At 39.1% G+C, this 56,512-nt stretch carries 73 protein-coding genes, 1 rRNA gene and 1 other annotated feature (1 of these 75 cut by a window edge); of the genes, 4 read left to right on the forward strand and 70 right to left on the reverse strand.

All coding sequences use genetic code 11. The features are described 5' to 3' along the window. Together M3175_RS21840 and M3175_RS21845 are read right to left on the reverse strand one after the other, a co-directional pair. Window positions 1-69, reverse strand: a 16S ribosomal RNA gene (locus M3175_RS21840); the annotation flags it as partial. A 252-nt stretch (window positions 70-321) separates the two neighbouring features. Beyond that, window positions 322-555, reverse strand: coding sequence for a hypothetical protein (locus M3175_RS21845; RefSeq protein ID WP_251523599.1), 234 nt, complete (start codon window positions 553-555; stop codon window positions 322-324). Between the two features lie 128 nt (window positions 556-683). Here M3175_RS21845 and pdaB point away from each other — a divergent pair, with 128 nt between their 5' ends. Next, window positions 684-1,436, forward strand: coding sequence for a polysaccharide deacetylase family sporulation protein PdaB (gene pdaB / locus M3175_RS21850; RefSeq protein WP_251523601.1), 753 nt, complete (start codon window positions 684-686; stop codon window positions 1,434-1,436). A gap of 12 nt (window positions 1,437-1,448) precedes the next feature. On the opposite strand, the gene M3175_RS21855 is transcribed toward pdaB, so the two are convergent. Beyond that, window positions 1,449-2,069, reverse strand: a complete 621-nt coding sequence (locus tag M3175_RS21855; RefSeq protein ID WP_251523603.1) for a KinB-signaling pathway activation protein — start codon at window positions 2,067-2,069, stop codon at window positions 1,449-1,451. A 143-nt stretch (window positions 2,070-2,212) separates the two neighbouring features. Here M3175_RS21855 and gerD point away from each other — a divergent pair, with 143 nt between their 5' ends. Further along, on the forward strand, window positions 2,213-2,806 hold the full coding sequence (gerD, locus tag M3175_RS21860; RefSeq protein WP_251523611.1) for a spore germination lipoprotein GerD: 594 nt from the start codon (window positions 2,213-2,215) through the stop codon (window positions 2,804-2,806). Window positions 2,807-3,365: 559 nt separating this feature from the next. Here gerD and salA read toward each other — a convergent pair. The 3 genes from salA to M3175_RS21875 form a co-directional block, all read right to left on the reverse strand. Then, on the reverse strand, window positions 3,366-4,418 hold the full coding sequence (salA, locus tag M3175_RS21865) for an iron-sulfur carrier protein/transcriptional regulator SalA (protein WP_251523613.1): 1,053 nt from the start codon (window positions 4,416-4,418) through the stop codon (window positions 3,366-3,368). A gap of 120 nt (window positions 4,419-4,538) precedes the next feature. Next, on the reverse strand, window positions 4,539-5,261 hold the full coding sequence (gene cwlD / locus M3175_RS21870) for an N-acetylmuramoyl-L-alanine amidase CwlD (RefSeq protein ID WP_251523615.1): 723 nt from the start codon (window positions 5,259-5,261) through the stop codon (window positions 4,539-4,541). A 77-nt stretch (window positions 5,262-5,338) separates the two neighbouring features. Next, window positions 5,339-5,782, reverse strand: coding sequence for a YbaK family protein (locus tag M3175_RS21875; RefSeq protein ID WP_251523617.1), 444 nt, complete (start codon window positions 5,780-5,782; stop codon window positions 5,339-5,341). 221 nt (window positions 5,783-6,003) lie between these two features. Here M3175_RS21875 and M3175_RS21880 point away from each other — a divergent pair, with 221 nt between their 5' ends. Beyond that, window positions 6,004-7,389, forward strand: a complete 1,386-nt coding sequence (locus M3175_RS21880; protein WP_251523620.1) for a PAS domain-containing sensor histidine kinase — start codon at window positions 6,004-6,006, stop codon at window positions 7,387-7,389. A 113-nt stretch (window positions 7,390-7,502) separates the two neighbouring features. Here M3175_RS21880 and M3175_RS21885 read toward each other — a convergent pair whose 3' ends face one another. From M3175_RS21885 to M3175_RS21905, 5 genes are all read right to left on the reverse strand, one after another. Further along, entirely contained in the window at window positions 7,503-8,585 is a 1,083-nt protein-coding gene (locus M3175_RS21885) for a glycosyltransferase family 61 protein (RefSeq protein WP_251523623.1), read from the reverse strand. Next, on the reverse strand, window positions 8,578-9,669 hold the full coding sequence (locus M3175_RS21890) for a DegT/DnrJ/EryC1/StrS family aminotransferase (protein ID WP_251523625.1): 1,092 nt from the start codon (window positions 9,667-9,669) through the stop codon (window positions 8,578-8,580). Before M3175_RS21890 ends, M3175_RS21885 begins: the two co-directional genes overlap by 8 nt. Before the next feature lie 24 nt (window positions 9,670-9,693). Next, on the reverse strand, window positions 9,694-10,254 hold the full coding sequence (locus M3175_RS21895) for an acyltransferase (protein WP_251523628.1): 561 nt from the start codon (window positions 10,252-10,254) through the stop codon (window positions 9,694-9,696). 24 nt (window positions 10,255-10,278) lie between these two features. Continuing rightward, on the reverse strand, window positions 10,279-11,340 hold the full coding sequence (locus M3175_RS21900; protein ID WP_251523630.1) for a Gfo/Idh/MocA family protein: 1,062 nt from the start codon (window positions 11,338-11,340) through the stop codon (window positions 10,279-10,281). Window positions 11,341-11,438: 98 nt separating this feature from the next. Next, on the reverse strand, window positions 11,439-12,428 hold the full coding sequence (locus tag M3175_RS21905) for a CgeB family protein (protein ID WP_251523632.1): 990 nt from the start codon (window positions 12,426-12,428) through the stop codon (window positions 11,439-11,441). A gap of 265 nt (window positions 12,429-12,693) precedes the next feature. Between M3175_RS21905 and M3175_RS21910 the strand changes: the two genes are divergently transcribed. Beyond that, a complete protein-coding gene (locus M3175_RS21910; protein ID WP_251523634.1) occupies window positions 12,694-13,410 on the forward strand; it encodes a glycosyltransferase family 2 protein in 717 nt (238 codons plus the stop codon). Window positions 13,411-13,440: 30 nt separating this feature from the next. Here M3175_RS21910 and M3175_RS21915 read toward each other — a convergent pair whose 3' ends face one another. From M3175_RS21915 to rlmB, 59 genes are all read right to left on the reverse strand, one after another. After that, window positions 13,441-13,989, reverse strand: a complete 549-nt coding sequence (locus tag M3175_RS21915; RefSeq protein ID WP_251523636.1) for a hypothetical protein — start codon at window positions 13,987-13,989, stop codon at window positions 13,441-13,443. Between the two features lie 187 nt (window positions 13,990-14,176). Beyond that, entirely contained in the window at window positions 14,177-14,569 is a 393-nt protein-coding gene (rpsI, locus tag M3175_RS21920) for a 30S ribosomal protein S9 (protein ID WP_066058480.1), read from the reverse strand. A gap of 19 nt (window positions 14,570-14,588) precedes the next feature. Beyond that, window positions 14,589-15,026 (reverse strand): 50S ribosomal protein L13, encoded by a 438-nt coding sequence (gene rplM, locus M3175_RS21925; RefSeq protein ID WP_066058483.1) that lies wholly within the window; start codon window positions 15,024-15,026, stop codon window positions 14,589-14,591. A 250-nt stretch (window positions 15,027-15,276) separates the two neighbouring features. Further along, window positions 15,277-16,017 (reverse strand): tRNA pseudouridine(38-40) synthase TruA, encoded by a 741-nt coding sequence (gene truA / locus M3175_RS21930; protein ID WP_251523638.1) that lies wholly within the window; start codon window positions 16,015-16,017, stop codon window positions 15,277-15,279. 13 nt (window positions 16,018-16,030) lie between these two features. Then, entirely contained in the window at window positions 16,031-16,825 is a 795-nt protein-coding gene (locus M3175_RS21935) for an energy-coupling factor transporter transmembrane component T family protein (protein ID WP_251523640.1), read from the reverse strand. Further along, window positions 16,826-17,692: an energy-coupling factor ABC transporter ATP-binding protein gene (locus M3175_RS21940; protein ID WP_251523643.1), complete on the reverse strand. Its 867-nt coding sequence runs from the start codon at window positions 17,690-17,692 to the stop codon at window positions 16,826-16,828. Next, window positions 17,668-18,507 (reverse strand): energy-coupling factor ABC transporter ATP-binding protein, encoded by an 840-nt coding sequence (locus M3175_RS21945; RefSeq protein WP_251523645.1) that lies wholly within the window; start codon window positions 18,505-18,507, stop codon window positions 17,668-17,670. Before M3175_RS21945 ends, M3175_RS21940 begins: the two co-directional genes overlap by 25 nt. Window positions 18,508-18,892: 385 nt before the next feature. Beyond that, window positions 18,893-19,255, reverse strand: a complete 363-nt coding sequence (gene rplQ / locus M3175_RS21950; protein WP_066058495.1) for a 50S ribosomal protein L17 — start codon at window positions 19,253-19,255, stop codon at window positions 18,893-18,895. Between the two features lie 77 nt (window positions 19,256-19,332). Continuing rightward, complete coding sequence (locus M3175_RS21955) at window positions 19,333-20,277, reverse strand: DNA-directed RNA polymerase subunit alpha (protein ID WP_066058497.1); 945 nt, start codon at window positions 20,275-20,277, stop codon at window positions 19,333-19,335. 171 nt (window positions 20,278-20,448) lie between these two features. Beyond that, complete coding sequence (gene rpsK / locus M3175_RS21960; RefSeq protein WP_160547956.1) at window positions 20,449-20,838, reverse strand: 30S ribosomal protein S11; 390 nt, start codon at window positions 20,836-20,838, stop codon at window positions 20,449-20,451. A gap of 21 nt (window positions 20,839-20,859) precedes the next feature. After that, window positions 20,860-21,225, reverse strand: a complete 366-nt coding sequence (rpsM, locus tag M3175_RS21965) for a 30S ribosomal protein S13 (protein ID WP_119706284.1) — start codon at window positions 21,223-21,225, stop codon at window positions 20,860-20,862. Window positions 21,226-21,248: 23 nt separating this feature from the next. Continuing rightward, window positions 21,249-21,362 (reverse strand): 50S ribosomal protein L36, encoded by a 114-nt coding sequence (gene rpmJ / locus M3175_RS21970; RefSeq protein WP_000868344.1) that lies wholly within the window; start codon window positions 21,360-21,362, stop codon window positions 21,249-21,251. A gap of 36 nt (window positions 21,363-21,398) precedes the next feature. Next, window positions 21,399-21,617 carry a translation initiation factor IF-1 gene (gene infA, locus M3175_RS21975; protein ID WP_019157108.1) on the reverse strand — a complete coding sequence of 73 codons (219 nt, stop codon included), beginning with the start codon at window positions 21,615-21,617 and terminating at the stop codon, window positions 21,399-21,401. Between the two features lie 203 nt (window positions 21,618-21,820). Then, window positions 21,821-22,567 (reverse strand): type I methionyl aminopeptidase, encoded by a 747-nt coding sequence (map, locus tag M3175_RS21980; protein ID WP_251523647.1) that lies wholly within the window; start codon window positions 22,565-22,567, stop codon window positions 21,821-21,823. Beyond that, window positions 22,568-23,218 (reverse strand): adenylate kinase, encoded by a 651-nt coding sequence (locus M3175_RS21985; protein ID WP_251523649.1) that lies wholly within the window; start codon window positions 23,216-23,218, stop codon window positions 22,568-22,570. It abuts the gene before it with no gap. 58 nt (window positions 23,219-23,276) lie between these two features. Continuing rightward, the gene (secY, locus tag M3175_RS21990; protein WP_251523651.1) at window positions 23,277-24,569 is read right to left on the reverse strand and encodes a preprotein translocase subunit SecY; all 1,293 of its coding nucleotides are present in this window, start codon (window positions 24,567-24,569) and stop codon (window positions 23,277-23,279) included. Continuing rightward, window positions 24,569-25,009, reverse strand: a complete 441-nt coding sequence (gene rplO, locus M3175_RS21995) for a 50S ribosomal protein L15 (protein ID WP_066058511.1) — start codon at window positions 25,007-25,009, stop codon at window positions 24,569-24,571. The genes secY and rplO overlap by 1 nt, the downstream gene beginning before the upstream one ends. 34 nt (window positions 25,010-25,043) lie before the next feature. Further along, entirely contained in the window at window positions 25,044-25,226 is a 183-nt protein-coding gene (rpmD, locus tag M3175_RS22000; RefSeq protein ID WP_119706280.1) for a 50S ribosomal protein L30, read from the reverse strand. A gap of 13 nt (window positions 25,227-25,239) precedes the next feature. After that, window positions 25,240-25,740: a 30S ribosomal protein S5 gene (gene rpsE, locus M3175_RS22005; protein WP_066058517.1), complete on the reverse strand. Its 501-nt coding sequence runs from the start codon at window positions 25,738-25,740 to the stop codon at window positions 25,240-25,242. A gap of 24 nt (window positions 25,741-25,764) precedes the next feature. Further along, complete coding sequence (gene rplR, locus M3175_RS22010; protein WP_066058521.1) at window positions 25,765-26,127, reverse strand: 50S ribosomal protein L18; 363 nt, start codon at window positions 26,125-26,127, stop codon at window positions 25,765-25,767. 33 nt (window positions 26,128-26,160) lie between these two features. Beyond that, complete coding sequence (gene rplF, locus M3175_RS22015) at window positions 26,161-26,697, reverse strand: 50S ribosomal protein L6 (RefSeq protein ID WP_119706279.1); 537 nt, start codon at window positions 26,695-26,697, stop codon at window positions 26,161-26,163. A gap of 31 nt (window positions 26,698-26,728) precedes the next feature. Beyond that, complete coding sequence (gene rpsH / locus M3175_RS22020) at window positions 26,729-27,127, reverse strand: 30S ribosomal protein S8 (protein WP_066058527.1); 399 nt, start codon at window positions 27,125-27,127, stop codon at window positions 26,729-26,731. Between the two features lie 30 nt (window positions 27,128-27,157). After that, complete coding sequence (gene rpsN / locus M3175_RS22025; protein ID WP_001085700.1) at window positions 27,158-27,343, reverse strand: 30S ribosomal protein S14; 186 nt, start codon at window positions 27,341-27,343, stop codon at window positions 27,158-27,160. A 25-nt stretch (window positions 27,344-27,368) separates the two neighbouring features. Beyond that, window positions 27,369-27,908, reverse strand: a complete 540-nt coding sequence (rplE, locus tag M3175_RS22030) for a 50S ribosomal protein L5 (protein WP_066058530.1) — start codon at window positions 27,906-27,908, stop codon at window positions 27,369-27,371. 24 nt (window positions 27,909-27,932) lie between these two features. Then, window positions 27,933-28,244, reverse strand: coding sequence for a 50S ribosomal protein L24 (rplX, locus tag M3175_RS22035; RefSeq protein ID WP_251523653.1), 312 nt, complete (start codon window positions 28,242-28,244; stop codon window positions 27,933-27,935). A gap of 35 nt (window positions 28,245-28,279) precedes the next feature. After that, window positions 28,280-28,648, reverse strand: coding sequence for a 50S ribosomal protein L14 (gene rplN / locus M3175_RS22040; protein WP_066058539.1), 369 nt, complete (start codon window positions 28,646-28,648; stop codon window positions 28,280-28,282). Between the two features lie 42 nt (window positions 28,649-28,690). Continuing rightward, a complete protein-coding gene (gene rpsQ, locus M3175_RS22045; RefSeq protein ID WP_066058542.1) occupies window positions 28,691-28,954 on the reverse strand; it encodes a 30S ribosomal protein S17 in 264 nt (87 codons plus the stop codon). Between the two features lie 20 nt (window positions 28,955-28,974). Continuing rightward, window positions 28,975-29,178, reverse strand: a complete 204-nt coding sequence (rpmC, locus tag M3175_RS22050; protein WP_119706276.1) for a 50S ribosomal protein L29 — start codon at window positions 29,176-29,178, stop codon at window positions 28,975-28,977. Then, entirely contained in the window at window positions 29,168-29,602 is a 435-nt protein-coding gene (gene rplP, locus M3175_RS22055) for a 50S ribosomal protein L16 (RefSeq protein ID WP_066058549.1), read from the reverse strand. The genes rpmC and rplP overlap by 11 nt, the downstream gene beginning before the upstream one ends. A 1-nt stretch (window position 29,603) precedes the next feature. Next, the gene (gene rpsC, locus M3175_RS22060) at window positions 29,604-30,260 is read right to left on the reverse strand and encodes a 30S ribosomal protein S3 (protein WP_119706274.1); all 657 of its coding nucleotides are present in this window, start codon (window positions 30,258-30,260) and stop codon (window positions 29,604-29,606) included. Between the two features lie 2 nt (window positions 30,261-30,262). Next, complete coding sequence (rplV, locus tag M3175_RS22065; protein ID WP_119706273.1) at window positions 30,263-30,604, reverse strand: 50S ribosomal protein L22; 342 nt, start codon at window positions 30,602-30,604, stop codon at window positions 30,263-30,265. A gap of 18 nt (window positions 30,605-30,622) precedes the next feature. Beyond that, window positions 30,623-30,901, reverse strand: a complete 279-nt coding sequence (gene rpsS, locus M3175_RS22070; protein WP_066058557.1) for a 30S ribosomal protein S19 — start codon at window positions 30,899-30,901, stop codon at window positions 30,623-30,625. 60 nt (window positions 30,902-30,961) lie between these two features. Beyond that, on the reverse strand, window positions 30,962-31,792 hold the full coding sequence (gene rplB / locus M3175_RS22075; protein WP_066058560.1) for a 50S ribosomal protein L2: 831 nt from the start codon (window positions 31,790-31,792) through the stop codon (window positions 30,962-30,964). Between the two features lie 31 nt (window positions 31,793-31,823). After that, complete coding sequence (gene rplW, locus M3175_RS22080) at window positions 31,824-32,108, reverse strand: 50S ribosomal protein L23 (RefSeq protein ID WP_066058561.1); 285 nt, start codon at window positions 32,106-32,108, stop codon at window positions 31,824-31,826. Beyond that, window positions 32,108-32,731, reverse strand: a complete 624-nt coding sequence (gene rplD, locus M3175_RS22085) for a 50S ribosomal protein L4 (protein WP_251523655.1) — start codon at window positions 32,729-32,731, stop codon at window positions 32,108-32,110. Before rplD ends, rplW begins: the two co-directional genes overlap by 1 nt. 29 nt (window positions 32,732-32,760) lie before the next feature. Beyond that, window positions 32,761-33,387, reverse strand: a complete 627-nt coding sequence (gene rplC, locus M3175_RS22090; protein WP_251523657.1) for a 50S ribosomal protein L3 — start codon at window positions 33,385-33,387, stop codon at window positions 32,761-32,763. Window positions 33,388-33,426: 39 nt separating this feature from the next. Continuing rightward, window positions 33,427-33,735, reverse strand: a complete 309-nt coding sequence (gene rpsJ, locus M3175_RS22095; protein ID WP_009336571.1) for a 30S ribosomal protein S10 — start codon at window positions 33,733-33,735, stop codon at window positions 33,427-33,429. A 373-nt stretch (window positions 33,736-34,108) separates the two neighbouring features. Then, a complete protein-coding gene (gene cysC / locus M3175_RS22100) occupies window positions 34,109-34,708 on the reverse strand; it encodes an adenylyl-sulfate kinase (RefSeq protein WP_251523659.1) in 600 nt (199 codons plus the stop codon). A gap of 13 nt (window positions 34,709-34,721) precedes the next feature. After that, window positions 34,722-35,870 (reverse strand): sulfate adenylyltransferase, encoded by a 1,149-nt coding sequence (gene sat, locus M3175_RS22105; RefSeq protein ID WP_251523662.1) that lies wholly within the window; start codon window positions 35,868-35,870, stop codon window positions 34,722-34,724. A 2-nt stretch (window positions 35,871-35,872) separates the two neighbouring features. Continuing rightward, window positions 35,873-36,952 (reverse strand): sulfate permease, encoded by a 1,080-nt coding sequence (gene cysP / locus M3175_RS22110; protein WP_285852389.1) that lies wholly within the window; start codon window positions 36,950-36,952, stop codon window positions 35,873-35,875. Window positions 36,953-36,965: 13 nt separating this feature from the next. Beyond that, complete coding sequence (locus M3175_RS22115) at window positions 36,966-37,685, reverse strand: phosphoadenylyl-sulfate reductase (RefSeq protein WP_251523664.1); 720 nt, start codon at window positions 37,683-37,685, stop codon at window positions 36,966-36,968. Between the two features lie 165 nt (window positions 37,686-37,850). Beyond that, entirely contained in the window at window positions 37,851-39,038 is a 1,188-nt protein-coding gene (tuf, locus tag M3175_RS22120) for an elongation factor Tu (RefSeq protein ID WP_251523666.1), read from the reverse strand. A 132-nt stretch (window positions 39,039-39,170) separates the two neighbouring features. After that, window positions 39,171-41,249, reverse strand: coding sequence for an elongation factor G (gene fusA / locus M3175_RS22125; RefSeq protein WP_251523668.1), 2,079 nt, complete (start codon window positions 41,247-41,249; stop codon window positions 39,171-39,173). Between the two features lie 63 nt (window positions 41,250-41,312). Then, the gene (rpsG, locus tag M3175_RS22130) at window positions 41,313-41,783 is read right to left on the reverse strand and encodes a 30S ribosomal protein S7 (protein WP_119706265.1); all 471 of its coding nucleotides are present in this window, start codon (window positions 41,781-41,783) and stop codon (window positions 41,313-41,315) included. A 50-nt stretch (window positions 41,784-41,833) separates the two neighbouring features. Beyond that, window positions 41,834-42,256 carry a 30S ribosomal protein S12 gene (rpsL, locus tag M3175_RS22135; RefSeq protein ID WP_066058589.1) on the reverse strand — a complete coding sequence of 141 codons (423 nt, stop codon included), beginning with the start codon at window positions 42,254-42,256 and terminating at the stop codon, window positions 41,834-41,836. Between the two features lie 106 nt (window positions 42,257-42,362). Then, window positions 42,363-42,611 carry a 50S ribosomal protein L7ae-like protein gene (locus M3175_RS22140; protein ID WP_251523669.1) on the reverse strand — a complete coding sequence of 83 codons (249 nt, stop codon included), beginning with the start codon at window positions 42,609-42,611 and terminating at the stop codon, window positions 42,363-42,365. Between the two features lie 147 nt (window positions 42,612-42,758). Next, window positions 42,759-46,355 carry a DNA-directed RNA polymerase subunit beta' gene (rpoC, locus tag M3175_RS22145; protein ID WP_251523670.1) on the reverse strand — a complete coding sequence of 1,199 codons (3,597 nt, stop codon included), beginning with the start codon at window positions 46,353-46,355 and terminating at the stop codon, window positions 42,759-42,761. Between the two features lie 165 nt (window positions 46,356-46,520). Further along, window positions 46,521-50,090, reverse strand: a complete 3,570-nt coding sequence (rpoB, locus tag M3175_RS22150) for a DNA-directed RNA polymerase subunit beta (RefSeq protein WP_445677899.1) — start codon at window positions 50,088-50,090, stop codon at window positions 46,521-46,523. Between the two features lie 318 nt (window positions 50,091-50,408). Further along, window positions 50,409-51,011 (reverse strand): class I SAM-dependent methyltransferase, encoded by a 603-nt coding sequence (locus tag M3175_RS22155; RefSeq protein WP_251523671.1) that lies wholly within the window; start codon window positions 51,009-51,011, stop codon window positions 50,409-50,411. 111 nt (window positions 51,012-51,122) lie between these two features. Beyond that, window positions 51,123-51,485 carry a 50S ribosomal protein L7/L12 gene (rplL, locus tag M3175_RS22160; RefSeq protein WP_119706260.1) on the reverse strand — a complete coding sequence of 121 codons (363 nt, stop codon included), beginning with the start codon at window positions 51,483-51,485 and terminating at the stop codon, window positions 51,123-51,125. A gap of 61 nt (window positions 51,486-51,546) precedes the next feature. Next, window positions 51,547-52,047: a 50S ribosomal protein L10 gene (gene rplJ / locus M3175_RS22165; RefSeq protein WP_119706259.1), complete on the reverse strand. Its 501-nt coding sequence runs from the start codon at window positions 52,045-52,047 to the stop codon at window positions 51,547-51,549. Between the two features lie 32 nt (window positions 52,048-52,079). Beyond that, window positions 52,080-52,226 (reverse strand) — a sequence feature (ribosomal protein L10 leader region). Window positions 52,227-52,283: 57 nt separating this feature from the next. After that, window positions 52,284-52,982: a 50S ribosomal protein L1 gene (gene rplA / locus M3175_RS22170; protein WP_251523672.1), complete on the reverse strand. Its 699-nt coding sequence runs from the start codon at window positions 52,980-52,982 to the stop codon at window positions 52,284-52,286. 165 nt (window positions 52,983-53,147) lie between these two features. Next, window positions 53,148-53,573: a 50S ribosomal protein L11 gene (gene rplK / locus M3175_RS22175; protein ID WP_251523673.1), complete on the reverse strand. Its 426-nt coding sequence runs from the start codon at window positions 53,571-53,573 to the stop codon at window positions 53,148-53,150. Between the two features lie 173 nt (window positions 53,574-53,746). Continuing rightward, window positions 53,747-54,280, reverse strand: a complete 534-nt coding sequence (nusG, locus tag M3175_RS22180; RefSeq protein ID WP_251523675.1) for a transcription termination/antitermination protein NusG — start codon at window positions 54,278-54,280, stop codon at window positions 53,747-53,749. Between the two features lie 166 nt (window positions 54,281-54,446). Next, the gene (gene secE, locus M3175_RS22185; RefSeq protein ID WP_066058623.1) at window positions 54,447-54,626 is read right to left on the reverse strand and encodes a preprotein translocase subunit SecE; all 180 of its coding nucleotides are present in this window, start codon (window positions 54,624-54,626) and stop codon (window positions 54,447-54,449) included. 49 nt (window positions 54,627-54,675) lie between these two features. Further along, window positions 54,676-54,819 (reverse strand): 50S ribosomal protein L33, encoded by a 144-nt coding sequence (gene rpmG, locus M3175_RS22190; protein ID WP_119706256.1) that lies wholly within the window; start codon window positions 54,817-54,819, stop codon window positions 54,676-54,678. Window positions 54,820-54,913: 94 nt separating this feature from the next. Next, on the reverse strand, window positions 54,914-55,525 hold the full coding sequence (sigH, locus tag M3175_RS22195) for an RNA polymerase sporulation sigma factor SigH (protein WP_285852393.1): 612 nt from the start codon (window positions 55,523-55,525) through the stop codon (window positions 54,914-54,916). 125 nt (window positions 55,526-55,650) lie between these two features. Further along, on the reverse strand, window positions 55,651-56,157 hold the full coding sequence (locus M3175_RS22200; protein WP_251523678.1) for an NYN domain-containing protein: 507 nt from the start codon (window positions 56,155-56,157) through the stop codon (window positions 55,651-55,653). A 1-nt stretch (window position 56,158) separates the two neighbouring features. Beyond that, window positions 56,159-56,512 carry the 3' end of a 23S rRNA (guanosine(2251)-2'-O)-methyltransferase RlmB gene (gene rlmB, locus M3175_RS22205; protein WP_119706253.1) on the reverse strand. 390 nt of this gene lie beyond the right edge of the window, so only the last 354 of its 744 coding nucleotides appear in the window; its start codon lies off the right edge, out of view; the stop codon is at window positions 56,159-56,161.

The raw sequence follows: 56,512 nt of genomic DNA on the forward strand, positions 1-56,512 counted from the left end.
CCGCTCGACTTGCATGTATTAGGCACGCCGCCAGCGTTCGTCCTGAGCCAGGATCAAACTCTCCAATAAAGAGTAAGATTAGCTCTTAAAGTTAAAACGTTGGCTAGTGTATATTTCAACACTAATCTTTTTTGTTGACGTATGATTTGTTTAGTTTTCAAAGAACAACTTGTTTCTCTTTCGCTCAAAAGCGACTTTATCAATATAACATTTATCCAATCGCTCGTCAATAACTTTTTAAAAAATATTTTTTCATGAAGTTCGTTGTTCAGCAGCGACGTTTATTAATATAACAAGGTTTAAAAGCAAAGTCAATAGTTTTTATCCTTTCTTTTCTTTTCTTTGATTGGCAGACCTTGTGTACTTCAGACATTCTTTTGCTGGTGCCACACGTTTAAACAGCGCAAATAAAATTTTGTATCTTTCGTCCATAGCTCTCTTTACAACATGATCGATTCGATCATCTTTTAAATCAAACAGGATTTCATCCATTTCTCTCTTTATAAGGTACTCTATCTCTTTGACTTCTTTCTCATTGATTAACAATCCTAGCATAAAACATGTACACTCCTTTAACAATTTAGTTATTGTAGTGTGTTCCTAATTTCACCATTTTATAAGCATAAAACAAATTCTTTTCGAATAGATTTGAGACAAGTAGTGTTTTGGGACGAGGTGAGAGGATGAACTTTTTCTATGTGTTAAACGGCAAATCATTAAAACAACTTATCCTTGTAGGAGTCGCAGCCTTTTTTACAGCCTGGTTTTTGTACTTAGAAAATTATGTGAATGTACCAGCGTTTTCAGGGAAAGACGGTCCAAAGGCAGTTTATAAGGGAGAAAAGGACTTAGCTGTCAGCTTTAATATCGGTTGGGGTGATGAAAAAGCTGAGCCAATTTTGGATGTTTTAAAAAGTAAAAATGTAAAATCAGCAACTTTCTTTTTATCAGGTTCTTGGGCAGAAAGGCATCCACATATTGTGGAGAGAATTGTAAAAGAGGGATATGAGATTGGAATGCTTGGATATAATTATGAAGATTATACCGAGCTAGAAGAAAATAAAATTGTCAAGGATATTTCTAGGGCTCAAGAAGCCTTTAGAAAACTCGGCATAAAGGACATTAAACTTTTACGAGCACCTACAGGTCATTTTGACCAAAAAACCTTAAAAGTAGCTGACCGTTTTGGACTTACTGTTATTCATTGGAGTATTGACTCCAAAGACTGGACCAACCCGGGTGTTGAGGTCATTCAAGAAAATGCCGCTAAAGCGACTAAAGGAGACATCCTTCTCCTTCATGCATCAGATTCAGCCAAACAGACAGCCGCTGCCCTTCCATCTATTATTGATGATATTAATAAAAAAGGATTAAAACTCGTATCTGTTTCCGAAATGATAGCAAATGCGACCTCATCCTCAAAAGAAATAAAATAAAAGCCGTCTCATTTAGACGGCTTTTTTGCTTTTTGCACTATTTGAAATAAATTTAGGTAATGCTAATAACTGATAAGCATTACAAATCAGCAAAGGGAAAATCATTAAGTACAACCAACTCTTTTCATTTACTCGAAGAATAGGTACCCATTCTAAGACTGTAACAACAATCATAAAAAAGAGCGCAGGTATAAATGCTTCTTTATTTGTAAGTCTCGCCTTGTAAAATGCGGCAATAAACCCACTAACAGCAATAAAAGAAGCAAGTCCTAAATAAGGAACAAAACTATCTCCTTTTTCAGAAAAGGCATTAAAACGTAAATAAACTAAGTCAAAAAGAACAAAGATGATTAGTACTACTTGTACACTATTCCAAAGCTTTACAGACTTAAATATACCTAAACCAAAACGATGGACCGTTAAGTAAGCAAAGAAGCCCATTTGACTAATAAGGCTAAATATCAATCCAACTCCTACTAACCACGCTAGGATTGATAATATTTCAAAAATCTGAAAATCAGTAAAAAACGGCTCGAATTCTTTCCAACGAACAATAAAGCCAACGATCCCTGTTGTCACTCCCCCGATAATAAGCGTCGAGAAAAACAACCTTACCAAGTTACGGCTATTCAACGTAATTTCCCCCAATTATGTAATCATTCCTTATTGATTGTACCAACCAAAGTATGAAAAATCTAGGTTCGAGTAGGAAACGTATAATTTTTGTCGTTTTTCTTCATCATATACTATAGTTACTATCGAAAGGAGCGTTAATCATGCCTAAAAAGTCTTTAGTGCTCCCCCTTTTAATAAGTGGGTTACTTCTTACTGGTTGTGCTGAAGCAGACACAGCCAGCCAAATGGATTACGAAGAAACAAAAAAAATGGTAGTTGATATCTTAAAGACAGATGATGGGAAAAAAGCCATAAAAGATGTAATGAATGATGAAACCATGAAGGAAACATTAATCATGGACCAAGCAGTTGTATCAGATACAGTAGAAAAAGCATTAACCTCAGATCAGGGGACAGCATTCTGGAAGAAGTCTTTTGAAGATCCAAAGTTCTCTGAAAGTGTTGCAAAAAGCATGAGAACAGAAAATGAAACCCTCTTAAAAGATTTAATGAAGGATCCAGAGTATCGAACCATGATGATTGATGTACTAAAAGACCCAGAACTCGAAAAAGAAGTAACAGCCATATTAAAAAGTACCGAATACAGAAAGCATGTTCAAGCCGTTATGACCGAAACGTTCGAAAGTCCCTTATTTAAAGCAAAAATTCAAGACCTTATTTTAAAAGCTGTAGAAGATGTAGCTGAACAAAGCGGAAGCAAGGAAGAGGCAAAAGAGGAAGGCACGGGCGCATAGAAAAGCGGTCTGCTCTCAATTAAAGGGTTCAAGTGCTTTTCTTAAAATACGTGCAGAAATGACAAAAAAGTAAAACTCGCCCATTTGGCGAGTTTCTTTATTAGAATTACACAAACTTAGTTTATATAAAGCCCCATACTCGCGAGGCCGTTCACCGTAATGCAATAAAAGTAAAATAAGGAGGTTTTTCGGTTAATGAAAGAATGGAGCTCGTTTTCAGAGAAATAAGGGGAAGTTTTCCGCTTATGCAAATCAAAATCGACCATTTTTGAGTTTTTCGAGTCAATAGACGGAATCTCTCCGTCTATATAAGCTACTTTTAATACTATTTACTAAATAAGCGAAATTTCTCCGTCTATTTATTCACTCGTGTCTTATCATCCCACAACCGATAAGCGCGAATCAAAATGGTACTGCAATTGACAGAAGATGCCCCTCTTTTAATTGAAGAATGCTTATTGTCCATCTTTAATAAGAGAGCACCCGAATACAGAAACTACAAGCACTTTATTTCACTGCTCTCCTTACATAAAAACCTCTCCATGTGGAGAGGTTTCCCTTATTTACTGAGCGACTCAATGATAGTAGCTGCGATTTCTTTGTAAATTTGACCTAGTTTATGATCTTGGTGATATACAGAAGGGGCAAAATCATCTTCATTCCAATCAGGCTGTCCAAGAGGTAGCTTGCCAAGCACTTTCGTTTGAAGCTCATCAGCCAGCTTCTCTCCTCCACCCTGACCGAACACATATTCTTTTTCCCCAGTTAGCTTACTTTCAAAGTAGGACATATTTTCAACTACACCTAAAATCTCATGGTCTGTTTTAAGTGCCATAGCACCCGCTCTCGCAGCCACAAACGCAGCTGTAGGATGTGGAGTTGTGACTATAACTTCTTTACAAGCTGGAAGCATACTATGTACATCAAGAGCTACGTCACCTGTTCCAGGAGGCAAGTCTAGTAGTAAATAATCTAAATCTCCCCATTCTACTTCATTGAAAAAGCTGTTTAGCATTTTACCAAGCATGGGTCCACGCCATATAATGGGAGAGTTATCTTCAACAAAAAAGCCCATGGAGATCACCTTTACACCGAAGCGTTCGACCGGAATAATTTTTTCACCACGTACAGCTGGACGCTTGGTAATGCCCATCATATCCGGTACACTAAACCCATAAATATCCGCGTCCACTAGTCCAACTTTTTTCCCAAGTCTAGCTAATGAAACAGCAAGATTCACAGACACCGTCGATTTCCCTACTCCACCTTTTCCGCTCGCGATAGCAATAAAAGTTGTCTTACTTCCTGCAGATAAAAGACCTTGTGATTCCTCCTGAGTAGTACGGAACTTTTCAAGAGTCTCTTGTGGCAATTCAAAAAAACGGATTCCAACTGACTCTGCTCCTGCTCCCTTTAATAAGTTTACTATTTTCATCTGTAATTGAAGCTGCTCTGCTGTACCTGTTTTTGCTATTCCTATTTTAACACTTACATGCTTTTTCTCTTCTTTAATTTTTACTTCTTCAATGGCATTTAATTCTTCTAATGTCTTATGTAAAAATGGTTCTTCCATGCTTTGTATAAGTTCAATCACTTTTGCTTCTGTTAACAACTTTTACACCGCCTTTTTGAATTCGTTTGCAATTCTTATTATAACATAATCCCCTGTAGATACAGTTAACTGCATCACACTCAATTATAAGAAAAAAGAAGGTGGCTATATTTCACCTTCTTACTCCGCTTCAATTAATTCACTTTCATTTGAGAAATATCTAAGCATTCCTTTATAGATGGAAGCTGCTACCTTATCTTGGTACTCATCTGTCTTTAACAACTGCTTTTCAGTAGGATTAGATAGAAAGCCAACCTCCACTAAAACTCCTGGTTTCTTTGCATTTTTCAAGATATACACAGAACTTAACGATTTTGCTTTACGATCCGTATTTTCAAGATTGATTCGGAGCTCGTCCTGAATGAATTTTGCAGCTATAGCATTGTCCTTTAATTGTGGTGCATAAAATGTTTGTGCACCTCTCCATTTCTGTGAAGGAATTGAATTTAAATGGACACTAACGAAAAAATTTGCTTCCGATTCATTGATCATGGCTAAACGCTTTTTTAGATCTTCCGTTTTTCTCCTGCTATATCCTCTAGTTCCATCCTCTGCTAAGTCCTTATCTTCTTCCCTTGTCATAATGACTAAAGCGCCTTGCTCTTGTAGGTAGTCTCTCAATTTCTTGGATACATTTAATGCAATGTCCTTCTCCAGAGTATCCTTAGTTCCTGCTCCACCATCCGGTCCACCATGGCCAGGATCGAGCAAAATGATCTTCCCTGAAAGTGGAAGACTCCAGGAATTCCAAGATTCTTTAGTTTTAAAATAATCGTACTGAAGAATAAAAAATAAAATAACTAGTCCAACGGTAAAAGCAATGATTTTCATTCTTTTGCTCATCTTTATGCGTCAGTCCTTCCCATCCGTCCAATATTCAATTTAATATATGGGACAAGATGGGATTATAGAACTTTAAGTTAATGAAGCCGTAGTTTGTGTCGTCTTTCTCCTGTGCGAAAGCCTTCATGCCACCAACTTTCTACATACTGCTCACATAAGTAAAATAGGGACTCACTATAAACTCCTTCCGTTCCCTTTCCCCAGTAAAGGAGGAAATTATAAAGTGTATCAATTAAATGCTTTTCCTCTTTATGACATCGATCCTTAATACTGTCTACTGACTCTCCATAAAACCCGAATTTACTAAAGTGCGCACCTAGAAGATAGGCTTCAATTGCTACATCGTAACATGCCTCTTCAACGCCTGATTGAGTCATTAAATTAGCTGTTATACGAGATGAACCAAAATATTGTTTCACTCTTTCCTTTAACGTTTTTAATGAGATTTCTCTTAAGACTGACTTTTCATATTTCAACTGTTTTTCACGTTTTTTATCTTTAAAGGTTGTAATTACATTCACTGCATTGTCACCCCTTTCGATTATTCTTTAACCACGAAAAGAGAGACATACAAATTTGCTACTGAATTCCCCTTCCAATTTTTTTGGTTAATTTTCCTACACATGCATTGAAAATATTTTACAAGGTTTTAAAATAGATGAAATAAATGAAGCAGGAATATGCTTCAAAGCCTAGAATTTATTACCAGATAGGAAAAACTTAGATAAGGTGGGGTATTAGTATGAACCAATTAGAAATTGATGCACTTGAAATATTAGATCGGATAACAGATGGTTTCTTCTCGGTTGATACCAATTGGAACTTCACCTACATTAACTCCGAAGCAGCAAGATTACTTTTCCGAAATCGAGAAGATCTTCTTGGTAAAAATGTTTGGTTCGAATTCCCTGAAGCGGTAAATTTGCCTTTCTATGTTCAGTATCACAAAGCGGTACGTGAACAAGTTCCAGTTACATTTAGTTCCTTTTTCCCTCCACTAAATACTTGGTTTGATGTAAGAGCCTATCCATCACCCAATGGTCTTTCTGTCTATTTTTTAGATGTTACTGTAGAAAAGAAAGCTGCTTCCAAAAAACAGCAACATTATAAATCCCTATTTGAACAAAATCCTGATGCTGTATTCTCTTTTGACTTAGAAGGAAATTACCTTAGTGTGAACTCAGCTATGGAACGCTTGTTAGGCTATACAGAAAAAGAATTTCTCCAATTAACCTATCTTCCCCTTGTTGAAGAAGCTGAATTACAAAGAACTAGAAATCACTATGAAAAGGCAGCAAAAGGATATACACAACATTATGAAACAAAGGCTTTACATAAAGATGGGCGAGTAGTTCACGTGAGTGTAACAAACATTCCAATCATAGTTGATAATGAGGTAGTGGGTGTATATGGGATCGCCAAGGATATCACGGATCAAAAGTCTACCGAGTTACAGCTCATTAAGTCTGAAAAACTGTCAGCTGTTGGTCAGCTCTCTGCTTCGATCGCACACGAAATACGTAACCCACTTACCGCTCTTAAAGGATTTATCCAGATCATGAGGTCATCTGCTCCAAGCAAAGAAATAGGCTATTTCGAAATCATGGCAGATGAGATTGCACGCATCGAACAGATAACAGGTGAATTACTAATGGTAGCCAAACCTCAAGTTCAGCAATTTCATTATGAGAACTTAACAGAAATCTTTCAGGATGTGACGACACTACTCGGCTCACAGGCACTTATGAACAACGTTGACATTAAAGTCATGTCTGAAGATATCCCCCTTGTCTATTGTGTAGCCCATCAAATAAAACAGGTGTTCATTAATTTAATAAAGAACGCAATAGAGTCTATGCCAACTGGCGGAGTCATTCATGTGAGGTTAGGAAGTTCACATACAGGGGCAGTTTTTATCCAAGTTCATGATCAAGGCTGTGGCATTCCAGAGGGATTACTTGAAAATATTGGGATACCATTTTATACAACAAAACAGAAAGGAACAGGTTTAGGGATGATGACTAGCTTTAAAATTATTGAGTCACATACAGGAACGATGGAGATATCTAGTAAAGAAGGAGAAGGAACGATTGTAAGGATCTCTTTACCCGTTCATTTTGTAGACTAATCTCTTTTATGTAATAATGTAGACATTTTAATAAATAGTCAAAGCTCATTCCACATATTGAATAGAGCTTAAGGAATGAGCTTTTTAATAAGGTCTTTTATCAGATTAAAATTTTAAATTAATGCTGTAAATAATTCTCTAAACTGCTCTATTTCTATCCTTATATCTTCTGCACCACTCCAATACAAAGAATTGTTTAACAATCCTTTAGGACTTATACCCGTCCCAATTAAAGGATGATATTGTAAATCAAGAAATGTACTAAGGTGCCAATAACAGGGATTTAAATAATTCGGAGAAAAAAACTCGATAACTTTAGTACCTGGTTGACAAAAGGTTAGATTAGTTAATCCTGCTCCATGAGGACTAATAATATATTTGGCTTTTGAAAACATGTTAATTTGTTCTAGTACTGAGAGGTTCTGCAGACAAACTATGGTGAATCCATGATTTTTCAAGAAATTTATAATTTCTTCTTCATTCACTACTCGTCTGCTATTTGCATCATTTCTAGTAATATAAATCCTTTCTCCGTAAGGCGAGGTTTCATTCTCTACAAGAGGTAAAAAATACTGCCTTAAAAAATCTGATGCCCACTTGGTTGTATATCCTGGAAGAGATGGAACAACCAGGTTTTTTGATTGAATAAACATATCCGTACTACTTTGAATAATTTTTTCCTTAGGAATCCGTAATAAATCTAATGTATCAGTCTGATAAGAAAAATTACACTGATTCACTACATAATAATCAATCTCAATATTGCTTTTCCTTACCAAATCAAACCGTGGCAATATATCAAACATCCAATGGTAGTAGTTGTTACTTCCTATAGCCGCAACTACTGCAACAGTTTTTTTAAATCTTTTTACTTGAGGGAGTATATGACGCTGAAAGATGGAGTGTTCAGAAGGAGAAGATATCCATTCAATTGAGAGGTCCCATATCAATTTATTATCCGATGTTAAGATTGCTCCATTTTCTCCAAGTACATACCCTTCAGGAAGTATAAAAACATAGGCAGGGGATTGCCAATCCGGGTAAAAATCTGATGGATTATTCTTAAAAAGCTTGGGTTTAGATATTCCATCATATATTTTTTTACAATACTTATCAAAGCATTCTAACTTTTGTGATCCAAACCATTCAGTAAATGAGGAGACATATTCTTTTGGGACTCTTATTTCTTTACTCATACAGACATAAAACCTTTACTACATAAGCAACATCCTCATTGGTCATTACTGGACTTATTGGTAAACTAACTACCTCTTGATGAATTTTTTCTGTGATAGGATATGATAAATCCTTAAATTCCTTATATGCTTCTTGATGGTGAGGAGCTATGGGATAATGAATTAATGTTTTAATATCCTTGTTTTCAAGATAATTAATTAGATGTTCCCTGTTCTTCGTTCGAATAACAAATAGATGCCAGACATGGCACAGTTCATCATTCTGAACATGAGGCAGTATAAGGTTTGGATTTTTAATATGCATTCGATAATAAGCTGCGATTTCTCTTCTTCGGTTATTATCATTATCCAGATACTTTAATTTAACACGGAGTAATGCGGCTTGAAGCTCATCCAATCTACTATTTAACCCTTTATATTGATTCACATACTTTTGGTAGGACCCATAATTTCTTAATGCCCTAATTTTTTTAGCTAACTCATCATCATTTGTAGTGATGGCCCCGCCATCCCCCAAGGCTCCCAAATTCTTTCCAGGATAAAAGCTAAAACCTGCACAATCACTTAAATTCCCAGCCCGTTTACCATTATATAATGCTCCATGTGCTTGTGCTGCATCTTCAATAACTTTAAGCCCATATTTTCTAGCAATTTTAAAGATAGAGTCCATATCTGCTATTTGTCCATATAAATGAACAACCATTATCGCCTTTGTATTGGGAGTTATATGTTTCTCAATTTCTTCGGGGTCAATATTATAGGATTCTAACTTGGGTTCTACAAGAACTGGTTTTACCCCATTACTGGTGATAGCAAGGATGGAAGCAATAAACGTATTAGCAGGAACAATGATCTCATCATTGGGACCAAAACCATATGCTTGAACAATTAACCGAAGGGCGTCTAAACCGCTTCCTACTCCTATGCAATTCCTTACACCACAATAATTAGCAAATTCTTCTTCAAAAGAATTAACTTCATTGCCTAGGATGTAACTACCACTATCAACTACTTTTTTTAGTGCCTCTAACAGTTCAACATTGTGTCGATCATTTACCTTTTTTAAATCTAGAAAGGGTATCACACCTTTTCCCTGCCTCTCAATTCGTTATGCATTAGGATTAATTTGAATAATCATATTTTCTAATTTATATTTCTCATTACAACCGGAGCAACAAAGATTCTTATCCAGTTGTTCTCCACACTTACATACATACCCTTTAAATTGTGCCGGGTTTCCGAACCATAACGTATGATTAGGAATATTTTTTGTAACTACAGAACCAGCCCCAATCATTGCATATTCTCCAATAACATTTCCTGCAATAACGGTAGAATTCGCTCCAATACTCGCACCCTTTTGAACAATGGTCTCTATATATTTTGTATGGTATCTCTTTGAGCGGGGTTTAAGATCATTTGTAAAAGTTACGTTGGGGCCAATAAACGTGTGATCTTCTAATCTTACGCCTTCCCATAGATATACCCCTGATTTAATCGTAACATCGTTGCCTATGATTACATTTTTTTCTATATAGGTATGTTCACAGATATTACAATTTTCCCCAATTGAAGAACCTGGAAGAACATGCGAAAAGGCCCAAATCCTTGTCCCCTTCCCTATTTGATTGGATTCCACCAATGCTAAGGGGTGACAATAATAATCCATTCAATCATTCCCCTTTGTTATTTTCTATATAATTATTTCTCTGCCACTTTTACTGGATTCATAGATTGCATCTAATATTTTATTTGCTAACAGCCCATTTTCAGCTGAAGAAATAGGTTTCGCGTTATTTCGGATACACTCTGCAAAATGATGCCACATTTTTATTCTCGCGCCTTCATAATCAAATAAAACTTGTGGTTTAATATTAAGCTGCGTTCCCTTCTCTTCCAAATACAGATAAGGGCCCGATTCATTTAGGAAACCTGCACCAGCCTTATCCCCTAAGATAGAAAGATAGATGGAGTCACTCTCTATATTTGCTGCCCAGCTTGTTTCAATCAGTATAGTTGCGCCATTTTCGAAACGAATTAAAGCAACGGCGAAATCTTCAACATTAAAAATTCCATTCTCATTCGCAACCACTCTAGCACGAGTCATTCCTTTATGATCACGACCAAATATATTAAAGGCTGAACCGAAAACAGAAACAGGTTTTGGATAATCCATTAGGTAGAGGACTAAATCTAACATATGAACACCAATATCGATTAATGGGCCGCCTCCAGATTTCTCTTTTTCAGTAAACCAATTCCCCCAACTCGGGATGCCTGCTCGCCTTATCCAACCGCATTTACCATAATAGATCTTACCCAACTTATTTTCCAAGATCGATTTTTTTATATAATCTATATCACTTCTAAAAAGATTATGGTAGGCAACCATCAAGATTTGATTCGTCTGTTTTTGAATATTTACCATCTTATTTGCTTCTTCACTGTTTATCGCTAGTGGTTTCTCACACAATACATGCTTACCTTTTTTCATCGCTTCTATGGCTATGGGAGAGTGAAGATAATTGGGTACGGATATAAGGACAGCATCTACATTTTCATTTTTTAGGAGATCGTTATAATCTGAATAGATAGATGGGATGTTATATTCTTTAGCAAGGGTTTGAGCAGCAGCAATATTAATATCTGCAATTGCAATAACTTCAACTTCTTCGTTAAGATGTTGGATAGCTTTTAAATGGCCATCTTTTGTAATTTTACCTGCTCCTATTATGCCTATTTTTATTTTTTCCATTAATGTCTTAATCCCTCCAATACTAATTAATTTTTATAATTTACGAAAACTATAACCAGCTAATACACCATATTCATGCTATTTTTAATTCGTTATCCCTATTTTTCCTCTTTTTTAAGAAGGTCCTTTTTTAGAAATTCGACTATTTCTTTAGCCCTTTGTCGGTACGTATTAGGGCTAACATTCTTATAACCCTTTGCACTAATGCGCTCCCGTTCCTCAGGGTGATCTAAATAATAATTAACTAATTCCAATGTCTTCTCAGGCGAATCGGAAATAATTAATTCCTCTCCTGGTACAAATAATCTTCTTATTTCCTCTGTATCATTTGTCAGCAAAAATCCCTGTGAAGCCATTATTTCATAGGTCCTGTGTGTAAGTTGCTCATCAAAACTTTGTAAACCCAAGACAATGTTGGATGATCTATATAAATCGCGTGTATTATGATATGAAACAGGCCCTCTTATCCAATCTTTCGGAATATCCTTGCCAAGATAACTTCCCATTTCCTCCCACCGATGCCCAAAGAAATCGATTCGAATTCCTTCATCAATCAACGGACACACCAAATCTTTGAGATATTTTAACCGTTGATCATAATCATTGTTATTAAAATCCCAAACATATGAATTAGCAACCAAAACTATATTACATTTAAAATCTTCGTTTTTTTCCCCGGGATAATGAATGGTTGGCTCATAACCGAAAGGAAGATACTCACAACCGAACCCATGATCCCGATAAAATTGGACCATTTCTTTACAAATAGTAAAAACAAGATCTGGCTGTAAACGGGTTATTATTGGGTAAGCAAAGGTATGGGTATATCTTGGATCTTCAACCGACCAGTAGATATGAGGAATCCCGGTTTGCTTTGCATATTTGCAAATTAATTCCGGTTTATCACCATCATGGTCCGGTCCCCAACCTTGTGTAACAATTAAGTCAGGCTTAAACATTTTTATTGCCTTAGCAATTTTCTCTTCATTAAGGTTCCCGACAATCCTTACTTGATGACCCTCCTGCTTAAATCCGTTAGGTAGTAAATTTATTAACACATAGTTACTATCAAAAAAAAGGACTCTCATTTAAAAATCAACCTCAATTCTTATAGAAATAACCCTTATACTATATGGTCATTTTTGCACGAATGTTTGGGCATTATTGACTTTATTACATTGCAATTATAGAGGCTTAGAAATGGCACATTTTTGGCTTGTTCTATGTTGAACATCCATCATTATTAAATAAATAGAGGAATAAAGTAATAGTAGGACTGGAGGGAGAACCGTGGTAAGAAAGGCAGTTATTCCAGAAGGCTATTTTTATGAGTAAGAAGGGAGGAGACTTTTTTTGATTTCTGTTATTGCATGTACTAATCGGGGCGACTTTATAAAAAACATTATTAGAAATTTTGTTAAACAGACAATAGTTGAGAAAGAACTCATTTTAATTCTTAACTCTTCTAGAATTATTCTTGATCATAATGTTTTAAACGGAATTCGTTCAATAATCCTTCGACTTCCTGAAGAGACAAGTCTAGGTGAGTGTTTAAATGAAGGAGTAGCTGCTGCCAGTTACCCTATTATTTCAAAAATGGACGATGATGATTATTATGGGCCCGGATACTTACAAGAGGCGTATGATTCCTTGAAAGAAAATGGAGCTGAACTCGTCGGAAAGAGTAGCTTTTATATTTATTTTAACAAGAACCATGAATTAAGACTGTATAATCCCAATCATGAAAATGAATGGATTTATTCTAATGCACAATATCGAAATAGAGCAGAGAACTTTCTACATGGAGCTACATTAGTTTTTAATAAGAACCTATTTAATCAAGTTACCTTTCCCCCCATCAATGTTGGAGAAGACTATGTATTTCAACAATTATGTTTAAAGAATCAAATAAAAATGTACTCTTTATCAAGTGAGTATTACGTATATTTTCGTTATGAAAACCTTCAACATCATACATCTGATGTAAGGGAGTCCATTTTACGGTCAAGAAGCCGTTTTGTTAAAAATACTTTATCTGTTGATAGATTTATGGAACGAAGGGAAAGGTAGTGATTGCATGCTCACTACCTTTCTTTATAATTAAAATTCATGATAGAAATCAACGGAAAAGCTCTCAATGTCCTTACACCGGATAATAGTTATCCTCTCCGGAATAAAAGGAGACTTACTGCCAGATTCAATTATTTTTACACAGCAACCTTTAACACCTTGTAGTTGGCCCATAATAAATTGACCAGTCTTCGTAGTGATAGTTACGTTTTCGTGATGTATTTTTTTTAGAAATTGACATAAACAGTCATGTTTACAGTTTTTCTCATCCTTGCACTCACATGATTTGTGTTTAGAACTTGAGCTTTCGTCACAAGAACTAGAGCTTGAACTTGAGCTTTCGTCACTAGAACTGGAGCTTGAACTTGAGCTTTCGTCACTAGAACTAGAGCTTGAACTTGAGCTTTCTTCCTCTGAACTGGAGTTTTCTTGCAAAATACTAGGGCTTTCTTGTTCGACTCCAGAATTTAGATTGCTTAATTTAGGCCTAAAAAGGTCCATTATAGAACTCCAGGGATCTTCTCCCGTATTAGAAAGTTTATGATCACTGTTTTTTGAACTTTGTTGGTGGAATCGCATTCCCTTCCCCCCTTTCGCTTATAAAATAATATATTCGTTGAAACTTGTTAGGATTGGGCAATTAGGCATTTTAATTTTTATTTTTATATATTAGAAAATATAGTTAGAGCAAGGGTGGTGATCAAATTTGTATAAAAGCATAAAAAAGACCCCCAACCAATGGTTGAGAGCCTTTGAAAGCGAAATATTAACGCTTTGAGAACTGAGGTGCACGACGAGCGCCTTTAAGACCGTATTTCTTACGTTCTTTCATACGAGCGTCACGAGTTAATAATCCAGCACGCTTAAGTGTTGGACGGTATTCTGGGTCAACGTTTAGTAACGCACGAGCGATACCGTGGCGAATAGCGCCTGCTTGACCAGTGTAACCTCCACCATTAACGTTAACAAGAATATCATAGCTACCTAGAGTTTCTGTTGCGTTTAATGGTTGCTTTACTACTTCACGTAGTGCTTCGAATGGAATGTAATCAGTGATGTCACGATCGTTAATTGTAATTTTACCGCTGCCTGGAACTAGACGAACACGTGCAACGGAGCTTTTACGACGACCAGTACCAATGTATTGAACTTGTGCCAATATAATACCCTCCCTTTAATTATCCACGAAGTTCGTAAACTTCAGGTTGTTGTGCTTGGTGCGGATGCTCGCTACCAGCGTATACGTGTAACTTTCTGAACATTTGACGACCTAAAGAATTCTTAGGAAGCATGCCTTTAATAGCAAGTTCTAACATTCTTTCAGCGTAGTTTGTACGCATTTCAAGAGCCGTTCTAGTTTTTAATCCACCTGGGTGCATAGTGTGGCGGTAGTAGATCTTGTCAGTTAACTTCTTACCAGTTAACTCGATTTTTGAAGCATTGATTAAAATTACGTTATCACCAGTGTCAACATGTGGTGTGAAAGTTGGTTTATGTTTTCCACGTAGAATTGATGCAACTTCTGAAGCAAGACGTCCAAGAGTTTTGCCTTCTGCATCAATCACGTACCATTTACGTTCAATATTGTTTGAATTAGCCATAAACGTTGTACGCATTGAATAGTTCCCTCCTAAATTATACATTCATAAAATTTTGTTCTGGCATGCTTCCCACACGTGTTCCGACATGTGTTCAGTCATGTTTACGTATATCTCGACATAATAAGTTAACGGGGCTTATCATGGGATTAAAATACATACATTTGATATCATATACTGCTTCCGCCCTGATGTCAAGGAAATGTTACACCAGGATTAGTTGTCATAGAAATTTTTTATTAATCTTTTCTACTTTTTAACTACGATTTTACTCATAAAACACTTCCCAAAGGTATAACCCTTGTGGAGGAGCTGTTTTTCCTGCGAAGGTTCGGTCTCTCTTTTCGATTATCCCTGGGATAGAGTCGGGTGTAATCTCCCCATTTCCTACCTGTATAAGGGTTCCTACAATGATACGAACCATATTATATAGAAATCCATTTCCTCGAAAGCGAAGTACCAGCTGTTCACCCTCTGATGAAATATCTAGAAGGTATATCGTTCTGACACGATCCACGACTTCTGTCTTCGCGGAACAAAAACTAGTAAAATCGTACTCCCCAATAAAATGGGCACTAGCCTCTTTCATGCTATTTATGTCCAACGGGTGAGGAAAATGATACGAATAATTTCTTTGAAACGGATCCCTAATCTTTCGGTTATCAATCACATATCGATATTCTTTTCCAACTGCATCGAACCGCGCATGAAAGTTTTGATCCACTTCCTCAATCGCTAAAATGGCAATCTCACTCGGTAAAACTGCATGTAACGCTAGTTGCCACTTTGCTAAGGGGATGTTTAAATTCGAGTCAAAATGAATAACCTGCCCCTTTGCATGCACTCCTGCATCTGTACGACCGGAAGCGGTCACCTTTACTTGTCTAGCTTTGTGAAGCTTTGTAAGGGCTGCCTCTAGCTCTGATTGAACCGTACGCTTATTAGGCTGTACCTGATAGCCATGAAATGCCGTCCCGTCATAAGATATTTTACACTTATATCTCTTCATGGAAATCACACCTTTACGCTCGTAATACCGCTAGTAAAGCCGTAACTAGCCCTAAGGCTAACAGCATGGATGTATCTCTGGCGCCCCAGTTTAATTGTCGATACTTCGTTCTTCCTTCACCGCCACGGTATCCCCTTGCCTCCATCGCAATAGCGAGTTCCTCCGCCCGTTTAAACGATGAAATAAACAGTGGGATAAGCAATGGGATAATTGCCTTCACACGGTCTTTTACAGGTCCTCCAGTGAAGTCAACACCCCGAGCAGACTGAGCTTTCATAATTTTATCTGTTTCTTGCATAAGAGTGGGAATGAACCTTAGGGATATGGACATCATTAACGCCAGTTCATGAACCGGAAATTTAACTTTCTTTAACGGTCCAAGAAGCTCCTCTAAGCCATCTGTTATCTCAATAGGTGTCGTTGTTAGTGTTAAAAGAGAAGTCATGAGAATAAGCAAAAAGAATCGTACGGAAATAAAAAGGCCTTGCTTGATTCCTTCTTCATATACTTCTATCCAACCCCACTGAAAAAGCAGATTCCCTTCCTTTGTTAAAAAAAGATGAAGAAACAATGTAAAAACAACTAACCACAATACCGGCTTTAAGCCTGCCATAATAAACCGGATAGAGATCTTTGATAAAGATAGCATAATGATGGTATACACAAGTAGAGTTCCATAAGTTAGAGCATTATTTGCAAGAAACACCACACATACAAATAAAAAGATGAGAACTAGTTTTGAACGAGGATCCATCCGATGCAACACAGAATCAGCAGGAATATAACGACCAAATATCATTTTATCCATCTATTTAGCTCCTCCCTGCAAATGTTTGACAATCGATTCAGATAACTCTTCAATGGTTAGACATGTCTTCCCTAGTGATTGTCCAAATTCAGCCTCAAACTTTCTCTGGAAACGAACCACCTCTGGAACGTCAAGTCCAAGATCAAACAGTCCCTCTGGGTCACTAAAAATCTCAGTTGGATTTCCTTTTCTGTATACACGACCTTGGTGCATAATAGCAATCTGGTCAGCGTAAAGGGCTGCATCCTCCATACTATGAGTCACAAGAATCGTAGAAAGGCTTCGTTCCTTATGCAAGGAATAAAACATATCCATGATTTCTTTTCTTCCACGAGGATCTAACCCTGCCGTTGGCTCGTCTAGCACAATAACATCCGGTTGCATGGCAAGAACTCCGGCAATGGCTACCCTTCTCATCTGTCCTCCTGATAAGTCAAAAGGGGACTTTTGAAGAATTCCCTCCTGTAAGCCTACTTGGCGTATCGCAACCTTTGCTCGTTCCTTTGCCTCTGATTCAGAGACCCCAAAATTCATGGGACCAAAGCATATATCCTTTTCTACTGTTTCTTCAAACAGCTGATGCTCTGGGAATTGAAAAACAATACCGACCCTTTTTCTTACTTCTTTAAGATTTTTTTGCTTTTTATCGCTTGTAATGACTCGATCACCAATTATTACCTTGCCATTCGTCGGTTTTAATAGAGCATTTAAATGCTGAATAACAGTGGATTTACCAGAACCGGTATGCCCAATAATCGCCAAAAAAGTTCCCGCTTTTATTTCCATGGAGACATCCACTAAAGCAAGACGTTCAAAGGGAGTATTTGCTTGATATTTGTATTCTACTTCTTGGAGTGAGATGTCCATAATTGCTTCACCAACTCTTCTTCTGATAGAAAATGTTTATCTAAAGTCATGCCTAACTCTTTTAACTTCTTGCTCAGTTTTACGGAAAAAGGAATATCCAGTCCTAATGAAATCAGCTCTTCTTCAAGTTGGAAGATTTCCTTTGGAGTACCTTCTTTATACACCTGTCCTCTATTCATAACAATCATTCGGTCAGCCTTGGCAGCTTCTTCTAAATCATGCGTAATAGATACAACAGTTAAATCATTATCACTTTTAAGCTCTCGAATCGTTTCTAGAACCTGTTCACGCCCTTTTGGATCAAGCATAGAGGTAGCCTCGTCTAAAACAATAATAGCTGGTTTTAGAGCTAATACAGAGGCTATAGCTACTCGTTGCTTTTGTCCTCCTGAAAGATGATGAGGTTCTTGTAATAGAAACTGACTCATCTTTACTTGATCTAATGCTTCCTGTACACGGCTAATCATTTGTTCCCGAGGAACTCCATGATTTTCAAGTCCAAATGCTACATCATCCTGAACCGTCGTACCAACAAACTGGTTGTCCGGATTTTGAAATACCATACCAACCATTTTTCTTGTATCCCAAACAGTTTCTTCTGATATCTTTGTTCCACCAATGGTAATGGAACCTTTTTCAGCAAATTGAAGGCCATTTAAAAGCTTCGCAAGCGTTGACTTACCAGATCCATTATGACCGACAATGGCAAGCCACTCGCCTTTATATATGTTAAAAGAGACATCATTTAATGCGTACTCTTCTTGAAGATCATATTTAAAAGAAACATTCTCGATCTGAACGATGGATGCTACCAACCTACTCATCTCCTCTCGACTACCATATCTAATCTATATTAAAAACCCAATTATAAAGAAAACTCGCCAATCTTGGCGAGCTTTGAAAGTGAAGACACGGACCATTCACCGTAAAAATATAAAAATAATATGTATGATGGCATGAATGAATGTCTCATTGACTTCTTATTTCAATGCTCTTTCCTAAATAAAGCCTGCGCCTCCTCTTCATTCCAAATGAGAGCAAGGCGCATGAGCTAGACGAGAAGTGAAAACATATACATACACCCTCATCGTAACACTCGTTGGGCTTAGAACTTTAGATAGTTAACGGCTCATTACAGCAAAAGGGTAAGAACAAGTTCCTGTGTAAACTGTCCTTCACCCTTGTTGTCTGTACTAGCTATTAAACTAATTCGATAATTACCATTGGAGCTCCGTCTCCACGACGTGGTCCAAGTTTCATGATTCTAGTGTAACCGCCTTGACGCTCTTCGTAACGACCAGCGATGTCACTGAATAATTTTTGAACAGCATCTTGGTTAGTTTCAGCGTTAGCTACTTCGTGACGAACGTAAGCAGATGCTTGACGACGAGCATGAAGGTCCCCACGCTTACCAAGAGTAATCATTTTCTCAACTACTGAACGAAGTTCTTTAGCACGAGCTTCAGTTGTTTCAATACGCTCATTAATGATTAAGTCTGTTGTTAAATCACGTAACATAGCTTTACGTTGAGCACTAGTGCGTCCTAACTTTCTGTATCCCATGAAAGTTTCCCTCCTTTGTTGAAGTCATTTATCTCTAGTTGCTTAAGACTTGGAATGGTAAAAGGTTTGACCAAAGATCAATCGTCTTTACGTAATCCTAATCCAAGCTCTTCAAGTTTGTGTTTTACTTCCTCAAGAGACTTACGACCTAAGTTACGTACCTTCATCATGTCCTCTTCAGTCTTGTTAGCAAGCTCTTGAACAGTGTTGATGCCAGCACGCTTTAAGCAGTTGTATGAACGAACGGATAAATCCAATTCTTCAATCGTCATCTCAAGTACTTTTTCTTTTTGATCTTCTTCTTTTTCAACCATGATCTCAGCATTTTGTGCTTCATCAGTTAAACCAACGAAGATGTTTAAATGCTCAGTTAAGATTTTCGCTCCAAGTGCAACAGCATCTTGAGGACCAGTGCTTCCATCAGTCCATACATCGAAAGTTAACTTATCATAGTTAGTCATTTGACCGACACGAGTGTTTTCTACTTGGTAGACAACACGTGAAACTGGAGTGTAGATGGAGTCGATTGGAATAACACCGATTGGTTGATCCTCTCTCTTGTTCTGATCAGCAGGTGTATACCCTCTTCCACGCTTAGCAGTTAAGCGCATGCGAAGATTGCCGTTCGAACCAAGGGTCGCAATGTGTAGATCCGGGTTTAATATCTCGACATCACTGTCATGAGTTACGTCAGCCGCAGTCACTACTCCCTCACCTTGCACATCAATTTCAAGCGTCTTCTCTTCATCAGAGTAGATTTTCAGTGCCAGTTTCTTAATATTTAAAATAATAGAAGTAACATCTTCTACGACGCCTTCAATTGTTGAGAATTCATGAAGCACCCCATCGACTTGAATCGATGTGACCGCCGCACCTGGGAGTGACGACAATAGGATACGACGTAAGGAGTTACCCAAAGTAGTACCATATCCACGTTCTAGTGGTTCTACGACGAACTTCCCGTACTTGGCATCATCGCTGATCTCAACCGTTTCGATTTTTGGTTTTTCTATTTCGATCATCAAATATACCCTCCTTCAAAACGTCGAAACCTCGGTTAATTTGTTTAACCGAAATTCCCCCTGTATACGTTCCCGCTTGTGCACAACAACTGGAAAAATGATCCTGTATAAACGTATAAAGTTCTTATCATATCCCATTATAGACAGGGATTTTTTTTCTATACAGAAAAATTATACACGACGACGTTTTGGTGGACGACATCCGTTATGAGGAACTGGAGTTACGTCTCTAATAGCAGTAACTTCTAGACCAGCAGCTTGAAGAGCACGGATAGCAGCTTCACGTCCTGCACCAGGTCCTTTAACTGTTACTTCTAAAGTTTTCATTCCATGTTCCATAGATGATTTAGCTGCAGTTTCAGCTGCCATTTGCGCTGCAAAAGGAGTAGATTTACGAGAACCTTTAAATCCTAATGAACCAGCACTTGACCATGAAAGAGCATTTCCATGAACATCTGTGATTGTTACAATCGTGTTATTGAATGTAGAACGGATATGAGCAATCCCTTGTTCAATATTCTTTTTTACACGACGCTTACGAGTATTAGTTTTACGAGCCATTTAAAGTACCTCCTTTACCGATTATTTCTTCTTGTTAGCTACAGTCTTACGTGGACCTTTACGAGTACGTGCATTGTTCTTCGTGTTTTGTCCGCGAACTGGTAATCCACGACGATGACGAAGACCACGGTATGAACCGATTTCCATTAAACGCTTGATGTTTAAAGAAATTTCACGACGAAGGTCACCTTCAACTTTTAATTTATCAACGATGTCACGGATTTTGTTAAGTTCTTCTTCCGTTAAATCACGCACACGAGTCTCTTCTGAAACACCAGCTTCAGCCAATACTTTTTGTGCAGTATTTTTACCAATACCATAGATGTAAGTTAATGAGATTACTACACGCTTTTCACGTGGAATATCAACACCTGCAATACGTGCCATTTACTAGAGCACCTCCCTCATTATTAGCCTTGTTTTTGTTTATGCTTAGGGTTTTCACAAATAACCATAACTTTGCCGCGTCTACGGATAACTTTACACTTTTCGCAGATCGGCTTAACAGATGGTCTCACTTTCATTATCCTAACCTCCTTGATATTACGGAGTGCAACAGATTATTTAAAGCGGTAAGTAATTCTTCCGCGTGTTAAGTCATATGGGGATAGCTCAACAGTTACTTTGTCACCAGGCAAAATACGGATGAAGTGCATACGAATTTTACCGGAAACATGAGCTAGTACTGTATGACCATTTTCTAATTCTACCTTAAACATAGCGTTAGGCAAAGTTTCAAGAACCGTACCTTCAATTTCAATTACATCATCTTTCGCCATAGAACTAGTCTCCCTTCTACTCATCAGTTACATGATCCATTAAATACTTACTGAAAGAAATCGTAGCTTTCCAATGCAACACGACCGGTTAATACACTACAATTTTCTAGCAACCTTATAATTATAGCATATTAAAAAGGATTTGCCCAATTTTAATAATTAAAATATTACTAACCACTTGACTTATCCCTTGGTTTTACAAGTTAAGCTTTTGTAAGAATTTCAAAACCCGTTTCAGTGATAGCAATGGTATGTTCAAAATGAGCACACATCTTTCCATCTACTGTTACAACGGTCCAATCGTCAGCTAATGTCTTAACATAACGACTTCCTGCATTCACCATCGGCTCAACCGCTAGTACCATCCCAGGTTTTAAACGAGGGCCTTTATTAGGTGGACCATAATGGGGAATTTGTGGATCCTCATGTAAGTCTTGCCCTATTCCGTGCCCTACATACTCGCGCACAACTGAAAACCCGTTTGCTTCCACATAAGTTTGAATCGCGTGGGAGATGTTCGACAGACGATCACCTGGCTTAGCTTGATTAAGTCCCTTGAACAAGGATTCCTCCGTAACATCTAATAGACGCTGTGTCTCCTTATCAATAGAACCTACCGCATAAGTCCAAGCTGAATCACCATGATAGCCATTATACTCAGCACCGATATCAATACTGATAATATCACCGTTGTTCAATACACGATTTCCAGGAATACCATGCACGAGTTCTTCATTTACGGAAGCACAAATGCTTCCTGTAAATCCGTTATAACCCTTAAAGGACGGTTTTGCATCTTGCTTTCTTATAAAAGCTTCAGCAATTTCATCCAGTTCTTTAGTCGTTATACCGGGAACAATATGCTTTTTTAACTCCTGGTGCGTCAATGCAACGATGCGACCAGCTTCACGCATTATTTCAATCTCACGCGGAGTCTTGCAAATAATCATTTACGCAAGCTCCCGAAGAAGGCTGTCAATATCTTTGAATACATCATGAATATCTTGTTGACCGTTAATATTTTTTAGATAACCTTTCGTTTCATAGAAATGAAGCAAAGGTTCTGATTGTTGAATGTTTACTTCTAAGCGGTTATGAACCGTTTCTTCGTTATCATCTGCACGCTGATAAAGCTCTCCACCACAACGGTCACATGATCCATCCTTTGCAGGAGGATTGAAAACCAAGTGATAAGTAGCTCCACACTCTTTACAAATTCGACGACCAGTTAAACGTTCCATCAGAATACTATGGTCTACATCAATATTTAAACAGTAGTCAATTTTCTTATCTAATTCAGTAAGCATATTCTCTAGCGCTTCTGCTTGAGCAACAGTTCTAGGAAAGCCATCAAGTAAGAATCCTTTTTGACAGTCATCTTTACTTAATCTCTCACGAACAATACCGATTGTTACCTCATCTGGAACAAGCGCTCCTTGATCCATGAAAGATTTAGCTTTTAAACCTAGCTCCGTTCCTTCTTTCATAGCAGCACGGAACATATCTCCTGTCGAGATATGAGGGATAGAATATTTTTCAACGATTTTTTCAGCTTGTGTGCCTTTTCCCGCACCTGGCAGCCCCATCAAAACTAAATTCACTCTGGCTCCCCCTCAGTCTCTAAAACGGCGTTTGGGAACAAATGTCCCCAAATCCGAATTATTTTATAAAACCTTTATAGTGACGCTTAACAAGCTGTGCTTCAAGCTGTTTCATTGTTTCGAGGGCAACCCCGATAACGATAAGCAAGCTCGTTCCACCAATTTGAGCTGATTGCGGAAGACCCGCAAACTTCACAAAAAAGACTGGAAGAATAGCAATAGCTGATAAGAACAGCGCACCAACAAATGTTAAGCGGTATAATACGCGCGTTAAATATTCTTGAGTGTTCTTACCTGGACGAATCCCTGGAATATACCCACCTTGCTTCTTCAAGTTCTCAGCCACTTGTTCTGGGTTTACTTGAATGAATGCATAGAAATAGGTGAACGCAATAATTAGCGCACAATAGATCACCATTCCAATTGGATGTGTATAATCAAAAATTCGTTCAATCCAAATCGTTACGCTATTTTGCTCAAAGAACTGTGCAATCGTTCTTGGAGTAATAATAAACGATACTGCAAAGATAACAGGGATAACACCAGCCGCATTTACCTTTAAAGGCAAGTGAGTGGATTGTCCTGCAGGCGATGTGCCAGCAGTCATTTTCTTTGCATATTGAATTGGGATTTTACGTAAAGCTTGTTGAATAAAGATAGTTCCAACAATAATCGCAATTACAGCTAAAACAATCAACAGGACTGTTACGATATTTAAGAAAAGCTTGTCACCAGCATCTTGAAATTGCTGTGCATAAATTTGGTTGGCTATATTCGGAATGCTAGCAACGATACCAGCAAAGATGATAATTGATATACCATTTCCGACTCCTTTTGAAGTGATTTGTTCACCTAACCATAAAAGGAAAGCCGTACCGCCTGTTAATACAGTTGCGATTAAAAGATAAGTTCCGATACCAGGCTTTTCAATCAATAATCCACCAGCAAGATTATTAAAACCATAAGACATTCCGAACGCTTGAATAAATCCAAGTACGATCGTAAAGTAGCGGGTAAATTGAGCAAGCTTACGACGACCTACATCACCTTGCTTTGACCATTCCGTAAACTTCGGTACTACATCCATCTGTAAAAGTTGAATGATAATAGACGCGGTAATATACGGCATGATACCCATAGCAAGGATAGAGAAGTTGCTAAGTGCTCCCCCACCAAATGTATTCAGTACTCCAAATACACTAAGTTGATCTTGTGCTTTTAAAATATCGGTATTTACATGTGGAACAGGAATAAATGTCCCGATTCTAAATACAATCAACATTAAAAGGGTGAATATGATTTTTCGTCTTATATCACCCACGCGCATAAAATTGGAGATTGTCTGAAACATTAAATCACCTCAGTTTGACCGCCGGCAGCTTCGATAGCTTCCTTTGCAGCAGAGGAGAATTTATGAGCTTTTACAGTAAGCTTTTTCTCAACATTGCCTTTAGCAAGAATCTTGATTCCTGCTTTTTCACTGCTAACCACACCAGTTTCAATAAGAAGTTCTGGAGTAACTTCAGTTCCGTCTTCGAAACGGTTAAGTGCATCAAGGTTTACAATAGCGTATTCCTTGCGGTTAATGTTGGTAAATCCACGTTTAGGTAAACGTTGGAATAAAGGTGTTTGACCACCCTCGAAGCCAGGACGTACACCGCCACCAGAACGAGCATTTTGACCTTTATGACCTTTACCAGCAGTTTTACCTTGCCCAGAACCGATACCACGTCCAAGACGCTTGCGCTCACGACGAGAACCTTCTGCAGGTTTTAATTCATGAAGTTTCATATTGGCACCTCCTTATTAAAAGAAAAAAATCAATTTATTTTTCTACAACTGTTACAAGGTGGGCAACTTTATTGATCATACCGCGAATAGCAGCATTATCTTGTTGCTCAACAGTTTGGTGAATTTTACGTAAACCAAGTGCTTTAACAGTTTCTTTTTGATCTTGTGGACGACCAATCACACTGCGAGTAAGGGTAATTTCTAATTTATTAGCCATTATGTTTCCCCCCTTAACCTAACAGTTCTTCTACTGATTTACCACGTAATTTAGCTACGTCTTCAGCACGCTTTAGTTGTTTTAAACCGTCCAAAGTTGCACGAACCATGTTAATCGGTGTGTTTGTACCTAAAGATTTTGATAAGATATCAGCTACACCAGCTAATTCTAGTACCGCACGAACTGGACCACCAGCGATAACCCCAGTACCTTCAGAAGCAGGCTTTAGAAGGATTTCACCAGCACCGAAGTGTCCGATTACTTGGTGTGGAATCGTAGTACCAACCATTGGTACCTCGATTAAGTTTTTCTTAGCATCTTCAATTGCTTTACGGATTGCATCTGGTACTTCTTGAGCTTTACCAGTACCAAAGCCAACGTGGCCGTTTTTGTCACCTACTACTACAAGAGCAGAGAAACGGAAACGACGTCCACCTTTAACAACTTTCGCAACACGGTTAACCGTAACTACGCGTTCTTCAAGTTCAAGTTTGTTTGGATCAATACGACGCATCTTTTTGTGTCCCTCCTTTGTCTATTAAAATTCTAAGCCGTTTTCACGAGCAGCATCTGCTAGTGCTTTCACGCGTCCATGATATAAGTATCCTCCACGATCGAAAACAACAGCTTTAACGCCTTTCTCTACAGCACGCTTTGCAACTAATTCTCCGACCTTAACCGCTGCATCAACGTTACCAGTAGATTCAAGACCGATTTCTTTATCTAAAGTTGAAGCACTCGCTAAAGTCACTCCACTTACATCGTCAATTAGTTGTGCATAAATGTGCTTGCTTGAACGGAACACATTAAGACGAGGACGAGCTGCAGTACCGCTAAGTTTTGAACGCACACGTGCGTGTCTTTTCTTACGCGTTGCATTTTTGTCAGCCTTCGTAATCATTTTGGTCACTCCTTTCGTTTACCCCTTAGGGCATTACTTACCTGTCTTACCTTCTTTACGACGAACAAATTCGCCTTCATAACGGATTCCTTTACCTTTGTAAGGCTCTGGAGGACGAACGTCACGAATGTTAGCAGCAAGTGCGCCAACGCGCTCCTTGTTTGTACCTTTTACGATTACACGTGTATTAGAAGGTACTTCGATCTCAATACCTGTTTCAGGCTCGATTTCTACTGGATGAGAGTATCCAACGTTTAATACAAGCTTCGTACCTTGCTTTTGAGCACGGTAACCAACCCCGATTAATTCTAGTGTTCTTTCGAACCCTTTTGATACACCTTCAACCATGTTTGAAAGTAATGCGCGAGTAGTACCGTGCAATGCGCGGTGCTCCTTCGCATCAGATGGACGAGAAACGTTAATTACGTTCTCCTCTACCTTAATTTCGATATCTGGATTAAATGAACGACTTAGTTCACCTTTAGGACCTTTTACTGTTACGTTGCTTCCATCAACTGTTACTGTAACGCCAGATGGAATTTCAACTGGTTTTTTACCTACGCGAGACATTTAGTGCACCTCCATTCTTTAAGAAACTCTATTACCAAACGTATGCTAGTACTTCTCCGCCTACTTGCTTTGCGCGAGCTTCTTTATCAGTAAGAACGCCTTGAGAAGTAGATACTAATGCGATTCCAAGTCCGTTAAGTACGCGTGGAACCTCTGTAGCTTTTGCATATACACGAAGACCAGGCTTACTGATACGCTTAAGACCAGTAATAACACGTTCGTTATTCGAACCGTACTTTAAGAAGATACGGATGATTCCTTGCTTGTTATCCTCGATATATTCAACATCACGCACGAAGCCTTCACGCTTTAAGATTTCAGCGATTTCTTTCTTCGTGTTAGAAGCAGGAACTTCTAATTTTTCGTGACGAACCATGTTCGCATTACGGATGCGAGTTAGCAAATCTGCAATTGGATCTGTCATGACCATTGTTTTTTACCTCCTTCCCAAACTCTAGTTTTACCAGCTAGCTTTTTTCACACCAGGAATTTGCCCTTTGTATGCTAATTCACGGAAACAAATACGGCAAAGCTTAAATTTACGGTATACAGAATGTGGACGTCCGCAACGTTCGCAACGTGTGTATTCTTGAACCTTGAATTTAGGCGTGCGTTTTTGTTTCGCAATCATTGACTTTTTAGCCACGTTTTCGCCTCCCTCTATTTACCGATTACTTTTGGAACGGCATTCCAAATTGAGTTAACAGTTCACGAGCTTCTTCATCAGTATTAGCTGTAGTAACGATAACAATATCCATACCACGAACTTTACTTACTTTATCGTAATCAATTTCAGGGAAGATTAACTGTTCTTTTACACCTAATGTGTAGTTTCCACGTCCGTCGAAAGACTTTTTAGAAATACCGCGGAAGTCACGTACACGTGGAAGAGATACAGAAACCAACTTGTCGAAGAATTCGTACATACGCTCTCCACGAAGAGTAACCTTCGCACCGATTGGCATACCTTCACGTAGACGGAAACCAGCGATAGATTTCTTTGCACGAGTAACAACTGGCTTTTGACCAGAGATAGCAGCTAGTTCTTCTACCGCGTTATCAAGTGCTTTTGCGTTTTGTACTGCATCACCAACACCCATGTTGATAACGATCTTTTCAAGCTTCGGTACTTGCATAATTGATTTATAGTTAAACTTGCTCACAAGAGCAGGAGTAATTTCTTTAACATATTTTTCTTTTAGGCGGTTCATTTTTGTACCTCCCTTCTTTTAGACTTATTTATCTAGAACTTCACCGGATTTTTTTGCAACACGTACTTTTTTACCGTCAACCTCTTTAAACCCTACACGAGTTGGTGTACCAGTCTTAGGATCGATAGGCATAACGTTTGATACATGAATAGGTGCCTCTTGGTTAATGATTCCACCTTGTGGATTCACTTGGGATGGCTTAGAGTGCTTCTTCACAATGTTTACTCCTTCAACTAGCACACGGCTTTGTTTAGGGTAAGCAGCTAAGATAACACCTGTTTTGCCTTTATCCTTACCAGAGATGACCATAACTTTGTCACCTTTTTTCACATGCATCTGTTCGCACCTCCTTAAAGGCATATATTTTAAGATTATAGTACTTCTGGAGCTAGTGATACGATCTTCATGAAGTTGCTGTCGCGAAGTTCACGAGCAACAGGTCCGAAGATACGCGTTCCGCGTGGACTCTTGTCGTCACGGATAATTACACAAGCGTTCTCATCGAAACGAATGTATGTTCCATCTGCACGACGAACGCCGCTTTTAGTTCGAACAACTACCGCTTTTACAACGTCACCCTTTTTAACAACGCCACCTGGTGTTGCTTGTTTCACTGTAACAACGATAATGTCACCAATATTAGCAGTCTTGCGGCCTGAACCACCAAGAACTTTAATTGTAAGTACTTCACGAGCACCTGAATTGTCAGCAACTTTTAAACGTGTTTCTTGTTGAATCATGTGTGTAACCTCCCTTCGGGATGTAGCTATTTCCGATCATAATTAAATAATTACTGCTGTTTCTACTACTTCAACAAGGCGGAAGCGCTTCGTAGCAGAAAGTGGACGTGTTTCCATAATACGAACAACATCGCCGATTTTTGCAACGTTCTGCTCATCATGAGCCTTGAACTTTTTAGAGTACTTAACGCGTTTACCGTATAATGGATGCTTTTTGTATGTTTCAACTAAGACAGTAACGGTTTTATCCATTTTGTCAGAAACAACGCGTCCAGTGTAAACTTTGCGTTGGTTGCGTTCACTCATCTTTCGCAAACCTCCTTCAATTATCGATTGTTAACGCCGATTTCTCTTTCACGAACTACAGTTTTCATGCGAGCAATCGCTTTGCGTACTTCACGAATGCGAGCTGTATTTTCAAGTTGTCCAGTCGCCAATTGAAAGCGAAGGTTGAAAAGCTCTTCTTTTAAAGATTTAACTTTTTGTTCTATTTCGGCAGTGGTAAGGTCACGAATTTCATTAGCTTTCATTTGATTCACCACCAATTTCTTCTCGTTTTACAAACTTACATTTTACTGGAAGTTTGTGTGCTGCTAAACGTAATGCTTCACGTGCGATTTCTTCAGAAACACCAGCAACTTCAAACATTACTTTCCCAGGCTTAACAACTGCAACCCATCCTTCAGGAGCACCTTTACCAGAACCCATTCGGACTTCTAGAGGCTTAGCTGTATAAGGCTTATGAGGGAATATTTTAATCCAAACTTTACCGCCACGTTTCATGTAACGTGTCATTGCGATACGAGCAGCTTCAATTTGGCGGTTTGTAATCCAAGAAGCTTCAGTAGCTTGTAGACCGAATTCACCGAAGTTAACCTCTGTACCACCCTTAGCCATTCCGCGCATTTTTCCACGGTGTTGACGGCGATACTTAACGCGTTTAGGGACTAACATATTATTTGCCTCCTTCCTCAGATTTCTTCTTAGTAGGAAGGACCTCTCCACGGTAGATCCATACTTTTACACCTAACTTACCGTAAGTTGTATCTGCTTCTGCTGTAGCGTAATCGATGTCAGCACGAAGAGTATGAAGTGGAACAGTTCCTTCACTGTAAGACTCCGAACGAGCGATATCTGCTCCGCCAAGACGACCAGATACCATTGTTTTGATACCTTTTGCACCAGCGCGCATAGCACGTTGAATAACTTGTTTTTGAGCACGACGGAAAGATACGCGGTTTTCTAATTGACGAGCAATGTTTTCCGCTACAAGCTTAGCGTCGATGTCTGCTTTTTTGATTTCAAGAATGTTGATGTGAACACGCTTGCCAGTAAGTGAGTTAAGAGCTTTACGAAGCGCTTCAACTTCAGTACCACCTTTACCAATAACCATACCTGGCTTTGCAGTGTGGATAGTGATGTTAATGCGATTAGCTGCACGCTCGATTTCTACTTTTGATACAGAAGCATCGCTTAGACGCTTTGTAATGTACTCACGTACTTTAAGGTCTTCGTGTAAAAGATCAGCATAGTCTTTTCCTGCGAACCATTTGGATTCCCAATCACGGATGATACCAATACGCAAGCCGACTGGATTAACTTTTTGACCCACTATTATCCCTCCTTCTTCTCTGTTAATACGATAGTAATATGGCTAGTACGCTTGTTAATAGCACTTGCACGGCCCATTGCACGAGGACGGAAACGTTTTAAAGTTGGTCCTTCGTCAACGAATGCTTGAGATACTACTAAGCTGTTAACGTCCATTTCATAGTTATGTTCTGCATTAGCGATCGCAGAGTTTAGTAATTTTTCAATAACTGGTGAAGCAGTTTTTGGTGTGTGCTTTAAAATCGCTACCGCTTCTCCTACTTGCTTACCTCGAATTAAATCTACGACTAAACGAGCTTTACGAGGAGCAATACGTACTGTTCTTAATACAGCTTTAGCTTGCATTAGGATGCCCTCCTCTCATTAACGTCTTGTTTTCTTGTCATCACTTGCATGACCTTTGTAAGTACGAGTTGGAGCGAATTCTCCAAGCTTATGACCTACCATGTCTTCAGTGACATATACAGGAACATGTTTACGACCATCATATACAGCAATCGTGTGTCCGATGAATTGCGGGAAGATCGTAGAACGGCGAGACCAAGTTTTAGTAACTTGCTTGCTTTCAGTTTCATTTAACTTTTCGATCTTTGTGATTAAATGCTCATCAACAAAAGGTCCTTTTTTTAAGCTGCGACCCATGTCTGAACCTCCCTTCGTGACTGCTCTACGGTTCTATGCTGGAACCGTAGTACAATCCCGTTATTTTTTACGACGACGAACGATAAATTTATCTGATTTGTTCTTTTTCTTACGAGTCTTGAATCCAAGAGTTGGTTTGCCCCATGGAGTCATTGGAGACTTACGTCCGATTGGTGAGCGTCCTTCTCCACCACCGTGTGGGTGATCGTTAGGGTTCATTACAGAACCACGAACTGTTGGGCGCTTGCCTAACCAGCGAGAACGTCCAGCTTTACCGATGTTGATAAGTTCGTGTTGCTCGTTACCTACTTGACCTACAGTCGCACGGCAAGTTGCAAGAATCATACGAACTTCACCAGAGTTTAGACGTACTAATACGTACTTACCTTCTTTACCAAGAACCTGTGCAGAAGTTCCAGCAGAACGTACTAATTGTCCACCTTTACCAGGTTTTAACTCGATGTTGTGGATAACAGTACCAACTGGAATGTTCGCTAGTGGTAATGCATTACCTACTTTAATGTCCGCTTCAGGACCTGACATAATTTCTGTTCCAACTACTAAGTTCTTAGGAGCTAAGATATAACGCTTTTCTCCATCAACGTAGTTAATTAATGCGATGTTTGCAGAACGGTTTGGATCGTACTCAATTGTAGCAACGCGTCCTGGAATGCCATCTTTGTTACGTTTAAAATCGATAATACGATATTGACGCTTATGGCCGCCACCTTGATGACGTACTGTTAACTTACCTTGGTTGTTGCGTCCACCTTTTCTTTTTAAAGGAGCAAGTAGAGACTTTTCTGGTGTGCTTGTTGTAATTTCAGCAAAATCAGAAACTGTCATACCGCGACGACCGTTAGAGGTAGGTTTATACTTTTTAATCGCCATAATTTTTTCCCTCCTCTTCTTCTATTCTAAATTAAACCTCGAATAATTCGATTTCTTTGCTATCAGCTGTTAATTTTACGATTGCTTTACGACGCTTGTTCGTGTAGCCTCCGAATTTACCCATGCGCTTGAACTTACCTTTGTAGTTCTGTACGTTAACTTTGTCAACTTTAACACCGAAAATTTCTTCTACAGCGTCTTTTACTTGAGTTTTGTTAGCTCTAACATCAACTTCAAAAGTATATTTCTTTTCAGCCATTAGGTCAGTAGAACGTTCAGTAATAACGGGGCGCTTAATGATATCGCGTGCATCCATTATGCAAGCACCTCCTCTACTTTTTCAACCGCTGCTTTAGTCATGATCAACTTGTCATGATTTAAAACATCCAATACGCTAATTCCGTTAGCAGATACAACAGTAACACCAGGGATGTTACGTGCAGATAATGCTACGTTCTCATCAAGGTCAGCAGTTACGATAAGTGCTTTTGAATTAACAGACAATCCTGCTAATACACCTTTAAAGTCTTTAGTTTTTGGAGTTTCGAAAGCAAGGTTTTCAAGTACTAAAATGTTTTCTTCTAGAACCTTTGTTGATAATGCAGATTTGATCGCTAAGCGACGAACCTTTTTAGGTAATTTATAGCTATAGCTACGTGGAACTGGACCAAATACAGTACCACCTCCGCGCCATTGTGGAGAACGAATTGAACCTTGACGAGCACGACCAGTACCCTTTTGACGCCATGGTTTACGTCCACCGCCAGCTACTTCAGAGCGAATTTTTGTTTTGTGAGTTCCTTGACGTAAAGAAGCTCTTTGCATAATAACCGCTTCGAAAAGAACGTGATTATTAGGCTCGATACCAAAGATTGAATCGTTAAGTTCGATTTCGCCAACTTGTGATCCAGCTTGGTTTAACAATGCTACTTTCGGCATTCTTATTTCCTCCTTTCTGACTTAAATATTTATGCTTTTACTGCACTTTTAATTTTTACTAGAGCTTTTCTAGCTCCTGGTACATTACCTTTAATTAATAGCAGGTTGCGTTCAGCATCTACTCTTACGATCTCAAGGTTTTGTACAGTGATTTGCTCTCCACCCATACGTCCAGGTAATAATTTACCTTTGAATACACGGTTTGGAGCTACAGGACCCATTGAACCTGGGCGACGGTGGTAACGTGAACCGTGTGCCATTGGTCCGCGAGATTGTCCGTGGCGTTTGATAACACCTTGGAAACCTTTACCCTTTGAAATTCCTGTTACATCTACGATTTCGCCTTCTGCGAAAATTGTTACTTTGACTTCTTGACCAACCTCATACTCATCTACGTTTACGTCGCGTAATTCACGAACGAAGCGCTTAGGAGCAGTGTTAGCTTTTGCAACGTGTCCTCTTTCAGGTTTGTTAGAAAGCTTTTCACGCTTGTCTTCAAAACCTAATTGAATTGAAGTATATCCATCAGTCTCAGACGTTTTCTTTTGAAGAACAACGTTTGGAGCTGCTTCTACTACAGTTACAGGGATAAGATCACCGTTTGCAGCAAACACTTGAGTCATACCGATTTTTCTTCCTAAGATTCCTTTGGTCATTAAAGTCACACCTCCTGAAAGTTTATTATTTTTATTTCATTAAAGTTTGATTTCGATATCTACACCAGATGGTAAATCTAAACGCATTAATGAATCAACTGTTTGTGGAGTTGGATTCACGATGTCGATTAGACGCTTATGAGTACGCATCTCGAATTGTTCACGAGAATCTTTGTACTTATGAACCGCACGAAGGATTGTGTAAATTGACTTTTCAGTTGGTAGTGGAATCGGACCAGATACAGCCGCACCAGAACGTTTTGCAGTTTCTACAATCTTCTCTGCTGATTGATCAAGAATTCTGTGATCATAAGCTTTTAAACGAATACGAATCTTTTGTTTTGCCATTATTTTCCCTCCTTTTCGCCTATATTAAAAATAGACATTCTCCGTGAAAATTTCCCACACACTCGCCATGGCAAAGCGGCCGGGTGTGTCAGCAACCTTTCACTTCATCGCAGTCAAAGACCAACATTGTCTATTATACTGAAACGATAAAGCAATTGCAACATAAATATGTTTTTTTGTTTATCTTTCGAACACTTTTCCTATTATAGCTGTTACACTTACTCTTTTCAACCAGGGTGAACCATAAAATTTGTGTGAAATAATTCCACTCTCTCCAACTATACAATATTGAAAGAGGCAATAGAAAAGCCAGTACAAAGGTGTCTTTATTATCGACCCTTATACCGGCTCTTTCAATTACTTCTATGAATACTTATTCTTTTATATAGCCTTTAGATTTTAAGTGTTGAAGAATTTGTTCCACACTTTCTTCTATAGAATACTTATTCGTCTCTACTACGATCTCTGGGTTTACTGGTTCTTCATACGGTGAATCAATACCTGTGAAGTCACGAATAAGCCCTTTTCTTGCTTTTTCATATAAACCCTTAGGATCTCTCTTCTCGCACTCATCCACCGGACACTTAATATATACCTCAATAAACTCATCAGCTTCTAGTAGCTCACGCACAAGTTCTCTATCTTTAATAAATGGAGAAATAAAAGCCGTTAATACAATTTGTCCACTATCTACAAAAAGCTTTGATACTTCTCCGATTCTACGGATATTTTCTGTACGATCTTCTTCTGAGAAACCTAGGTCCTTATTTAATCCGTGGCGAATATTATCCCCATCTAATACGTATGGATTTAACCCATGATCGAATAGTGCCTTAGCAGCTGCATTTGCAACTGTAGACTTCCCTGAACCAGATAAGCCGGTAAACCATAGAACAAAGCTATGATGTCCGAACTGCTTTCTTCTTAGCTCTTTGTTTAATGAAGCTTCATGCCATGTAATATTTGTACTCATACTAATCCTCCACCTATGCCTTCACACTGTGAGATTTTAAGCCTTCAATTAATACTTCTACGACTTCTTTACGGCTAAATTCACTTGGTGGTACTTCACCATTGTGAAGCATTTCTCTTACCTTTGTTCCGGAAAGAATAACATGATCTTCTTTTGAATGTGGGCAAGTTTTTGTTGATGCCATATTTCCACACTTTTTGCAGTAAAAGCTATGTTCAAAGAATAAGAGTGTTAGACCTAATTCCTCTTGTGTAAATTGATCAAAAATCTTTTGTGCATCGTATGTTCCGTAGTAATTACCCACACCTGCATGATCTCTACCAACAATAAAATGCGTGCAACCATAGTTTTTTCGAACCATTGCATGGAAAATTGCTTCTCTAGGTCCTGCATAGCGCATCGCTGCTGGGAACACAGCAAGATATACTCGATCTTCTGGATAATAGTTCTTTAATAGCACTTGATAACTCTTCATTCTTACATCAGCTGGAATATCATCAGATTTTGTTTCTCCTACCAACGGATTTAAGAATAGCCCATCCACGATTTCAAGTGCTGACTTTTGAATGTATTCGTGTGCACGATGAACAGGATTTCTCGTTTGAAAACCTACAACTGTCTTCCAGTTGTTTTCAGCGAAAATACTTCTTGTTTCAGAAGGATCAAGATAGTACTCGTTAAATTTTTCTCTTTCTAATCTCTTAACGACCTTAATTGCTCCACCTACGTAAACATTCTTTCTTTCAAATAATTTACGAACTCCTGGATGCGCTAATTCATCTGTTTGATAAACTGCTTTAGCCTCAAATTCCTTATCCGGTGTATAGATATCACTAATAGTGATTACTCCATATACTTCGCCTTCAAAAACCAATTTTGCTTCTGCACCAATTGACAAAGTACTAGCTTTTTCTTCATCTACTGGCAGAGTAATTGGGATACTCCATACATGACCATCAGCTAAACGCAAGTTATTCACAACTGATTCATAGTCCTTTTTATTAAAGAAGCCAGTAATTGGGCTATATGCTCCATTTCCAATAAGTTCTAGATCGCTTAAAGCTGTCTTATCTAAACCAATTGAAAGCTCAATATTTTCAACATTGTATTCTGGCTCCCATAGATTGATAAGTTTTCCTCCATGTGGCGTACTAAGTGTCATAGTTAAATACCTCCGCTATTTTCAAAGTATGTTCGGTTCTCTTTCTTTATTGTATTTGCCAAGGAAAGTGTTCCTAGAGTGGCAATACTTACGCTAAACAACACAACAACAGTATAGATGTCAGTGTCAACAAAGATCTTTACAAGTCCATAAGACAAGACAAGTGATAAAATTGGGGATACCACCCATACCTTAATAATCTTGTTGATTATACTTTGTTGAAATATTGACATTCCTCGTTGAGCAAAACCAATTCCAATGATTGCAGTACTTGTAACTTGTGTTAACGGTACGGGTAATCCAAATACAGAAGCTAATATAACCAAGGTAGCACCTGTACTAGAGATGGCCCCACCTTCTAGTAAAGAAAAACTCGTTATTTTTTTCCCATTTGTTTGAAGCACTCTTCCACCAAGGAATATGGCTCCTAACGCAATGAATAGTCCACCAACCCAAACTCCAGTTGTAATAGAGACTACTCCGGCTCCTACTAGAGGACCTGCAGCGTTTGCTACATTGTTCATCCCAGCCGAAAAAGCTTCAAAAAACCCAACAACAATAACAAAAATAGTAATTGGTTTATTATACTTCCCATTTTTTAAAGTAGGGAATTTCTTTTCAAGTAACTTAATGCCCCTACCCCACAAAAGCGCCAAAGTAAAAGCTGCGAATGGAACGATAAACCAGAAAGCAACAATAACTAATATATTTTTAATAAATAGCGCCTTAAAAGCAACACCCACTCCTACAACAGATCCAACTGTAATCTCACTCGTGGATAAAGGAATGCCCATTAAGTTGGCAATAAATAATGACAGTGCAGCTGAAGATAGAATAATGAGAACTACTTTTTCATCCAGTACTGATGATGGGACTATATTTGATCCGATTGTTTTTACAACTTCACTACCACCAAGAACAGCACCTAAAAAAATCGCCACTCCACAAACAAGTAGAGCCACTTTTTTCTTTGGAAGTGCTCCTGAGCCGTAAGCGATAGAGATTGAGGCTGCAGCTCCACTTGCACCAATATTCATAGCCAAAAAGAGAGCAACAATAACAGCTGTATATGTTATGACCATGGGCTATGCCCTCCTATTGGTGTAATCCGCATTCTGTCTTTCCTGTTCCTGTCCATCGACCTGATCTCATATCATCTGCGTTAAATGCAGGAGAAGTACATGGCGCACAACCAATACTAGGATACCCATTATCATGAAGAACATTGTACGGAAGATCATTCTTATGTGCGTATCTCCATACATCCTTCCATGACCAATGAATAAGCGGACATACTTTAATTGATTCAAATTTGTTATCTTTATTGAAATACTGCGTGTTTTTTCTCGTTTCTGACTGCTCTCTTCGTAGACCACTTATCCATGCAGTAGCACCCGATAAGGCTTCTCTTAACGGAATAATTTTTCTTATTTCACAGCATTTGTTTGGAGCCGTCTTCCAAAGCTCATCACCGTGTTGTTCTGCTTGCTCTTCTAATGTTAGGGAAGGTTTTTTAAGTTCAATTTGTAGTTGTGGGTAACGTTCCTTTACCTTGTCTATAAGTTCATACGTCTCTTTAAAGTGAAGACCGGTATCTAAGAAAACAACCTTTGCATCTGGCTTAACCTTAGTGATTAGGTCAATCATCACCATGCCTTCAATACCAAAACTACAAGCGTACACAATTTCACTCTCATCGTAATGTTCATAACTCCAACGTAACGCATCAAGTGCGCCTTTTGTTTCATTATTCTCGTCGAAGCTAGGAAACGAAAAATGATCATATGATGAAAAAGTCAATTTTGACTCGACCATGTAATAACACTCCTAACATTTATTTATCTCTATTTGCATTCAATTCCAACTTAACTGATAGGTTTAATTAAATTTAACAACAGAATGGAAAATTGTCAATGCTTTAGCCAAAAAAAGCATAGAAAAAAAGCAGATGGAATATCCATCTGCTTTCTTAATTAAAAATTATTCAGAGATTGTAGCAACTACGCCAGCGCCTACAGTACGTCCACCCTCACGGATAGAGAACTTAGTACCTTCTTCGATCGCAACTGGAGCAATTAGCTCAACTGACATTTCGATGTTGTCGCCAGGCATAACCATTTCAACGCCTTCTGGAAGGTTACAGATACCTGTAATATCAGAAGTACGGAAATAGAATTGTGGGCGGTAGTTAGTGAAGAATGGAGTATGACGTCCACCTTCTTCTTTAGAAAGAACATAAACTTCCGCTTTGAACTTTGTGTGTGGAGTGATTGATTTTGGCTTAGCCAAAACTTGTCCACGCTCGATTTCTTCACGAGATACACCACGAAGTAGTGCACCGATGTTGTCTCCAGCTTCAGCATAGTCAAGAAGCTTACGGAACATTTCTACACCTGTTACAGTAGTAGATTTAGGCTCTTCAGTGAAACCAACGATTTCAACTACGTCCCCAACTTTAACTACTCCACGCTCAACACGTCCAGTAGCAACAGTTCCACGACCAGTGATTGAGAATACATCCTCAACTGGCATCATGAATGGCTTTTCAGTGTCACGAGCTGGTGTTGGAACATACTCATCAACTGCAGCCATAAGCTCGATGATTTTTTCTTCCCAAGCAGCGTCACCTTCTAAAGCTTTAAGAGCAGAACCTTTGATTACAGGAATGTCATCTCCAGGGAACTCATACTCAGAAAGTAGGTCACGGATTTCCATTTCTACTAATTCAAGAAGCTCTTCGTCGTCAACCATGTCACACTTGTTCATGAATACTACAAGGTGAGGTACACCAACCTGACGAGAAAGTAGGATGTGCTCACGAGTTTGTGGCATTGGACCATCAGTAGCAGATACTACTAGGATACCACCGTCCATTTGAGCAGCACCAGTGATCATGTTCTTTACGTAGTCAGCGTGACCTGGGCAGTCAACGTGAGCGTAGTGACGAGCATCAGTTTCGTACTCAACGTGTGCAGTAGAGATTGTGATTCCACGCTCTCTCTCTTCTGGAGCTCCATCGATTTGATCATATGCACGAGCTTCTGCTTTACCTGACTTAGCAAGTACAGAAGTGATTGCAGCTGTTAAAGTTGTTTTACCATGGTCAACGTGACCAATTGTACCGATGTTAACGTGTGGCTTTGAACGGTCAAATTTAGCTTTTCCCATTAGAAAAATCCTCCTTTAATATATAAAAAAATAGTCTAAGTATATTTATGGACAGAGAGGTAGCTGTTACCAGCACCTGCCAACGTCCACACTTACATAAGTAGTTATACTTTATATAAAGGCGAAAATCAATTATTCGCCTTTATTTTTTTTGATGATTTCTTCAGAGATTGATTTTGGAACCTCTTCATAGTGATCAAAATGCATAGAGAATACTCCACGACCTTGCGTACTAGAACGAAGGCTAGTTGCATATCCAAACATTTCAGAAAGTGGAACCATCGCACGAACAACTTGAGCGTTTCCGCGTGCTTCCATACCTTCTACACGACCACGACGTGAAGTTACGTTACCCATAATATCACCAAGATACTCTTCAGGGATAATAACTTCGACTCTCATGATTGGCTCAAGGATAACTGGGTTACACTTAGAAGCTGCTGCTTTAAGTGCCATAGACGCAGCGATCTTAAACGCCATTTCAGATGAGTCAACATCATGGTAAGATCCATCAAACAATCTAGCTTTGATATCTACAACAGGGAATCCAGCAATCATACCTCTGTCAAGTGAATCTTCAAGACCCGCTTGTACAGCTGGGATGTATTCACGAGGAACAACACCACCAACGATTCCGTTTACGAATTCAAAACCTTTTCCTTCTTCATTTGGAGAGAATTCAATCCAAACATGTCCGAATTGTCCACGTCCACCAGATTGACGAGCAAACTTTCCTTCTACATTTGCAGAAGAACGGATTGTTTCGCGATAAGCAACCTGAGGTGCACCAACGTTAGCTTCAACTTTGAATTCACGACGCATACGGTCTACTAGAATATCTAAGTGAAGCTCACCCATACCTGCAATGATAACTTGTCCAGTTTCTTGGTCAGTATGTGCACGGAATGTTGGATCCTCTTCTTGAAGCTTTTGAAGAGCAGTAGTCATTTTATCTTGGTCAGCTTTAGATTTAGGCTCGATAGATAATTGGATAACTGGCTCTGGGAATTCCATAGACTCTAGGATAACTAGGTTCTTTTCATCACATAGTGTATCACCAGTTGTAGTATCTTTAAGACCTACAGCAGCAGCGATATCCCCTGCGTATACCATTGAAATCTCTTCACGGCTGTTAGCATGCATTTGTAGGATACGTCCTACACGCTCACGCTTGCCTTTTGTAGAGTTTTGAACGTATGAACCTGAGCTTAATGTACCTGAGTACACACGGAAGAATGTTAATTTACCAACATAAGGGTCAGTCATAACTTTGAACGCTAGAGCTGAGAATGGCTCCTCATCGCTAGAGTGACGCTCAACTACTTCATCGCTATCAGGTAATGTACCTTTGATTGCAGGTACGTCTAATGGTGATGGAAGGTAGTCAATAACAGCGTCAAGCATCAATTGAACACCTTTGTTTTTGAATGCTGAACCACAGATAACTGGGTAGAACTCAACATTAACAGTACCTTTACGAATCGCTGATTTTAGCTCATCGTTAGTGATTTCTTCACCACCAAGGTATTTCTCCATTAATACTTCGTCAAACTCAGATACCGCTTCAATTAATTTTTCACGGTATTCTTCTGCTTCAGCACGGTACTCTTCAGGGATTTCACGAACTTCAATATCTGTTCCAAGGTCGTTACCGTAGAATGTTGCATTCATTTCAACAAGGTCAATAATTGCTGAGAATTGATCTTCAGCACCGATTGGAAGTTGAATTGCAGCAGCATTCGCTTGTAAGCGATCATGAAGTGTTTTGATTGAATACTTGAAATCAGCACCAATTTTGTCCATCTTGTTTACAAATACAACACGTGGTACACCGTAAGTTGTTGCTTGGCGCCAAACAGTTTCAGTTTGAGGCTCAACACCAGACTGTGCATCAAGTACAGCAACTGCACCATCAAGTACACGTAGGGAACGTTCTACTTCAACTGTGAAGTCTACGTGTCCTGGTGTATCGATGATATTAACTCGGTGGCCTTTCCATTGAGCAGTTGTAGCAGCGGAAGTGATTGTAATTCCGCGCTCTTGTTCCTGCTCCATCCAGTCCATTTGAGATGCGCCTTCATGTGTTTCTCCGATCTTATGAATACGACCAGTGTAATAAAGTACGCGCTCAGTTGTTGTTGTTTTACCAGCATCAATGTGAGCCATGATACCGATATTTCTTGTATTTGCTAAGGAGAACTCTCTTGCCATTGGTATTTCTCCTTTCTCGTATGAGTGTTTTAGTTTGTTTTTATATTAGAGTAAAAGTAAATCCTACCAACGATAGTGAGCAAATGCTTTGTTTGCTTCAGCCATTTTGTGAGTATCTTCACGCTTCTTAACTGATGCACCAGTGTTATTCGCTGCATCTAAGATTTCGTTAGCTAAACGCTCTTCCATCGTCTTTTCTCCACGAAGGCGAGAGTAGTTTACTAACCAACGAAGACCTAGAGTAGTACGGCGATCTGGACGCACCTCTACTGGTACTTGATAGTTAGAACCACCTACACGGCGTGCTTTAACTTCAAGAACTGGCATGATATTTTTTAGTGCTGCATCGAATACTTCGATTGGTTCTTTACCACTGCGCTCACGAATAAGTTCGAATGCAGAGTAAAGGATTGCTTGTGACTTTCCTCTTTTACCGTCGATCATCATTTTGTTGATCAAACGAGTGATTAGCTTTGAGTTATATAACGGATCTGGTAATACGTCTCTCTTTGCTACAGGACCTTTACGAGGCATGTTTGTTCCTCCTTTCACAGAAGTGTGATTTTAGTTTTTTGTAGTAATTATTATTTCTTAGCTGCTTTTGGTCTCTTAGTTCCGTATTTAGAACGACCTTGCATACGGTTGTTTACACCAGCTGTATCTAGTGCACCACGAACGATATGGTAACGTACCCCCGGTAAGTCCTTTACACGACCACCGCGAATAAGTACTACGCTGTGCTCTTGTAGGTTGTGACCAATTCCAGGAATATATGCTGTTACTTCAATTCCGTTAGTTAAGCGTACACGAGCATATTTACGTAATGCTGAGTTCGGCTTCTTCGGAGTCATTGTACCAACACGCGTACATACCCCACGCTTTTGAGGTGAAGATACGTTCGTTTGTGATTTCTTGAAGCTGTTGTAACCTTTGTTTAGTGCAGGTGATTTAGACTTTTCCTCTTTCGAAGAACGTGGCTTACGCACTAATTGATTAATTGTAGGCATTTATTTTTCCTCCCTTCATCTACTATTTCAAAGCCCACACATCCAGGTGGTTCATTTTGAAACAAAAAACAAAGTCTTTATAGATATCTTTCTATAAAAACAGTTTTTAAAAAGTTATTACTACAGTAGAAGCACCTACTTCGATCCCGCAAGCTTTGCCAAGCTTTTTCATAGAATCTACGTATATAATAGGAACGCCTACTTCCTGTGCAGTACTAATTACTTTTGCTGTCACACGCGGTTCAGCATCTTTCGCTACTAGTACTTCGGAAATAGTGCCACTTTTGATGGCTTTTACTGTTTGCTTAGTTCCTACGATAAATTTCTTTGCCTGCATTACTTTTTCATAAGACATGATTACATCCTCCAAAGTAACAGGTTTATAGGAGCACCTTTGATATATTAACACCTATGAAACTCGCTGTCAACACCTATTGAAATTTTTATTACTAGAGATTGTTATTTATTGTGCGGCACTCTAGATAGAGTGCCGCATGAATGATTATTCTACTGTTAATACTTCTTCTTGTTCAAGGTTGGTTACTGGCTCAGCTTTACGATAACGTTGCATCCCAGTTCCAGCTGGAACAAGTTTACCAATAATTACATTTTCCTTCAGACCAAGCAACTCATCTCGCTTACCTTTAATAGCGGCGTCTGTAAGTACTCTTGTCGTTTCTTGGAACGAAGCAGCAGATAAGAAGCTATCTGTTTCAAGTGATGCTTTAGTAATACCAAGCAATACAGGACGTCCTGTTGCAGGCATTTTTCCAGAAAGCAACGCTTTTTCGTTGGCATCTCTGAACTGATGAACATCTAGAAGTGAACCAGGCAATACTTCCGTTTCACCTGCATCGATGACACGAACCTTACGAAGCATTTGTCGTACCATTACTTCCACGTGCTTGTCACCAATTTCTACCCCTTGCATACGGTATACCTTTTGAACTTCACGAAGCAAATACTCTTGAACAGCTGTTACATCTCTCACCTTGATTAATTCCTTAGGATCGATTGAACCTTCTGTCAGTTCTTCACCACGTTCAACCTTATCGTTTACAGCTACTTTTAGACGTGCCGTGTAAGGAGCTGTGTAGGTTCTTGACTCTACTTCGCCCTGAACGATAATTTCATGTTGTCTGTCGCGGCCTTCATTAATACCAACAACCACACCTTCGATTTCAGAGATGACCGCTTGACCTTTCGGGTTACGGGCTTCGAAAATCTCTTGAATACGAGGTAGACCTTGTGTGATATCATCTCCGGCAACTCCACCTGTATGGAAGGTACGCATCGTTAACTGTGTTCCTGGTTCACCGATAGATTGAGCAGCGATGATACCTACAGCTTCGCCCACTTCAACCTCTTGACCAGTCGCTAGATTACGACCGTAACATTTCTTACATACACCGTGACGAGAATTACATGTAAACGCCGAGCGAATCCATACATCCTCAACACCAGCACCAACCACTTCAGCTGCTAGGTCTTCTGTAATTAATTCATTTTCACGAACCATTACTTCTTTTGTTTCAGGGTTTTTAATTGCTTTTCTTGCATAACGTCCGATTAAACGTTCTTCTAGAGACTCGATAATTTCCGTTCCATCTCTAAGGGCAGCAATATGCAATCCGCGATCCGTTCCACAATCATCGTCACGAACGATAACATCTTGTGCTACGTCAACGAGACGACGAGTTAAGTATCCAGAGTCAGCCGTTTTTAGTGCTGTATCGGCAAGACCTTTACGCGCACCGTGAGTAGAGATAAAGTACTCTAATACCGTTAGACCTTCACGGAAACTTGATTTGATCGGTAATTCAATGATTCGACCAGCCGGGTTCGCCATTAGTCCACGCATACCAGCAAGTTGCGTAAAGTTAGATGCGTTACCACGGGCACCAGAGTCACTCATCATGAAAATTGGGTTTGTTTTATCTAATGATTTCATTAGCTTCGCTTGGATAACATCCTTCGCAGCACTCCAGATGGAGATAACACGATCATAACGCTCATCTTCTGTGATTAAACCACGTCTAAATTGCTTTTGAACATTATCTACCTTTGTTTGTGCTTCAGCGATAATTTCTTGCTTTTCCCCTAATACAACGATGTCTGCAACCCCAACTGTAATACCAGCTTTTGTTGAGTGCTTAAACCCTAGGTCCTTCATTCGGTCAAGCATCTTTGAAGTTTCAGTAATCTTAAACTTCTTAAATACTTCCGCAATGATGTTTCCTAAAATCTTCTTTTTAAATGGATCTACAACGTCCATCTCACTAATTACTTGTTTCACGTCCGTACCCGCTTCTACAAAGAATCTTGCAGGTGTTTCTACTTCAAGATTTGATTTTGTAGGCTCGTTGATGTACGGGAAAGAGCTAGGTAAAATTTCATTAAAGATTAGTTTTCCAACTGTCGTTAATAGAAGCTTTTTATTTTGCTCTTCAGTGAATGTTTCGTTTTTCAACGATCCAGCATGCACAGCCACACGAGTATGTAAGTGTACATAACCATTTTGATAAGCTAAGATCGCTTCATTTGTATCTTTAAAAATCATACCTTCCCCAACAGCACCGGCACGTTCAAGAGTTAAGTAATAGTTTCCTAATACCATATCCTGAGACGGAGTAACTACTGGCTTTCCATCCTTCGGGTTAAGGATGTTTTGCGCAGCAAGCATTAATAATCTTGCCTCTGCTTGAGCTTCAGAAGAAAGCGGAACGTGAACGGCCATTTGGTCACCGTCAAAGTCAGCATTGTATGCCGTACATACAAGCGGATGAAGACGAATTGCACGACCTTCTACTAGAGTTGGTTCAAATGCTTGGATACCAAGTCTATGAAGAGTCGGTGCACGGTTAAGAAGAACCGGATGCTCTCTAATTACTTCTTCAAGTACATCCCAAACTTCTGGCTGAACTCGTTCAATTTTACGCTTAGCTGATTTGATGTTGTGCGCTAGACCCTTTTCAACCAATTCCTTCATAACGAATGGCTTAAATAGCTCTAGTGCCATTTCTTTTGGCAATCCACACTGATACATCTTTAAGTTTGGTCCTACAACGATAACCGAACGACCAGAATAGTCAACACGCTTACCTAGTAGATTTTGACGGAAACGACCTTGCTTCCCTTTCAACATATGTGAAAGTGATTTTAAAGGACGGTTACCTGGTCCTGTTACCGGACGTCCACGACGACCGTTATCAATTAGAGCATCTACTGCTTCTTGAAGCATACGCTTTTCGTTTTGTACGATAATGCTTGGAGCTCCTAAATCTAATAGACGCTTCAGACGGTTGTTACGGTTGATTACACGACGGTATAAATCGTTCAAGTCAGAAGTAGCAAAACGCCCTCCATCTAATTGAACCATTGGACGTAATTCTGGCGGAATTACTGGCAGAACATCAAGGATCATCCAAGATGGCTCATTGCCTGAGTTACGGAATGCTTCTAGAACTTCTAGTCGCTTAATGGCTCTTGTGCGACGTTGCCCTTGTGCAGTTCTTAACTCTTCCTTTAACGCTTCAACATCTTTGTTCAAATCAATATCAGAAAGAAGCTTTTTAATAGATTCAGCACCCATTGACGCTTGGAACTTATTACCGTATTTGTCACGGTATGCACGATATTCTTTCTCAGATAAGAGCTGCTTCTTTTCTAAAGCTGTATCACCAGCATCTGTAACTACATATGAAGCAAAATAGATAACCTCTTCAAGTGCACGAGGAGACATATCTAAAACAAGACCCATACGACTTGGGATCCCTTTGAAGTACCAAATATGAGACACCGGTGCAGCTAATTCAATGTGACCCATTCGCTCACGACGTACTTTTGCACGAGTGACTTCCACTCCACAACGGTCACAGACTACACCTTTATATCTTACACGCTTGTACTTACCGCAATGACATTCCCAGTCCTTTGTCGGCCCGAAAATACGCTCACAGAATAAACCATCTTTTTCAGGTTTAAGTGTACGGTAGTTAATTGTTTCTGGCTTTTTCACTTCTCCAAAAGACCATGAACGAATCTTATCTGGTGAAGCAAGACCAATTTTCATAAACTCAAAATTATTAACATCTAGCAAGGGGCCTACCTCCCTTTTGATCTACGGGTTTTACCCTTATACGACAGCTTAGATTCTAAATTAGTCTCTATGCCAACAATATGTTAGGGAATGATTCCTTGAAAAATCAGCCCATCTCCTAAAACCTTATCAGGCAAGGAGATGGCCTTTATATATGTGAGTGGATTACTCTTTTGTACCCACTTTTTCTGATTCAGACTCTTCGAAATCAGGCAAAATTGTTAAAGCATCAGCTTGTTGTACTTCATCATCTTCTTCGAGATCACGCATTTCAATTTCTTGCTCATCGCCTGAAAGGATTTTAACATCCATACCTAAACTTTGAAGCTCTTTCATTAATACGCGGAATGATTCTGGTACACCTGGTTCTGGAACATTCTCACCTTTAACGATTGCTTCATACGTCTTCACACGACCAACTACATCATCCGACTTGACTGTCAAGATTTCTTGAAGCGTATAAGCAGCACCGTAAGCTTCCAATGCCCAAACCTCCATCTCACCAAAACGCTGTCCACCAAATTGTGCTTTACCACCCAGTGGTTGTTGCGTTACAAGTGAGTAAGGTCCAGTTGAACGAGCATGTAGCTTATCATCAACCATGTGAGCAAGTTTGATCATGTACATTACACCGACAGAAACTCGATTGTCGAATGGTTCACCCGAACGACCGTCGTATAGTACGGTCTTTGCGTCACGAGCCATACCTGCTTCTTCAATAGTTGACCAAACATCTTCTTCACGCGCTCCGTCAAATACCGGAGAAGCTACATGAATACCTAATGCTCTTGCAGCCATACCTAGATGAAGCTCAAGTACCTGACCGATGTTCATACGTGATGGTACTCCTAATGGATTTAACATGATGTCAACCGGCGTTCCATCTGGTAAGAAAGGCATATCCTCTTCTGGTAAGATACGTGAGATAACCCCTTTATTCCCGTGTCGTCCAGCCATCTTGTCCCCTTCAGAAATCTTACGCTTCTGAACAATATAAGCACGAACAAGTTGGTTAACACCTGGAGGTAATTCATCTCCATCTTCACGGTTAAAGACTTTCACATCAAGGACAATACCGCCACCGCCGTGAGGTACACGAAGAGATGTATCTCTTACTTCACGTGCTTTTTCCCCGAAGATTGCATGCAATAAGCGTTCTTCAGCTGTTAGTTCTGTTACACCTTTAGGCGTTACTTTACCAACTAATAAATCTCCGTCCTTCACTTCTGCTCCAACACGTACGATTCCACGCTCATCGAGATTTCTAAGAGCATCTTCCCCTACGTTTGGAATATCACGAGTGATTTCCTCTGGTCCAAGCTTTGTATCACGTGACTCTGACTCGTATTCTTCGATATGGATAGATGTATACACATCGTCTTTTACAAGTCTTTCACTCATGATAATCGCATCTTCATAGTTATAACCATCCCAAGTCATGAAGGCCACAAGAACATTACGGCCTAGAGCAAGTTCTCCAAGCTCCATCGATGGTCCGTCTGCAAGGATCTCTCCTTTTGTTACACGGTTACCTACAGCCACGATTGGTCTTTGGTTATAGCAAGTACCTTGGTTTGAACGAATGAATTTTTGCATTCTATATTTATCTAGATCGCCCTTAACTTCTTGGCCATCTACTTCAGTCACTCTTCTTACCCACACTTGACGAGCTTCAACATGCTCCACGATTCCATCGTGTTTACAGATGACTGCTGCTCCAGAGTCTTTACCAGAAACATATTCCATTCCCGTTCCTACACGAGGCGCTTCTGGTTGCATCAATGGTACAGCCTGACGTTGCATGTTCGCACCCATAAGAGCACGGTTTGAGTCATCATTTTCAAGGAACGGAATACATGCTGTCGCAGCTGAAACTACTTGTTTAGGAGAAACGTCCATGTAGTCTACACGCTCTCGATTTACAACCGTGTTCTCGCCTCGGAAACGAGCAATAATATCGTTATCTAGGAAAGATCCATCTTCTCCTAGTTTTACATTTGCCTGTGCTACTACATAATTATCTTCTTCATCTGCAGTTAAGTAGTCGATATGGCTTGTAACTTTTCCTGTTTCAGGATCTACACGACGATATGGCGTTTCGATAAAGCCGAATCGATTTACTTTTGCAAAAGAAGATAAAGAGTTAATTAGTCCAATGTTCGGACCTTCCGGCGTTTCGATTGGACACATACGACCATAGTGAGAGTAGTGAACGTCACGCACTTCGAAACCAGCACGTTCACGTGTTAAACCACCAGGTCCTAATGCTGATAAACGACGCTTATGTGTAAGCTCAGCTAATGGGTTTGTTTGATCCATGAACTGCGATAACTGAGAGCTACCAAAGAACTCTTTAATCGACGCAATTACAGGACGTATATTAATTAATTGCTGTGGTGTAATCGTATTTGTATCTTGAATGGACATTCTTTCACGAACGACTCTTTCCATTCTTGACAAACCGATACGGAATTGGTTTTGAAGTAATTCTCCTACTGAGCGCAGACGACGATTTCCTAAGTGGTCAATGTCATCTGTATCTCCTACTGAATGTAGAAGGTTAAAGAAATAGCTAATGGAAGCAATAATATCAGAAGGGTCAATATTCTTAACAGCTTCTGGTACATATGCATTTCCAATCACATTAATTGCCTTTTCGCCATCCTCATTAGGAGCAAAAATCTTAATTGATTGTAAAAGAATATCTTCTTGAACTACTCCACCAACTGGAGTGAAGGTCTTAAATCCAATATTCTTTTCTAATTGTGGAAGAATACGATCTAACGTACGGCGGTCTAAAAGCACACCTTTTTCTGCAATGATTTCTCCCGTTTCAGGATCAACCAATGTTTCTGCAAGGCGTTGACCGAATAGACGATTCTTTATATGCAGCTTCTTGTTAATTTTGTAACGACCTACATTCGCTAAATCATAGCGCTTAGGGTCAAAGAATCTAGAAACAAGTAAACTTTTCGCATTTTCAACCGTTGGTGGTTCACCCGGACGAAGACGCTCATAAATTTCTAATAGAGCTTTCTCAGTACCTTCTGTATTATCTTTTTCAAGCGTATTACGAATGTACTCATTATCTCCAATTAACTCAATGATTTCTTGGTCTGATCCGAATCCTAATGCACGCAAAAGAACCGTAACGGGTAATTTCCTCGTACGATCTATTCTAACGTACACAACATCCTTCGCATCTGTTTCATATTCTAACCAAGCACCACGGTTCGGGATTACAGTTGCTGTATATCCTCGTTTTCCGTTTTTATCAAGTTTCCCACTATAATAAACACTTGGTGAACGCACAAGCTGAGATACGATAACGCGCTCGGCACCATTAATAACGAATGTACCTGTTTCTGTCATAAGTGGGAAGTCACCCATGAAAACATCCTGGTCTTTTACTTCCCCAGTTTCTTTATTAACAAGACGCACTTTTACACGAAGTGGAGCAGAGTATGTAACATCTCGTTCCTTTGATTCTTCAACAGAATACTTTGGCTCGCTTAAACTATAATCAATAAATTCTAATGACAAATTACCTGTGAAATCTTCAATCGGTGAAATATCCTGGAACATTTCACGCAATCCTTCATCAAGGAACCATTGATAGGAAGCTGTTTGAATCTCAATTAAGTTAGGTAATTCTAAAACTTCACTGATTCGCGCATAACTTCTTCGTTGGCGGTGTCGTCCATACTGAACTAGTTGACCTGTCAACAGATTCACCCCTCAAATCAAGCTTTTGTGATAACTTCTATAAATTTCTTATAAAAAATAGATAGGAAAACGTGATGCTTTTGTCTAGACAGGAGGATTATCCTACTTGACCGCTCAACTCAAGACAACAACGCTTACATGTATCTTCTTTCATAAGACAAAAAGAAAAAGGGTTTTTTCTTAAAAACCACATTCTCCAATTTTCTACTATTATTTTATTAGCATCGCCGTAAATTGCCATATTTATACAACTACAGTTGAATTTAGCAATTTTACACAATATATCATGTTGGCATTTTATAATATTAACATAGCCAAAATGTCAAGTCAAATCTTTTTAGCTTTCAAAATAAAATACCCTTTTTTCTTTTCGACGGTTTCAACTGAACCAAATAGTGCATGTAGTTTTTCGATGGCTGATGGCGCACCCTGCTTTTTTTGAATGACTACCCATAGCTCACCATCAGAAGCCAGATGATCAAAACTCTGTTCAAATATATCGTGAACTACTTGTTTCCCTGCACGAATAGGAGGGTTCGTTAAGATGGCGGCAAACCCCTTACCTTTTACCTGAGTTAAACGATCACTTTCGTATATTTTTACATTTGAAACTTTATTTAGAGCGGCATTATCCTTAGCTAATCCAATCGCACGCTCATTCACATCTACCATATGTACCTCTTTGGCTCCTTGTTCTTTCGCTAGAGAAATCCCAATCGGACCATAGCCACAACCAACATCAAGTATGGGGCCATCAACGTTCGGAAATTGAAAGGTCTCAATTAGTAGCCTAGACCCAAAATCCACTTCACTTTTTGAGAACACACCATTGTCGGTAATAAAAGATAGGCTTTGATTTCTTAGTGTGAAACTCCATGTTTTTCGATTACTCTCAACTTTTTGATTCCGCGAGAAATAATGTTCTGCCATACTACCACTTCCAAATTTTTAGTAGAGAAAACTTATACGAAAAAAATTATAATCGAACCTTTTTTAAAAAGCAAAAGGCTCGCTTATGCAGCGAGCCTTTCAATATCATAATTACTTAACTTCAACGTTTGCTCCAACTTCTTCAAGCTTAGCTTTGATTTCTTCAGCTTCTTCTTTAGAAGCGCCTTCTTTGATAGCTTTTGGAGTGTTGTCAACAAGTTCTTTTGCTTCTTTAAGTCCAAGACCTGTGATTTCACGTACAACTTTGATAACTTTGATTTTTTGGTCGCCTGCAGAAGCAAGAACAACGTCAAATTCAGTTTTCTCAGCAGCAGCTTCTCCACCAGCAGCTCCAACTACAGCTACAGGAGCAGCAGCAGTTACACCAAATTCTTCTTCGATAGCTTTTACTAAGTCGTTAAGTTCTAAAACAGTCATGCTTTTAACTGCTTCAATGATTTGTTCTTTAGTCATGATAAAAGTCCTCCTTAAAATTGTGTTTGTTTTAGTTTATTTGACGAACGATAATTCTAACTTACGCGCCTTGTTCTTCTTTTTGATCTGCAACAGCTTTTGTAGCAAGAGCAAGGTTGCGGATTGGAGCTTGAAGTACGCTGAGTAGCATAGATAGTAAGCCTTCGCGTGATGGTAGTTCAGCAAGAGCCTTAATATCTTCTAATGATGCAACGTTCCCTTCAATTACACCTGCTTTAATTTCAAGAGCTTCATGCTTTTTAGCGAAGTCATTTAAAATTTTAGCTGGGGCAACTACATCTTCGTTACTGAATGCGATAGCGTTAGGACCTGTAAGAGCGTCGTTAAGGCCAGCAAGTTCAGAAGCTTCAGCAGCACGACGAGTTAAAGAGTTTTTGTAAACCTTGAACTCAATACCAGCTTCACGAAGTTGTTTACGAAGTTCTGTTACTTCAGAAACATTTAAACCACGATAGTCAACAACAACAGTTGTTTTAGCAGCTTTTAACTTATCAGCGATTTCGTCTACGATTACTTTTTTAGTTTCGATAGCGTTGCTCATCCTTACACCTCCTGTAGATTTACTACATTTATACCAGAAAATATAAACCTCCATGCCTTGCAGACATGGAGGAAGTATACAATAGTCGTTTACACGAACTGTTCAATCTATCGTATGACCTCGGTAGGGAATTAAGCCTTAAAGGCACCTACTGTCTGCGGTACAAATGTTATTTTATTTTCACAACAAAATCTATTCTAGTAGAATTTTATTCTGTTGTCAATTATATTTTTAAATTACTTTGCATTTACAGTTGAAGGATCTACTTTTACTCCAGGTCCCATTGTTGAAGTAACAGTTACGTTCTTCATGTAAGTTCCTTTTGCAGCAGAAGGCTTCACTTTAAGCATTGTTTCGAAGATTGTAGTGAAGTTCTCAACAAGCTTTTCGTTTTCAAAAGAAGTTTTTCCGATTGGTACGTGGATGTTTCCAGCTTTATCAACACGGTATTCAACTTTACCAGCTTTGATTTCGTTAACTGCTTTAGTTACATCAAATGTAACTGTACCAGTCTTAGGGTTTGGCATTAAGCCTTTAGGTCCTAATACACGACCTAGCTTACCAACTTCACCCATCATGTCAGGTGTAGCAACGATTACGTCAAACTCAAACCAACCTTGGTTGATCTTGTTGATGAAGTCTGCATCTCCTACATAATCAGCGCCAGCTGCTTCTGCTTCTTTCGCCTTTTCACCTTTAGCAAATACAAGTACACGTTGTGTTTTACCAGTTCCGTTTGGAAGCACAACTGCTCCACGGATTTGTTGGTCAGCTTTCTTTGGATCTACCCCAAGACGGAAAGCAACTTCTACAGATGCGTCAAACTTTGCAAAGTTTGTCTTTTTAGCAAGATCAATAGCTTCTTCAACCGAATATGCTTTTGTACGGTCAACAAGCTTTGAAGCTTCTAAAAACTTCTTACCTTTTTTAGCCATTTTTATTTCCTCCTAGATTGTGGTTTTAGCGGAAAAGTTCTTAACTAACCTCCCACGAATAACAGCGCAGTGCTTTAGCACACATACGCTAGACATAAGAAAGGTTGCGCGTGAAACCAAATTCAACACCGCAACCCCTTAACTCAAAAAACATTCGAGCATGAATTAGTCTTCGATAACAATACCCATGCTGCGTGCAGTACCTTCAACCATACGCATAGCTGCTTCAACGCTAGCCGCATTTAGATCAGGCATTTTTGTTTCAGCAATCTCGCGCACCTTGTCACGCTTGACTGTTGCTACTTTATTACGGTTCGGTTCACCAGAACCAGACTCGATTCCAGCCGCCTTCTTAAGAAGAACTGCAGCAGGAGGAGTTTTTGTAATAAATGTAAATGAACGGTCTTCAAAAACCGTAATCTCAACAGGAATGATTAAGCCAGCTTGTTCAGCTGTACGAGCGTTGAACTCTTTACAGAATCCCATGATGTTAACACCGGCTTGACCTAGTGCAGGACCAACTGGTGGTGCTGGATTAGCTTTAGCAGCAGGGATTTGCAACTTAACAATCTTAATTACTTTTTTAGCCACGAGACACACCTCCTTAAGTCCGTGATGTGGTAATAGGGGATTTTCCCCTCCCACTCATATAATAGTCTTTATAAAGATAAAGAACTGTTTCCTTTTGTCTGGTCTCAAAGTTTGAGACATACTGACCTTTGAAATATTACCACTTTTCGAAACCTATTTCAAGTTTTTTCAGGTTATATTTTTTCAATCTGTGTAAATTCAAGTTCTACAGGGGTATCTCGACCAAACATATTTACAAGAACCTTGATTTTAGATTTGTCCTTATCAATTTCTTCAATAGAACCTGTAAAGTTTGCAAATGGTCCTTCCTTGACTTGTACCATTTCTCCAAGTTCAAAGTTTACATCCACACGCTTCTGCTCAAGTCCCATACGTTTAAGAATGAAATTCACTTCTTCTGGCAGTAAAGGAGTTGGCTTAGAGCCTGATCCAGCTGAACCTACGAAACCAGTTACTCCAGGTGTGTTTCGAACCACATACCAAGAATCATCGGTCATGACGATTTCAACCAATACGTATCCAGGAAACACCTTTCTTTTTACTACTTTCTTTTTACCATTCTTAATATCTGTTTCTTCTTCTTCAGGTACTACCACGCGAAAGATTTTATCTTGCATCGCCATAGACTCTACACGTTTTTCAAGGTTTGCTTTTACCTTGTTCTCATAGCCCGAGTAAGTATGAACTACATACCAATTCTTTTCCATTGTCGAGGACGAGTTGTCCTTCCCTCCCTATATAAAAATATCCATTTTATTAAACTAGAAAGCATTGTTAGCCTTTATTTTTTTACAAATGAAAAAACCCGTTGCCGGGCTTTGCTAAAAGTTTCCTATGTTTGTTACCATTATACCATTATGTTACGGGTGTTATTCAAGGAATTAAACGAATTAATTCTGAAATCCCTAAATCTATCACAGCAAAGAAAAGAGCAAAAAATATAACTGTAGCTAATACCGTAACTGTGTAGTTAGTCAGTTCCTTACGCTTTGGCCAACTAACCTTGCGCATTTCACGGCTGACATCTTTAAAAAAATTGACTACGCGCTGCATGTGTATACCCCCAACTTCCTTGTCTTACTCTATCTATAAGTGGCGCCTACTACTTTGTTTGACGGTGGATGGTATGAGCACTGCATGTTCTACAAAACTTCTTCAGCTCTAACCGTTCCGACTCTTTATTGCTCATCGTTGAATAGTTTCTTGAACCGCAAGTTACACAGGCCAAAACTACCTTTTTTGTCAAAAATGCCACCTCTAACTTACTATTTTGTCCATAAAACTGTATCATGGACACTTGTCAATGTCAACAGAGCTCTATTACCATATACCCTGTCATACTACAGGGTGAGCTCCCTCACCTCAAGATATTTCTCAAGCTTCCTTTTCACACGTTGGAGCGCATTATCAATTGATTTCACATGACGATTGAGTTCCTCTGATATCTCCTGATATGACTGACCATCTAGATAAAGAGCTAGCACCTTCCGCTCTAAATCACTTAGAAGCTCAGACATTTTCACCTCAATATGATCAAATTCCTCTTGATTAATAATGAGTTCCTCCGGATCTAACACTTTAGCTCCAGAAATAACATCCATTAAGGTTCGATCGGATTCTTCATCATAGATTGGCTTGTCCAACGACACATAAGAATTCAACGGAATATGCTTTTGTCTCGTTGCTGTTTTAATCGCGGTAATAATTTGTCTAGTGATACACAGTTCTGCAAACGCTTTAAAAGAAGTGAGTTTGTCCTCTCGGAAATCTCGGATCGCTTTGTAAAGACCGATCATTCCCTCTTGAACAATATCCTCTTTGTCAGCACCGATTAAGAAATAGGATCTAGCTTTGGCTCTAACGAAGTTTCGATACTTATGAATCAAGTAATCTAATGCTTCACTATCACCTTTGTGCACTAAATCAACTATTTCTTCATCCTCAAGCTGCATTAAATGTAAATAATTTTCGTTGATTTTTGTTGTCTTGTAGTCAGCATTCACTTCGGATCCCCCCGACCGAACAAGCATAGATAGAAATATTATACAGTAGGCTTTTTTAAAGCGTCAACCGGTCATCACTTTCCTCTTCGCCATTTTTCAAAAATTTCTGCCACTTCACTACTTAATGGAATTTTTGACGTAGGGCTATTTTCCTGAATTTTTTGTACCTTTCTCTCTATCTTCTTTTCAACCGAGTCCATCTCTATTAGTAACTCTCGTGCAGATTTTCTTAGTGCACCTTGTCCAAATATGGCCCATTGTTCTGTAAAATCAGAGGTTGCCACATGAATCTGAGTTTTTCTATTATTTAAAGAGATCGCAAGCTTTTCAATGCATTCATCCGCTGTTTCATTATTTCTTGTGAATATAACTTCGACTTTATAATTTTTATACTTTTTTTCTGTCCCTTTTACAAAATGGGCGTCGAATACAATAATCACACGATAACCTGAGTAAGCTTGATACTCGGCCATCCTTTCAACTAAACGGTCCCGAGCTGCTGCTAAATCCTTATTTTTTAGCTCTCGAAGCTCTGGCCAAGCTCCAATGATATTGTATCCATCCACTAACAGAATGTCCATTTTATCCCTCTAGCGGATATCGTTTTCGATACACCTCATACATTAAAAGGGCAGCCGCTACCGAAGCATTTAAAGAGGTGACATGTCCTTTCATTGGCAGGCTAACCAAAAAGTCACATTTATCACGGATGAGTCTTCCCATTCCTTTTCCTTCACTACCAATCACAAGACCTAAAGGCATTGTCCCATCGAGCGAACGAAAGTCCTGTTTTCCCTTCGCATCTGTACCTGCAATCCATAAACCTCGTTCCTTTAGCTCATCAATGGTTTGTGCCATATTCGTCACTCGGACAACAGGAACATATTCAATGGCGCCCGTTGATGCTTTTGCAACTGTTGCTGTTAACCCAACTGC

The organism is Robertmurraya korlensis, assembly GCF_023715225.1.
Lineage (GTDB): Bacteria > Bacillota > Bacilli > Bacillales > Cytobacillaceae > Robertmurraya_A.

Bases quoted from the DNA above. Each gene is read 5' to 3' on its own strand.
- fusA (WP_251523668.1), bottom strand. From the start codon at position 41,249: ATGGCAAGAGAGTTCTCCTTAGCAAATACAAGAAATATCGGTATCATG.
- rplV (WP_119706273.1), bottom strand. From the start codon at position 30,604: ATGCAAGCTAAAGCTGTATTAAGAACAGTACGTATTGCTCCTCGTAAA.
- rplL (WP_119706260.1), bottom strand. From the start codon at position 51,485: ATGACTAAAGAACAAATCATTGAAGCAGTTAAAAGCATGACTGTTTTA.
- rpsS (WP_066058557.1), bottom strand. From the start codon at position 30,901: ATGGGTCGCAGCTTAAAAAAAGGACCTTTTGTTGATGAGCATTTAATC.
- map (WP_251523647.1), bottom strand. From the start codon at position 22,567: ATGATTATTTGCAAGACTCCGCGTGAGATTGAAATAATGCGTGAAGCT.
- rplQ (WP_066058495.1), bottom strand. From the start codon at position 19,255: ATGGGATACAGAAAGTTAGGACGCACTAGTGCTCAACGTAAAGCTATG.
- pdaB (WP_251523601.1), top strand. From the start codon at position 684: ATGAACTTTTTCTATGTGTTAAACGGCAAATCATTAAAACAACTTATC.
- rplA (WP_251523672.1), bottom strand. From the start codon at position 52,982: ATGGCTAAAAAAGGTAAGAAGTTTTTAGAAGCTTCAAAGCTTGTTGAC.
- rplJ (WP_119706259.1), bottom strand. From the start codon at position 52,047: ATGAGCAACGCTATCGAAACTAAAAAAGTAATCGTAGACGAAATCGCT.
- M3175_RS21895 (WP_251523628.1), bottom strand. From the start codon at position 10,254: ATGGATTATTATTGTCACCCCTTAGCATTGGTGGAATCCAATCAAATA.
- secE (WP_066058623.1), bottom strand. From the start codon at position 54,626: ATGCAGCGCGTAGTCAATTTTTTTAAAGATGTCAGCCGTGAAATGCGC.
- sat (WP_251523662.1), bottom strand. From the start codon at position 35,870: ATGACACTTAGTACGCCACATGGAGGAAAACTTATCAATCTATGGGAG.
- tuf (WP_251523666.1), bottom strand. From the start codon at position 39,038: ATGGGAAAAGCTAAATTTGACCGTTCAAAGCCACACGTTAACATCGGT.
- rplE (WP_066058530.1), bottom strand. From the start codon at position 27,908: ATGAACCGCCTAAAAGAAAAATATGTTAAAGAAATTACTCCTGCTCTT.
- rpsH (WP_066058527.1), bottom strand. From the start codon at position 27,127: ATGGTCATGACAGATCCAATTGCAGATTTGCTAACTCGCATCCGTAAT.
- rpsE (WP_066058517.1), bottom strand. From the start codon at position 25,740: ATGCGTCGTATTGATCCAAACAAACTTGAACTTGAAGAACGCGTAGTT.
- cysP (WP_285852389.1), bottom strand. From the start codon at position 36,952: ATGGTCATAACATATACAGCTGTTATTGTTGCTCTCTTTTTGGCTATG.
- cwlD (WP_251523615.1), bottom strand. From the start codon at position 5,261: ATGAGCAAAAGAATGAAAATCATTGCTTTTACCGTTGGACTAGTTATT.
- infA (WP_019157108.1), bottom strand. From the start codon at position 21,617: ATGGCGAAAGATGATGTAATTGAAATTGAAGGTACGGTTCTTGAAACT.
- M3175_RS21955 (WP_066058497.1), bottom strand. From the start codon at position 20,277: ATGATCGAAATAGAAAAACCAAAAATCGAAACGGTTGAGATCAGCGAT.
- M3175_RS21900 (WP_251523630.1), bottom strand. From the start codon at position 11,340: ATGGAAAAAATAAAAATAGGCATAATAGGAGCAGGTAAAATTACAAAA.
- rpsM (WP_119706284.1), bottom strand. From the start codon at position 21,225: ATGGCACGTATTGCAGGTGTTGATATTCCACGTGAAAAGCGTGTAGTA.
- cysC (WP_251523659.1), bottom strand. From the start codon at position 34,708: ATGAGTACAAATATTACATGGCATGAAGCTTCATTAAACAAAGAGCTA.
- M3175_RS22140 (WP_251523669.1), bottom strand. From the start codon at position 42,611: ATGTCTTATGAAAAAGTAATGCAGGCAAAGAAATTTATCGTAGGAACT.
- rplC (WP_251523657.1), bottom strand. From the start codon at position 33,387: ATGACCAAAGGAATCTTAGGAAGAAAAATCGGTATGACTCAAGTGTTT.
- nusG (WP_251523675.1), bottom strand. From the start codon at position 54,280: ATGGAAAAGAATTGGTATGTAGTTCATACTTACTCGGGCTATGAGAAC.
- rplF (WP_119706279.1), bottom strand. From the start codon at position 26,697: ATGTCTCGCGTAGGTAAAAAACCAGTTGAAATTCCATCTGGCGTTACA.
- gerD (WP_251523611.1), top strand. From the start codon at position 2,213: ATGCCTAAAAAGTCTTTAGTGCTCCCCCTTTTAATAAGTGGGTTACTT.
- rpmC (WP_119706276.1), bottom strand. From the start codon at position 29,178: ATGAAAGCTAATGAAATTCGTGACCTTACCACTGCCGAAATAGAACAA.
- rplB (WP_066058560.1), bottom strand. From the start codon at position 31,792: ATGGCGATTAAAAAGTATAAACCTACCTCTAACGGTCGTCGCGGTATG.
- M3175_RS21885 (WP_251523623.1), bottom strand. From the start codon at position 8,585: ATGAGTAAAGAAATAAGAGTCCCAAAAGAATATGTCTCCTCATTTACT.
- rplR (WP_066058521.1), bottom strand. From the start codon at position 26,127: ATGATTACGAAGGCTGACAAAAATGCAACGCGTAAGAAAAGACACGCA.
- M3175_RS22155 (WP_251523671.1), bottom strand. From the start codon at position 51,011: ATGGCAGAACATTATTTCTCGCGGAATCAAAAAGTTGAGAGTAATCGA.
- M3175_RS21905 (WP_251523632.1), bottom strand. From the start codon at position 12,428: ATGAGAGTCCTTTTTTTTGATAGTAACTATGTGTTAATAAATTTACTA.
- truA (WP_251523638.1), bottom strand. From the start codon at position 16,017: ATGAAGAGATATAAGTGTAAAATATCTTATGACGGGACGGCATTTCAT.
- M3175_RS21940 (WP_251523643.1), bottom strand. From the start codon at position 17,692: ATGGACATCTCACTCCAAGAAGTAGAATACAAATATCAAGCAAATACT.
- rpsJ (WP_009336571.1), bottom strand. From the start codon at position 33,735: ATGGCAAAACAAAAGATTCGTATTCGTTTAAAAGCTTATGATCACAGA.
- rplD (WP_251523655.1), bottom strand. From the start codon at position 32,731: ATGCCGAAAGTAGCATTGTTAAACCAAGCTGGATCACAAGTTGGCGAA.
- M3175_RS21915 (WP_251523636.1), bottom strand. From the start codon at position 13,989: ATGCGATTCCACCAACAAAGTTCAAAAAACAGTGATCATAAACTTTCT.
- rplM (WP_066058483.1), bottom strand. From the start codon at position 15,026: ATGCGTACAACGTTTATGGCTAATTCAAACAATATTGAACGTAAATGG.
- sigH (WP_285852393.1), bottom strand. From the start codon at position 55,525: ATGCAGCTTGAGGATGAAGAAATAGTTGATTTAGTGCACAAAGGTGAT.
- rplW (WP_066058561.1), bottom strand. From the start codon at position 32,108: ATGGATGCACGCGATATCATTAAGCGCCCCGTTATTACTGAACGTTCT.
- rpmJ (WP_000868344.1), bottom strand. From the start codon at position 21,362: ATGAAAGTGAGACCATCTGTTAAGCCGATCTGCGAAAAGTGTAAAGTT.
- M3175_RS21935 (WP_251523640.1), bottom strand. From the start codon at position 16,825: ATGGATAAAATGATATTTGGTCGTTATATTCCTGCTGATTCTGTGTTG.
- rpmD (WP_119706280.1), bottom strand. From the start codon at position 25,226: ATGGCTAATAAATTAGAAATTACCCTTACTCGCAGTGTGATTGGTCGT.
- rplX (WP_251523653.1), bottom strand. From the start codon at position 28,244: ATGCATGTGAAAAAAGGTGACAAAGTTATGGTCATCTCTGGTAAGGAT.
- M3175_RS21880 (WP_251523620.1), top strand. From the start codon at position 6,004: ATGAACCAATTAGAAATTGATGCACTTGAAATATTAGATCGGATAACA.
- rpsK (WP_160547956.1), bottom strand. From the start codon at position 20,838: ATGGCTCGTAAAACTAATACTCGTAAGCGTCGTGTAAAAAAGAATATT.
- M3175_RS22115 (WP_251523664.1), bottom strand. From the start codon at position 37,685: ATGGTCGAGTCAAAATTGACTTTTTCATCATATGATCATTTTTCGTTT.
- rpsL (WP_066058589.1), bottom strand. From the start codon at position 42,256: ATGCCTACAATTAATCAATTAGTGCGTAAGCCACGTTCTTCGAAAGAG.
- M3175_RS21845 (WP_251523599.1), bottom strand. From the start codon at position 555: ATGCTAGGATTGTTAATCAATGAGAAAGAAGTCAAAGAGATAGAGTAC.
- rplP (WP_066058549.1), bottom strand. From the start codon at position 29,602: ATGTTAGTCCCTAAACGCGTTAAGTATCGCCGTCAACACCGTGGAAAA.
- rpsG (WP_119706265.1), bottom strand. From the start codon at position 41,783: ATGCCTCGTAAAGGTCCTGTAGCAAAGAGAGACGTATTACCAGATCCG.
- rplO (WP_066058511.1), bottom strand. From the start codon at position 25,009: ATGAAACTTCATGAATTAAAACCTGCAGAAGGTTCTCGTCGTGAGCGC.
- secY (WP_251523651.1), bottom strand. From the start codon at position 24,569: ATGTTTCAGACAATCTCCAATTTTATGCGCGTGGGTGATATAAGACGA.
- rplN (WP_066058539.1), bottom strand. From the start codon at position 28,648: ATGATTCAACAAGAAACACGTTTAAAAGTTGCTGACAATTCAGGTGCT.
- rpsQ (WP_066058542.1), bottom strand. From the start codon at position 28,954: ATGAGTGAACGCAACCAACGCAAAGTTTACACTGGACGCGTTGTTTCT.
- M3175_RS22200 (WP_251523678.1), bottom strand. From the start codon at position 56,157: ATGGACATTCTGTTAGTGGATGGATACAATATCATTGGAGCTTGGCCA.